Origin of the sequence: Burkholderia sp. AU45251 (assembly GCF_030482905.1) — a bacterium.
GTDB lineage: Bacteria > Pseudomonadota > Gammaproteobacteria > Burkholderiales > Burkholderiaceae > Burkholderia > Burkholderia aenigmatica.
Map to the genome: position 1 here is coordinate 224,950 of NZ_JAUJQH010000008.1, position 55,868 is coordinate 280,817.

Annotated in this window: 52 protein-coding genes (2 of these 52 only partly in view); 24 read left to right on the forward strand and 28 right to left on the reverse strand. The window is 67.5% G+C overall.

Going from position 1 to position 55,868, the window contains the following annotated elements; genetic code table 11:
* Positions 1-1,060 carry the 5' portion of a cyclopropane-fatty-acyl-phospholipid synthase family protein gene (locus tag QZM67_RS18760; RefSeq protein ID WP_175021999.1) on the reverse strand. Its footprint begins 161 nt before the window's first position, so only the first 1,060 of its 1,221 coding nucleotides appear in the window; its start codon is at positions 1,058-1,060; the stop codon falls past the left edge of the window.
* A 121-nt stretch (positions 1,061-1,181) separates the two neighbouring features.
* The gene (gene pdxH / locus QZM67_RS18765; RefSeq protein ID WP_175021998.1) at positions 1,182-1,826 is read right to left on the reverse strand and encodes a pyridoxamine 5'-phosphate oxidase; all 645 of its coding nucleotides are present in this window, start codon (positions 1,824-1,826) and stop codon (positions 1,182-1,184) included.
* 128 nt (positions 1,827-1,954) lie between these two features.
* Here pdxH and QZM67_RS18770 point away from each other — a divergent pair, with 128 nt between their 5' ends.
* Complete coding sequence (locus tag QZM67_RS18770; protein WP_175021997.1) at positions 1,955-2,812, forward strand: ThiF family adenylyltransferase; 858 nt, start codon at positions 1,955-1,957, stop codon at positions 2,810-2,812.
* Between the two features lie 115 nt (positions 2,813-2,927).
* Here the strand turns inward: QZM67_RS18770 and trxA are convergent, their stop codons facing one another.
* The gene (gene trxA, locus QZM67_RS18775) at positions 2,928-3,776 is read right to left on the reverse strand and encodes a thioredoxin (RefSeq protein WP_043190090.1); all 849 of its coding nucleotides are present in this window, start codon (positions 3,774-3,776) and stop codon (positions 2,928-2,930) included.
* A gap of 52 nt (positions 3,777-3,828) precedes the next feature.
* Positions 3,829-4,710: a pirin family protein gene (locus QZM67_RS18780; RefSeq protein WP_301805702.1), complete on the reverse strand. Its 882-nt coding sequence runs from the start codon at positions 4,708-4,710 to the stop codon at positions 3,829-3,831.
* 260 nt (positions 4,711-4,970) lie between these two features.
* Here QZM67_RS18780 and QZM67_RS18785 point away from each other — a divergent pair, with 260 nt between their 5' ends.
* Complete coding sequence (locus tag QZM67_RS18785) at positions 4,971-5,849, forward strand: EamA family transporter (RefSeq protein WP_179258737.1); 879 nt, start codon at positions 4,971-4,973, stop codon at positions 5,847-5,849.
* Positions 5,850-5,903: 54 nt separating this feature from the next.
* Here the strand turns inward: QZM67_RS18785 and QZM67_RS18790 are convergent, their stop codons facing one another.
* Together QZM67_RS18790 and tsaE are read right to left on the reverse strand one after the other, a co-directional pair.
* The gene (locus QZM67_RS18790; RefSeq protein WP_043190086.1) at positions 5,904-7,430 is read right to left on the reverse strand and encodes an N-acetylmuramoyl-L-alanine amidase; all 1,527 of its coding nucleotides are present in this window, start codon (positions 7,428-7,430) and stop codon (positions 5,904-5,906) included.
* Positions 7,412-7,966 carry a tRNA (adenosine(37)-N6)-threonylcarbamoyltransferase complex ATPase subunit type 1 TsaE gene (gene tsaE, locus QZM67_RS18795; protein WP_043190084.1) on the reverse strand — a complete coding sequence of 185 codons (555 nt, stop codon included), beginning with the start codon at positions 7,964-7,966 and terminating at the stop codon, positions 7,412-7,414. Before tsaE ends, QZM67_RS18790 begins: the two co-directional genes overlap by 19 nt.
* 17 nt (positions 7,967-7,983) lie before the next feature.
* On the opposite strand from tsaE, the gene queG reads away from it, so the two are divergent.
* From queG to xerD, 3 genes are all read left to right on the forward strand, one after another.
* On the forward strand, positions 7,984-9,219 hold the full coding sequence (gene queG, locus QZM67_RS18800) for a tRNA epoxyqueuosine(34) reductase QueG (protein WP_301805704.1): 1,236 nt from the start codon (positions 7,984-7,986) through the stop codon (positions 9,217-9,219).
* A 64-nt stretch (positions 9,220-9,283) separates the two neighbouring features.
* Positions 9,284-9,751: a methylated-DNA--[protein]-cysteine S-methyltransferase gene (locus tag QZM67_RS18805; protein ID WP_175021992.1), complete on the forward strand. Its 468-nt coding sequence runs from the start codon at positions 9,284-9,286 to the stop codon at positions 9,749-9,751.
* A complete protein-coding gene (gene xerD / locus QZM67_RS18810; RefSeq protein ID WP_043190077.1) occupies positions 9,751-10,701 on the forward strand; it encodes a site-specific tyrosine recombinase XerD in 951 nt (316 codons plus the stop codon). The genes QZM67_RS18805 and xerD overlap by 1 nt, the downstream gene beginning before the upstream one ends.
* A 48-nt stretch (positions 10,702-10,749) precedes the next feature.
* On the opposite strand, the gene QZM67_RS18815 is transcribed toward xerD, so the two are convergent.
* Positions 10,750-12,312, reverse strand: coding sequence for a class I adenylate-forming enzyme family protein (locus QZM67_RS18815; RefSeq protein ID WP_301805711.1), 1,563 nt, complete (start codon positions 12,310-12,312; stop codon positions 10,750-10,752).
* A 247-nt stretch (positions 12,313-12,559) separates the two neighbouring features.
* Between QZM67_RS18815 and ybaK the strand changes: the two genes are divergently transcribed.
* Positions 12,560-13,051 (forward strand): Cys-tRNA(Pro) deacylase, encoded by a 492-nt coding sequence (gene ybaK / locus QZM67_RS18820; RefSeq protein WP_175021990.1) that lies wholly within the window; start codon positions 12,560-12,562, stop codon positions 13,049-13,051.
* 108 nt (positions 13,052-13,159) lie between these two features.
* The gene (gene plsY / locus QZM67_RS18825; RefSeq protein WP_043190071.1) at positions 13,160-13,798 is read left to right on the forward strand and encodes a glycerol-3-phosphate 1-O-acyltransferase PlsY; all 639 of its coding nucleotides are present in this window, start codon (positions 13,160-13,162) and stop codon (positions 13,796-13,798) included.
* Positions 13,799-13,878: 80 nt separating this feature from the next.
* Here plsY and QZM67_RS18830 read toward each other — a convergent pair whose 3' ends face one another.
* Positions 13,879-14,364 carry a YajQ family cyclic di-GMP-binding protein gene (locus tag QZM67_RS18830; RefSeq protein WP_043190069.1) on the reverse strand — a complete coding sequence of 162 codons (486 nt, stop codon included), beginning with the start codon at positions 14,362-14,364 and terminating at the stop codon, positions 13,879-13,881.
* A 137-nt stretch (positions 14,365-14,501) separates the two neighbouring features.
* Here QZM67_RS18830 and murB point away from each other — a divergent pair, with 137 nt between their 5' ends.
* Positions 14,502-15,551, forward strand: a complete 1,050-nt coding sequence (murB, locus tag QZM67_RS18835; protein WP_175021989.1) for a UDP-N-acetylmuramate dehydrogenase — start codon at positions 14,502-14,504, stop codon at positions 15,549-15,551.
* Positions 15,552-15,640: 89 nt separating this feature from the next.
* Here the strand turns inward: murB and argF are convergent, their stop codons facing one another.
* A complete protein-coding gene (gene argF / locus QZM67_RS18840) occupies positions 15,641-16,570 on the reverse strand; it encodes an ornithine carbamoyltransferase (protein ID WP_043190066.1) in 930 nt (309 codons plus the stop codon).
* A 414-nt stretch (positions 16,571-16,984) separates the two neighbouring features.
* Between argF and QZM67_RS18845 the strand changes: the two genes are divergently transcribed.
* Entirely contained in the window at positions 16,985-17,305 is a 321-nt protein-coding gene (locus QZM67_RS18845) for a DUF3579 domain-containing protein (RefSeq protein ID WP_043190063.1), read from the forward strand.
* Positions 17,306-17,458: 153 nt separating this feature from the next.
* On the opposite strand, the gene rpsT is transcribed toward QZM67_RS18845, so the two are convergent.
* Positions 17,459-17,731 (reverse strand): 30S ribosomal protein S20, encoded by a 273-nt coding sequence (gene rpsT / locus QZM67_RS18850; protein WP_011352994.1) that lies wholly within the window; start codon positions 17,729-17,731, stop codon positions 17,459-17,461.
* Positions 17,732-18,035: 304 nt separating this feature from the next.
* Here rpsT and murJ point away from each other — a divergent pair, with 304 nt between their 5' ends.
* On the forward strand, positions 18,036-19,586 hold the full coding sequence (gene murJ / locus QZM67_RS18855; protein WP_222106656.1) for a murein biosynthesis integral membrane protein MurJ: 1,551 nt from the start codon (positions 18,036-18,038) through the stop codon (positions 19,584-19,586).
* A gap of 8 nt (positions 19,587-19,594) precedes the next feature.
* The gene (locus QZM67_RS18860) at positions 19,595-20,437 is read left to right on the forward strand and encodes a SirB1 family protein (RefSeq protein ID WP_043190258.1); all 843 of its coding nucleotides are present in this window, start codon (positions 19,595-19,597) and stop codon (positions 20,435-20,437) included.
* Positions 20,438-20,502: 65 nt separating this feature from the next.
* Here the strand turns inward: QZM67_RS18860 and QZM67_RS18865 are convergent, their stop codons facing one another.
* From QZM67_RS18865 to lpxK, 5 genes are all read right to left on the reverse strand, one after another.
* Complete coding sequence (locus QZM67_RS18865) at positions 20,503-21,261, reverse strand: SDR family NAD(P)-dependent oxidoreductase (RefSeq protein WP_175021986.1); 759 nt, start codon at positions 21,259-21,261, stop codon at positions 20,503-20,505.
* Between the two features lie 281 nt (positions 21,262-21,542).
* Positions 21,543-22,205 carry an adenylate kinase gene (gene adk, locus QZM67_RS18870; RefSeq protein ID WP_043190056.1) on the reverse strand — a complete coding sequence of 221 codons (663 nt, stop codon included), beginning with the start codon at positions 22,203-22,205 and terminating at the stop codon, positions 21,543-21,545.
* 208 nt (positions 22,206-22,413) lie between these two features.
* Complete coding sequence (kdsB, locus tag QZM67_RS18875) at positions 22,414-23,205, reverse strand: 3-deoxy-manno-octulosonate cytidylyltransferase (RefSeq protein WP_059665170.1); 792 nt, start codon at positions 23,203-23,205, stop codon at positions 22,414-22,416.
* A gap of 111 nt (positions 23,206-23,316) precedes the next feature.
* Positions 23,317-23,511 (reverse strand): Trm112 family protein, encoded by a 195-nt coding sequence (locus QZM67_RS18880; RefSeq protein ID WP_010090898.1) that lies wholly within the window; start codon positions 23,509-23,511, stop codon positions 23,317-23,319.
* Entirely contained in the window at positions 23,492-24,520 is a 1,029-nt protein-coding gene (gene lpxK, locus QZM67_RS18885) for a tetraacyldisaccharide 4'-kinase (protein WP_301805721.1), read from the reverse strand. The genes QZM67_RS18880 and lpxK overlap by 20 nt, the downstream gene beginning before the upstream one ends.
* A gap of 450 nt (positions 24,521-24,970) precedes the next feature.
* On the opposite strand from lpxK, the gene xseA reads away from it, so the two are divergent.
* Together xseA and sodB are read left to right on the forward strand one after the other, a co-directional pair.
* A complete protein-coding gene (xseA, locus tag QZM67_RS18890; RefSeq protein WP_301805725.1) occupies positions 24,971-26,353 on the forward strand; it encodes an exodeoxyribonuclease VII large subunit in 1,383 nt (460 codons plus the stop codon).
* 225 nt (positions 26,354-26,578) lie between these two features.
* Positions 26,579-27,157 carry a superoxide dismutase [Fe] gene (gene sodB / locus QZM67_RS18895; RefSeq protein ID WP_011352986.1) on the forward strand — a complete coding sequence of 193 codons (579 nt, stop codon included), beginning with the start codon at positions 26,579-26,581 and terminating at the stop codon, positions 27,155-27,157.
* Between the two features lie 106 nt (positions 27,158-27,263).
* Here sodB and chrA read toward each other — a convergent pair whose 3' ends face one another.
* Together chrA and QZM67_RS18905 are read right to left on the reverse strand one after the other, a co-directional pair.
* Positions 27,264-28,475 (reverse strand): chromate efflux transporter, encoded by a 1,212-nt coding sequence (chrA, locus tag QZM67_RS18900; RefSeq protein ID WP_175024852.1) that lies wholly within the window; start codon positions 28,473-28,475, stop codon positions 27,264-27,266.
* An 86-nt stretch (positions 28,476-28,561) separates the two neighbouring features.
* Positions 28,562-29,269, reverse strand: a complete 708-nt coding sequence (locus tag QZM67_RS18905; protein ID WP_301805729.1) for a Crp/Fnr family transcriptional regulator — start codon at positions 29,267-29,269, stop codon at positions 28,562-28,564.
* Positions 29,270-29,350: 81 nt separating this feature from the next.
* On the opposite strand from QZM67_RS18905, the gene QZM67_RS18910 reads away from it, so the two are divergent.
* The 3 genes from QZM67_RS18910 (at position 29,351) to QZM67_RS18920 (ending at position 31,619) form a co-directional block, all read left to right on the forward strand.
* A complete protein-coding gene (locus QZM67_RS18910) occupies positions 29,351-29,875 on the forward strand; it encodes a DUF962 domain-containing protein (protein ID WP_043190043.1) in 525 nt (174 codons plus the stop codon).
* On the forward strand, positions 29,868-30,914 hold the full coding sequence (locus tag QZM67_RS18915) for a 2-dehydropantoate 2-reductase (RefSeq protein ID WP_301805733.1): 1,047 nt from the start codon (positions 29,868-29,870) through the stop codon (positions 30,912-30,914). The genes QZM67_RS18910 and QZM67_RS18915 overlap by 8 nt, the downstream gene beginning before the upstream one ends.
* Before the next feature lie 102 nt (positions 30,915-31,016).
* On the forward strand, positions 31,017-31,619 hold the full coding sequence (locus QZM67_RS18920) for a methyltransferase domain-containing protein (RefSeq protein ID WP_122946106.1): 603 nt from the start codon (positions 31,017-31,019) through the stop codon (positions 31,617-31,619).
* A 22-nt stretch (positions 31,620-31,641) separates the two neighbouring features.
* Here QZM67_RS18920 and QZM67_RS18925 read toward each other — a convergent pair whose 3' ends face one another.
* Together QZM67_RS18925 and mdtD are read right to left on the reverse strand one after the other, a co-directional pair.
* Positions 31,642-32,916: an EAL domain-containing protein gene (locus tag QZM67_RS18925; protein ID WP_175024847.1), complete on the reverse strand. Its 1,275-nt coding sequence runs from the start codon at positions 32,914-32,916 to the stop codon at positions 31,642-31,644.
* A 190-nt stretch (positions 32,917-33,106) separates the two neighbouring features.
* Positions 33,107-34,543, reverse strand: a complete 1,437-nt coding sequence (gene mdtD, locus QZM67_RS18930; RefSeq protein ID WP_041492932.1) for a multidrug transporter subunit MdtD — start codon at positions 34,541-34,543, stop codon at positions 33,107-33,109.
* 217 nt (positions 34,544-34,760) lie between these two features.
* On the opposite strand from mdtD, the gene QZM67_RS18935 reads away from it, so the two are divergent.
* Together QZM67_RS18935 and QZM67_RS18940 are read left to right on the forward strand one after the other, a co-directional pair.
* Complete coding sequence (locus QZM67_RS18935; protein WP_301805741.1) at positions 34,761-35,084, forward strand: DUF2917 domain-containing protein; 324 nt, start codon at positions 34,761-34,763, stop codon at positions 35,082-35,084.
* A gap of 458 nt (positions 35,085-35,542) precedes the next feature.
* A complete protein-coding gene (locus QZM67_RS18940) occupies positions 35,543-36,934 on the forward strand; it encodes a CoA transferase (RefSeq protein ID WP_301805744.1) in 1,392 nt (463 codons plus the stop codon).
* A gap of 18 nt (positions 36,935-36,952) precedes the next feature.
* On the opposite strand, the gene QZM67_RS18945 is transcribed toward QZM67_RS18940, so the two are convergent.
* Positions 36,953-37,699, reverse strand: a complete 747-nt coding sequence (locus QZM67_RS18945; protein WP_011352976.1) for a GntR family transcriptional regulator — start codon at positions 37,697-37,699, stop codon at positions 36,953-36,955.
* Between the two features lie 166 nt (positions 37,700-37,865).
* Between QZM67_RS18945 and QZM67_RS18950 the strand changes: the two genes are divergently transcribed.
* On the forward strand, positions 37,866-38,711 hold the full coding sequence (locus tag QZM67_RS18950) for an aldo/keto reductase (RefSeq protein ID WP_301805746.1): 846 nt from the start codon (positions 37,866-37,868) through the stop codon (positions 38,709-38,711).
* Positions 38,712-38,738: 27 nt separating this feature from the next.
* Here QZM67_RS18950 and QZM67_RS18955 read toward each other — a convergent pair whose 3' ends face one another.
* The 6 genes from QZM67_RS18955 to QZM67_RS18980 form a co-directional block, all read right to left on the reverse strand.
* On the reverse strand, positions 38,739-40,385 hold the full coding sequence (locus QZM67_RS18955) for a hypothetical protein (protein WP_301805778.1): 1,647 nt from the start codon (positions 40,383-40,385) through the stop codon (positions 38,739-38,741).
* 290 nt (positions 40,386-40,675) lie between these two features.
* On the reverse strand, positions 40,676-41,692 hold the full coding sequence (locus QZM67_RS18960) for a HoxN/HupN/NixA family nickel/cobalt transporter (RefSeq protein WP_301805748.1): 1,017 nt from the start codon (positions 41,690-41,692) through the stop codon (positions 40,676-40,678).
* 154 nt (positions 41,693-41,846) lie between these two features.
* The gene (fusA, locus tag QZM67_RS18965) at positions 41,847-43,958 is read right to left on the reverse strand and encodes an elongation factor G (protein WP_043190027.1); all 2,112 of its coding nucleotides are present in this window, start codon (positions 43,956-43,958) and stop codon (positions 41,847-41,849) included.
* A 218-nt stretch (positions 43,959-44,176) separates the two neighbouring features.
* Positions 44,177-44,677, reverse strand: a complete 501-nt coding sequence (locus tag QZM67_RS18970; RefSeq protein WP_089451158.1) for a DUF192 domain-containing protein — start codon at positions 44,675-44,677, stop codon at positions 44,177-44,179.
* Positions 44,678-44,837: 160 nt separating this feature from the next.
* Positions 44,838-45,053, reverse strand: a complete 216-nt coding sequence (locus tag QZM67_RS18975; protein ID WP_011352970.1) for a hypothetical protein — start codon at positions 45,051-45,053, stop codon at positions 44,838-44,840.
* Positions 45,054-45,334: 281 nt separating this feature from the next.
* Positions 45,335-45,913 (reverse strand): pseudouridine synthase, encoded by a 579-nt coding sequence (locus QZM67_RS18980; protein ID WP_175024842.1) that lies wholly within the window; start codon positions 45,911-45,913, stop codon positions 45,335-45,337.
* 277 nt (positions 45,914-46,190) lie between these two features.
* Between QZM67_RS18980 and icd the strand changes: the two genes are divergently transcribed.
* Both icd and QZM67_RS18990 read left to right on the forward strand, forming a co-directional pair.
* The gene (gene icd, locus QZM67_RS18985) at positions 46,191-47,447 is read left to right on the forward strand and encodes an NADP-dependent isocitrate dehydrogenase (protein WP_006478026.1); all 1,257 of its coding nucleotides are present in this window, start codon (positions 46,191-46,193) and stop codon (positions 47,445-47,447) included.
* Positions 47,448-47,727: 280 nt separating this feature from the next.
* Positions 47,728-49,956, forward strand: a complete 2,229-nt coding sequence (locus QZM67_RS18990) for an NADP-dependent isocitrate dehydrogenase (protein ID WP_301805754.1) — start codon at positions 47,728-47,730, stop codon at positions 49,954-49,956.
* Positions 49,957-50,079: 123 nt separating this feature from the next.
* On the opposite strand, the gene QZM67_RS18995 is transcribed toward QZM67_RS18990, so the two are convergent.
* Positions 50,080-50,304, reverse strand: a complete 225-nt coding sequence (locus tag QZM67_RS18995; protein ID WP_006490888.1) for a hypothetical protein — start codon at positions 50,302-50,304, stop codon at positions 50,080-50,082.
* A gap of 654 nt (positions 50,305-50,958) precedes the next feature.
* Between QZM67_RS18995 and QZM67_RS19000 the strand changes: the two genes are divergently transcribed.
* Positions 50,959-52,575 carry a multicopper oxidase family protein gene (locus QZM67_RS19000; protein ID WP_301805757.1) on the forward strand — a complete coding sequence of 539 codons (1,617 nt, stop codon included), beginning with the start codon at positions 50,959-50,961 and terminating at the stop codon, positions 52,573-52,575.
* A 184-nt stretch (positions 52,576-52,759) separates the two neighbouring features.
* Here QZM67_RS19000 and QZM67_RS19005 read toward each other — a convergent pair whose 3' ends face one another.
* Entirely contained in the window at positions 52,760-52,963 is a 204-nt protein-coding gene (locus QZM67_RS19005) for a cold-shock protein (protein WP_006478030.1), read from the reverse strand.
* A gap of 547 nt (positions 52,964-53,510) precedes the next feature.
* On the opposite strand from QZM67_RS19005, the gene clpS reads away from it, so the two are divergent.
* The gene (gene clpS / locus QZM67_RS19010; protein WP_006398529.1) at positions 53,511-53,825 is read left to right on the forward strand and encodes an ATP-dependent Clp protease adapter ClpS; all 315 of its coding nucleotides are present in this window, start codon (positions 53,511-53,513) and stop codon (positions 53,823-53,825) included.
* Positions 53,822-55,868, forward strand: the 5' portion of a protein-coding gene (clpA, locus tag QZM67_RS19015; RefSeq protein ID WP_301805761.1) for an ATP-dependent Clp protease ATP-binding subunit ClpA. It continues 254 nt past the right edge of the window; only the first 2,047 of its 2,301 coding nucleotides appear in the window; the start codon lies at positions 53,822-53,824; its stop codon lies beyond the right edge, outside the window. Before clpS ends, clpA begins: the two co-directional genes overlap by 4 nt.

Genomic DNA, 55,868 nt, shown 5'->3' on the forward strand with positions numbered 1-55,868 from the left:
CGTCGTCGACGAGTTGTCGCGCGGCTTCCGCTTTCGCCTCGAAGTTTTCCGTCCAGATGTCGAGCGTGCGCGCATAGTGCCGTCGCAGGCTTTCGACGTCAATCGCTTCCAGCCCGCCGCGCTGCGCGGCTTCGAGCGCGAGGCTGATGTGCGGCAGCTCGCCGTCCGGGAACACGTAGCGGTCGATGAACTCGCCGCCGCCGAGCGCCGTCTCGCCGCTTTCCGCGTCGGTCGACGTGATCCCGTGGTTCATCGCGATGCCGTCGTCGGTGAGCAGGTCGTGCACGCGCGAGAAATAGAGCGGCAGGTTCTTGCGCCCGACGTGCTCGAACATCCCGACGCTCGTGATGCGGTCGAACTGGCCGTCGATCTCGCGGTAGTCCTGCAGCCGGATCTCGATCCTGTCCTCCAGCCCGGCGGCCTTCACGCGCGCGGTCGCGAGGTCGAACTGGTTCTGCGACAGCGTGACGCCGAGGCACTGCGCGCCGAACTTCTGCGCGGCGCGCAGCACGAGCGCGCCCCAGCCGCAGCCGATGTCGAGCAGGCGCTGGCCCGGCTGGAGCCGGATCTTCGTCAGGATGTGGTCGATCTTCTTGATCTGCGCGGTGGCGAGATCCTCGTCGCCGTTCTCGAAGTACGCGCACGAGTACACCATGTTCTCGTCGAGCCACAGCTGGTAGAACTCGTTCGAGACGTCGTAGTGATACTGGATCGCCTTCTTGTCGGTGCTCTTCGAGTGATTGAAGTAGCGCTTCACGCGCGCCAGCTTGCTCGCGCTCGTCACCGTGTTGCGCGCGAGCGAGTAGCCGATGTTGATGATGTCCGACAGCTTGCCTTCGATGTCGATCTTGCCCTTCACGTACGCCTCGCCGAGATTGTCGAGGCTTGGTTCGAGCAACAGCGGCAACGCCGACGCACTGTTGACCTTCAACGTGACCTGCGGCGCGCTGAAGGTGCCGAAATCGAGTTGATCGCCGTTCCACAGCACGAGGCGCGCCGGTATGTTCGCTTTCGCCCGTACTTCGTCCGCCCACTGTGCCAGCTTCTTTTCCCAGAACATTTGGATTCTCCGTTTGTTCGTTGAATCGAATACAGCCAAGTATCTTGACCGGCGCCCGCCGCTTGCGACGCGGGCGCCCGGATGTAACTCGAGACACGACCGGCTTGCGCCGGCGCCGCGCTTAAGGCGACAGGCGCGAGATCGACCAGTCCGGCGACGTATCGGCGTCGCGCGTATAGAGCAGGCGGTCGTGCAGCCGCGACGGGCGGCCCTGCCAGAACTCGATCGAGTCGGGCACGAGGCGGTAGCCGCCCCAGTGCGGCGGGCGCGGCGGGTTGTCGCCGTAGCGTTCGCTGACGGCCTTTTCCTGCGCTTCGAGCGTGGCGCGGCTGTCGATCACGGCGCTCTGCTCGGACGCCCATGCGCCGATGCGCGAGCCGAGCGGGCGCGACGCGAAATAGCGGTCGCTTTCCTCGGCGCTGGTTTTCTCGATCCGGCCTTCGATGCGCACCTGGCGCTCGAGCTCGATCCAGTAGAACAGCAGTGCGGCCTGCGGATGCGCGGCAAGATCGCGCCCCTTGCGGCTTTCGTAATTGGTAAAGAAGACGAACCCGCGTTCGTCGACGCCCTTGATGAGCACGATGCGTGCCGACGGCCGGCCGTCGTCGCCGACGGTCGCGAGCGTCATCGTGTTCGGCTCGGGCAGCTTGGCGGCGAGCGCCTCCTTGAACCAGCGGTCGAACTGGGCGAAGGGGTCGGGGGCGACATCGGCTTCGTCGAGCGAAGCACGTGAATAGTTGATGCGGAGATCGGCGAGAGTCGTCATGTTATGCAAACGCTTCAATCTGGAACCATTGTAGCCAACGCGCGAGAAACGTGCGTGTACAGTGGCGCGTGCGAGCGGGGAGTTCAGGCAAAATAGAGGGCTGCACGACTTACATTTTCCTTGCTGCCATGTCTGCCGCCGACGCTGCCCCGCCCAGTTCCTCTGATCTTACCCCGACCCCGGAAATCCAGCTTGACGTGGATCGCGCGCGGCGCTTTGGCGGCGTCGCGCGGCTGTACGGCGCGCCGGCGGCCGCCGCATTCGAGCGAGCGCACGTCGCGGTGATTGGCATCGGCGGCGTCGGGTCGTGGGTGGCCGAGGCGCTTGCGCGCAACGCGGTCGGCACGCTGACGCTGATCGACCTCGACAACGTTGCGGAAAGCAATACGAACCGGCAGATCCACGCGCTCGACGGCAATTACGGCAAACCGAAGGTCGACGCGATGGCCGAGCGGATCGCGCTGATCGATCCCGCGTGCCGCGTGAACCGGATCGAGGATTTCGTCGAGGCCGACAACTTCGACGCGCTGCTCGGCGGCGGTTTCGACTACGTGATCGACGCGATCGACAGCGTGCGCACGAAGGTCGCGCTGATCGCCTGGTGCGTCGCGAAGCGCCAGCCGCTCGTCGTGGTCGGCGGCGCGGGCGGCCAGCTCGACCCGACGCGCATCCGGATCGACGATCTCGCGCTGACGATCCAGGATCCACTGCTGTCGAAGGTGCGCGCGCAGTTGCGCAAGCAGCACGGCTTTCCGCGCGGGCCGAAGGCGCGTTTCAAGGTCAGCGCCGTGTATTCGGACGAGCCGCTGATCTATCCGGAAGCGGCCGCCTGCGATCTCGAGGACGGCGCCGAGCCGTCCGCGGCCGCGCACGTCGCCGGGCTCAACTGTGCGGGATTCGGTTCGAGCGTGTGCGTGACCGCGAGCTTCGGCTTCGCGGCCGCCGCGCATGCGCTGCGCGCGATCGCGGCGCAGGCCGCCGGCTGAGCCGCCGTGAAGCGCGGTCGTTGAGGGATGCTGCGGTGCGTGACACGCGCCGCCGTATGTCATGCGGGGCGATCCCGCAGCCGGGCCGTTGCGGCCCGGCCGGTCACCCATCCGTTCAGTTGAGCGCCATGCTCAGCCTGCGCCGCCACCCGGCGACGAGATCCGGCCGATCGCCGGCCAGCTCGAACACCGAGATCAGCGTGCGGCGGCCGAGATCGTCGCCGTACGCGCGGTCGCGCGTGACGATTTCCAGCAACTGCTCCACCGCGCCTTCGTACGCGCGCCGCGCGATCAGACTCTGCGCGAGGTCGAAGCGCGCGTCGAGGTCGGCCGGGTTCGCCGCGATGCGTGCTTCGAGCGCGTCGGTCGGCGGCAGGTCGGCCGTGGCTTCGAGCGCGTCGAAGCGGGTCTTGATCGCCTGGTAGCGCGGATCGCCGTTTTGCAGCGTTTGCGGCGACAGCCGCTCGGTCTCGGCGCGCGCGGCGTCGACCTGGTTGCTCGCGAGCAGCAGTTCGATCAGGTCGAGGCGTGCGTCGTCGAAGCCCGGGTTCAGCGCGAGCGCCGCTTCGAGGTGCGTGAGCGCGTCGTCGTAGCGCTCCTCGGCCATCGCGTACTGCGCGGCACGCCGTTCGGCTTCCTCGGGGGCCGGCAGCAGCCGGTCGAGGAAGGCGCGCAGCTGGCCTTCGGGCAGCACGCCCACGAACTGGTCGACCGGGCGCCCGTCGGCGAACGCGATCACGTGCGGAATGCTGCGCGTCTGGAAGTGCGCGGCGAGCTCCTGGTTCTCGTCGACGTTGACCTTCACGAGTTTCCAGCGGCCTTCGTAGTCGCCTTCGAGCTTTTCCAGCAGCGGGCCGAGCGTCTTGCAGGGGCCGCACCACGGCGCCCAGAAGTCGACCAGCACGGGTGCGTCCAGCGACGCCTCGATGACGTCTTTCTCGAATGTGGCAAGCGTGGTGTCCATGTCGTTCTCTTCCGTTCGAATGTCGTCAGGATGGGGGCGGCGCGCCCTTTTTTCAACGCGGCTTCGACTCGGGCAGCGGAATCCACTCGGTCTCGCCCGGCACCTTGCCCATTTCCTGGCGCGTCCAGGCTTCTTTCGCGCGCTCGATCGCGTCGCGGCTGCTGGCGACGAAATTCCATTCGATGAAGCGCTCGCCGTCGATCTTGTCGCCGCCGAGCAGCATTGCGCGCGCGCCGCTGCCGCTCGTCAGCGTGACCGCGGCCCCGGGCGCGAGCACGGCCATCTGCTCCTCCGGCACCGGCGTGCCGTCGATCGCGAGCTCGCCGTCGACCACATAGACCGCGCGCTCCTCGTGCGACGCGTCGAGCTCGACACGGCCGCCGGCCGCGAATTCGGCTGCGACGTACAGCGTGCGCGAGAACGTCGTGACCGGCGAGCGCAGCCCGAACGCATCGCCGGCGATCACCGTCAGTTCGACGCCGTTTTCGTTGCGGCGCGGCAGCGTCGCGGCCGGATGGTGCTCGAACGACGGCTCGGTGGTTTCGTGCGCGCGCGGCAGCGCGACCCAGGTCTGGATCCCGTGCACGGTGTGGCCGTTTTCGCGCTGCGCGTCGGGCGTGCGTTCGGAGTGGACGATCCCGCGGCCGGCTGTCATCCAGTTCACGTCGCCCGGCACGATTTCCTGCAGCGAGCCGAGGCTGTCGCGGTGCAGGATCGCGCCCTCGAACAGGTAGGTGACGGTGGCGAGGCCGATATGCGGATGCGGGCGCACGTCGAGCCCCGTGCCGGGCGGCAGCGTGGCGGGCCCCATGTGATCGAAGAAGATGAACGGGCCGACGAGGCGTGCGGCGAGTGCGGGCAGCGTGCGGCGCACCTGCAGGTTGCCGATGTCGCGCACGTGCGGCTTCAGCAGGGCTTTGATCGGATCGGTCATGGCGGGTCCTGTAGGGCGGCGGGGGATGCCGGTCATTGTACTGGCCGTCCGCCGCCGATTCCATGTGCACCGCGCGGGTATCGGGCCGGGGGCCGAAACCCGGTAGACTGACCGGTTTCTCAGGAAAACGCCGGGCCGCCCCGGGTTTTCACCCCAAAGGAAGTCCCGTTCGGGGATGACCGCCTCGGGGAGCCCGGCGCAAAGCGACAGGGCCCGAGCGCACCTTGCACAACAATTCGACAATCGAGGAGACACCGAAGATGGCCCCGAAGGACTTGCTGCTTGCGCTGGTCGTGATCCTGGCGTGGGGCGTGAACTTCGTCGTAATCAAGGTCGGGCTGCACGGCATGCCGCCGATGCTGCTCGGCGCGCTGCGCTTCACGCTCGCGGCCGTGCCCGCGGTGTTCTTCGTGCGCCGGCCGCAGATTCCGTGGCGCCTGCTGGTGCTGTACGGCGCGACGATCCAGCTCGGCCAGTTCGTGTTCCTGTTCACCGGCATGTACGTCGGCATGCCGGCCGGCCTCGCGTCGCTCGTGCTGCAGTCGCAGGCATTCTTCACGCTCGTGTTCGCGATGCTGTTCCTCGGTGAGCAGTTGCGCATTCAGAACCTGTTCGGGCTCGCGATCGCCGCGGGCGGGCTCGTCGTGATCGCGGCGCAGGGCGGCCGCGAGATGACGCTCGCGGGCTTCCTGCTGACGATCTGCTCGGCCGCGATGTGGGCGTTCGGCAACATCGTCACGAAGAAGGTCGGCCGTGCCAACCTGGTGTCGCTCGTCGTGTGGGCAAGCCTGGTGCCGCCCGTGCCGTTCTTCCTGCTGTCGCTGTGGTTTGAAGGACCGCAGCGGATCGCGACCGCGCTCGCCGGGCTGAACGGCGCATCGATCTTCGCGGTCGTCTATCTCGCGTTCGTCGCGACGCTGCTCGGCTATGGGCTGTGGAGCCGCCTGCTGTCGCGCTATCCGGCCGCGCAGGTCGCGCAGTTCTCGCTGCTGGTGCCGATCGTCGGCCTCGCGTCGTCGGCGCTGCTGCTCGACGAGCATCTGACGCGCACGCAATTGATCGGCACGGCGCTCGTGATGGGCGGGCTCGCGGTGAATGTCTTCGGCGGGAAACTGATGCGCCGCTTCGCGGCATCGTGACGCGCCGGCACGCACTGCGTGCCGGCGGCGGGGCGGGGTGGCCGGGGATGGCCGTCAGGCCATCCGGTTCTTCGCGAGCGGCGGATTCGCCGCGAAATAGCGCTTGATGCCGCGGAAGATCGCGTCGGCCATCTGGTCGCGATAGCTGTCGTCGTTCAGGCGGCTCTCCTCTTCCGGGTTGCTGATGAACGCGGTCTCGACGAGGATCGACGGAATGTCGGGCGCCTTCAGCACCGCGAACCCGGCCTGCTCGACCGAGCCCTTGTGCAGCTTGTTGATGCCGCCGACTTCCTTCAGCACGTAGTTGCCGTAGCGCAGCGAATCGCGGATCTGCGCGGTGGTCGACATGTCGAACAGCGCGCGGTTCACGGCCGCGTCAGCCGTCTTGATGTTGATGCCGCCGATCAGGTCGGACGAATTCTCCTTGTTCGCCATCCAGCGCGCCGCGGCGCTCGTCGCGCCGTGATCGGACAGCGCGAACACCGACGAACCGCGCGCGGACGGCGTCGTGAATGCATCGGCGTGGATCGATACGAACAGGTCGGCGCCCACGCGGCGCGCCTTTTGCACGCGCACGTTCAGCGGCACGAAGAAGTCGGCGTCGCGCGTCATCATCGCGCGCATGTTCGGCGCGCCGTCGATCTTCGCGCGCAGCTTCTTCGCGATGTCGAGTGCGATGTGCTTCTCGTACGTGCCGCCGCCGCCGATCGCGCCCGGATCCTCGCCGCCGTGGCCCGGATCGATGGCAACCGTCAGCAGGCGCACGGTGCCGCCCTTGCCGGATTTCGGCGCGGTGAACTTGTAGGTGTCGCCATCGTCGTCGCTGTCGTCGCGGCGTGCGATGACGGGCGGCGGCTTGACGGCCGGCTTTGCGGGCGTCGAAGGGGTGGCGGGCGGCGTGTGCGGCGTCGCCGGCGTGTTCTGCGCGAAGCGCTGGAAGAACGCATCGCTGTTGTCGCCCGCGGCGGGCGGCGGCGGGGGCGTGCCCGGGCCGGCCAGCGTGGTCGGCGGCTGCATCTGCTGCGCGCGCGCGGTGTCGTTGAGCGCCTGTTCCTTGCGTTCCGTTTGCGCGATCAGGTCGGTCAGCGGATCGGGCGCGACGGCCGGATACAGGTCGAACACGAGCCGGTACTTGTAAGCGCCGACCGGCGGCAGCGTGAACACCTGCGGTTTCACCGAACCTTTCAGGTCGAACACCATCCGCACGACGTGCGGCTGATACTGGCCGACGCGCACCGACTGGATCTGCGGATCGTTCGGCGCGATCTTCGACACGAGGTCGCGCAGCGCCTGGTCGAGATCGAGGCCGGTCAGGTCGACGACGAGACGGTCGGGACCCTGCAGCAGCTGTTGGGTATTCTGCAGCGGCTGGTCGGATTCGATCGTGACGCGCGTGTAATCGCGTGCGGGCCACACGCGCACGCCGAGCACCGACGACGCGTGCGCGAGCCGCGGCGCGACGAGACCGAGCACCAGCGTCGACGCGCCCGCGCACAGGATCTGACGGCGCCGCCAGTTGTGCGTCGCGGTGGCCGCCGATTCGATCGAGCGGAACGGTTTGATCAACATCTTTCGAGACATGCCTTTCCTGAAGCGCTGTACGCCCGGACGGTGAGGGCGCGGCCGTCGCCATCCACGTCGAGCGAGAAAACCAGATCGGGTACGCCGAGCAGCGTGCCCGCCTGTTGTGGCCATTCGACGAGGCAGATCGCGCTGGAATTGAAATATTCGCGAAAGCCTGCGTCGGACCATTCGGCCGGATCGTTGAAACGATACAGATCGAAGTGATAGACCTCGAGTTCCCCGTCGTCGCGTTCGAGTGCGTACGGCTCGACGAGCGTATAGGTCGGACTGCGCACGCGCCCCGTGTGGCCGAGGCCCCGCAGGATCGCGCGGACGAGGGACGTCTTGCCCGCGCCGAGATCGCCGACCAGCTGGATCTGCAGCCCGTCGAACGCATGCGCGCGGGCGAGTTCGACGCGTGCCGCGTCGAGCGCGTGCGCGAAGCGGGTGCCGAAAGCCTCGGTCGCCGCTTCGTCGGCGAGCGCGATCACGCGCTGCTCGAGCGGGGCAGGCAACGTGACGGCATGAGGCGGGTGGCTGGACGTGGCTGACATTCTCGTAAAATAGTGCGATGAACCGATTACCGGAACTCGCCGCATCCGACAGGCCTTCGACTCGTGCCGAAGGCGCGGCACCGTGCGCGCTCGACGATGCGGCGTTGACTGCGCTCGCCGCGCGCATCAGGGCGTGGGGGCGCGAATTGGGTTTCGGGGCGATCGGCATCAGCGATACCGATCTCTCGGATGCCGAAGCAGGCCTCGCCGCCTGGCTGGAAGCCGGATACCACGGCGAAATGGATTATATGGCGAAACATGGGATGAAACGCGCGCGTCCGGCCGAACTTGTGGCCGGTACGCGACGCGTGATTTCCGTGCGGCTCGCCTATTTGCCGGCCGAAACGCTCACCGGCGACGCGCCTGAAAGCGAGCCGGGCGCGCTCGTGCCGCACGACTGGCGCGCGCGCGAACGGGCCCGGCTCGACGATCCGCAGGCGGCCGTCGTGTCGATCTACGCCCGCGGCCGCGACTATCACAAGGTGCTGCGCAACCGGCTGCAGACGCTCGCGGAGCGCATCGAGCAAGAGATCGGCGCGTTCGGCTACCGCGTGTTCACCGATTCGGCGCCCGTGCTCGAGGTCGAACTCGCGCAGAAGGCCGGCGTCGGCTGGCGCGGCAAGCACACGCTGCTGCTGCAGCGCGACGCGGGTTCGCTGTTCTTCCTCGGCGAAATCTACGTCGACGTGCCGCTGCCGACCGACGCGCACACGTCGCCCGACACCGCGCCCGAGACACCCGGCGCGCACTGCGGCAGCTGCACGCGCTGCATCGGCGCCTGCCCGACCGGCGCGATCGTCGAGCCGTACCGCGTCGACGCGCGCCGCTGCATCTCGTACCTGACGATCGAACTGAAAGGCAGCATCCCCGAGCCGCTGCGGCCGATGATCGGCAATCGCGTGTACGGCTGCGACGACTGCCAGCTCGTGTGTCCGTGGAACAAGTTTGCGCAGGCCGCGCCCGTCGCCGATTTCGACGTGCGGCACGGCCTCGATCGCGCGACGCTCGTCGAGCTGTTTGCGTGGGATGCGGACACGTTCGATACGCGGATGCAGGGCAGTGCGATCCGGCGCATCGGCTACGAAAGCTGGCTGCGCAATCTCGCGGTCGGGCTCGGCAATGCGCTGAGCGCGGACGCGGGCCGGCTCGCACCGGCCGCGCGCGACGCGATCGTCGCCGCGTTGCGCGCGCGGGCCGACGACCCGTCGCCGGTCGTGCGCGAGCATGTCGAATGGGCGCTGCGTGCCGCGTGAAGGCGGCGTAAAGTGTCGTCGGCGCGCGGCGGTGCCGCGTGCATCCATCGGTCAGGAGAGGGCCATGTTCAATGCAGTCATCGACGCGCCGTTCGGCAAGGTCGGCATCCGCACGGACGCCGCGGTGGTGCGCGAGATCGTCTACCTGCCCGAATCGGTGAAGTCGCTCGAACCGGATTCGCCGCTCGCGAAGCGCGCGGTCAAGCAGATCGAACGTTATTTCGAGCGCGCGTCGGCGCGCTTCGACCTGCCGCTTGCCGAAGTCGGCAGCGCGTTCCAGCACCGCGTGTGGGACGTGATCAGCGATATCCCGCCCGGCACGGTGCTGACCTACGGACAGGTCGCGAAGCGGATCGGCAGCGCGCCGCGCGCGGTCGGCCAGGCGTGCGGCGCGAACTACTTCCCGCTCGTGATCCCGTGCCATCGCGTCGTCGCGGCGGGCGGCCTCGGCGGCTTCGCGAACCACGACGACAACGGCTATTACCAGAAAGTGAAGCGCTGGCTGCTGGCGCACGAGGGCGTGCCGTACTGATGAGTGAATCGCTGATTTCCCCCGAAGCCGACGGCGATGCCGCCGCGGCGTCCCCCGCGCTGCTGGCGAGCCGCGCGTCGATCGACGTGTTTTGCGATGCGTTGTGGCTCGAGCATGGGCTCGCGCGCAATACGCTCGACGCGTACCGGCGCGATCTGGTGCTGTTTTCCCAATGGCTGGCAGAGACGCACGACGCGCCACTCGATTCGGTCGACGAAACGATGGTGACGGGCTACATCGCCGCGCGCAGCGACGGCAAGGCGACGTCGTCGAACCGGCGGTTGTCCGTGTTCCGGCGTTATTACGGCTGGGCCGTGCGCGAGCATCGCGCGAGCGCCGACCCGACGTTGCGGATCACGTCCGCGAAGCAGGCCGCCCGGTTTCCGTCGACGTTGTCGGAGGCGCAGGTCGAGGCGCTGCTCGGCGCGCCCGACATCGACACGCCGCTCGGCCTGCGCGATCGCACGATGCTCGAGCTGATGTATGCGAGCGGGCTGCGCGTGAGCGAGCTCGTGATGCTGAAGACCGTCGAGGTCGGGCTCAACGAGGGCGTCGTGCGCGTGATGGGCAAGGGCTCGAAGGAGCGGCTCGTGCCGTTCGGCGAAGTCGCGCACGGCTGGATCGAGCGCTATCTGCGCGATGCGCGGCCGGCGCTGCTCGGCGCGCGCGCGGCCGATGCGCTGTTCGTGACCGCGCGCGGCGACGGGATGACGCGCCAGCAGTTCTGGAACATCATCAAGCGCCACGCGCAGCACGCGGACGTGCGTGCGCACCTGTCGCCGCACACGCTGCGGCACGCATTCGCGACGCACCTGCTGAACCACGGCGCCGACCTGCGCGTCGTGCAATTGCTGCTCGGTCACAGCGACATCTCGACCACGCAGATCTATACGCACGTCGCGCGCGAGCGGCTGAAGACGCTGCACGCGGAACACCACCCGCGCGGTTAGCGCACGCTTCGCTGCGCGGGCGTTGGCGGGCGCAGCGGCCCGCCTGGGTCAGACCAGCTCGCGCAGCTTGTGCTTCAGCACCTTGCCCGTCGACGCGGCCGGCAGCGCGTCGAGCACGCGCAGGTGCGCGGGGCGCTTGTAAGGCGCGAGCCGTTCCGCACACCATGCGTGCAATGCCGCTTCGTCCGCCGTCGCGCCGGGCACCAGCTCGACGAACGCGAGCACTTCCTCGTTGCCTTCGACCGCGCGGCCGATGACGGCCGCCTGCACGACGTCCGGATGTGCGTTCAGCACCTGTTCGACTTCGACCGGATAGACGTTGAAGCCCGACCGGATGATCAGCTCCTTGCTGCGGCCCGCGATGGTCACCGCGCCGTCCGCTTCCTGCCGCGCGAGATCGCCGGTGCTCAGCCAGCCGTCCGGCGACACGGCCGCGCGCGTGGCGTCCGCGTTGCGGTAGTAGCCGAGCATCACGTTCGGCCCGCGCACGCGGATCTCGCCGACTTCACCCGGCGGCACGTCGGTGCCGTCCGGCGCGACGATCCGCATCTCCACACCGGGAATCGGCACGCCGACCGAGCTGTCGGTGCGCGGCGCGTCGAGCGGCGTCTGCGTGATCGTCGGGCTGCTTTCGGTCATCCCGTAGCCGTTGTGCAGCGGCACGCCGTACAGGCGCTCGACACGTGTCTTCAGGTTCGCGTCGAGCGGCGAGCCGCCCGAATACGCGAAGCGCAGGCGCGGTGCGCGCCATGCGTGGCCGTGCGTGTGCAGGTGTTCGAGCAGCTTCGCGTGCATCGCGGGCACGCCCTGGAAGATCGTGACGCCTTCGTCGGCGAGCGCGACGCGCACGGCTTCCGGCGAGAAGCGCGGGACGAGCCGCAGCGTCGCGCCCGCGTACAGGCTGCCGAGGCAGACCGACGCGAGCCCGTACACGTGCGACACGGGCAGCACCGTGTAGACGACGTCGTCGGGCGACACGCGACGCAGCGTGCTTGATGTGGCCGCGATGAACAGCAGGTTGCGATGCGACAGCATCACGCCTTTCGGCGTGCCGGTCGTGCCGGTCGTGTAGATCAGCGCCGCGCATTGCGCGGCACCGTCGGCAGCGACCGGTTCGCCCGGCGCGCTCGTGTCGACGCGATACGACCACGCGCCGATGTCGACCGGCAGCGGGCCGGCAGGCGTCGCGCCGTGCCGTGCGGCATGGGTGCGCGCGTCGGGCGATGCGTCGGTGGTGAACGCGATCAGTTTCGGGCGCGCGTGCGCGGCGATCGCGTCGAGTTCGCTGGCCGACAGCCGCGCGTTCGACATGAGTGCCCATGCGTCGAGGCGTGCGACCGCGAACAGCAGCACGATCTGCGCGACGCAGTTTTCGGCGACGATCATCACGCGGTCGCCGCCTTGCACGCCGAGGTTGGCGAGCCGAGCGGCCGCCGCATCGACGGCCTGCGACAGCTCGCCGTACGACAGGCGGCGAGCGTCCTCGATCAGTGCCGGATGCGCGGGCTCCTGCGCGGCCCAGCGTGCGGGCACGTCGGCGATGCGGCGGGGCAGCGCGGCGAGCAGTGCATCGACGTCGAGCGGCTCGGATGAGCGGGAGGGCGAGGTCATGGCGTCTCCAGAAGAGGGGCCGGGCGGCGGCGCGTTGAAGTTTGCGAACGATCGTGCCATGACGGCACGCGCGCCACAATCGGCCATTCGGGCAATAGCGCTTCGCGATGTCCGCAATGATGATGGATGGAATCGTCGCGGCGACGCAGCGGGCCGCCCGGTGAAAAACGGGCCGTGAGTATACCGCCGGTGCGGGCGCGAGCGCGCCATTGCGCGCCCGACGGTCGTTCACCATTAAAATGCCATCATGAGCAAATCCAAGCATGTGTCCGAAACCCCTGCAACTCAATTGCTGCGCCGCAACGGTATTGTGTTCGGCGAGCATCCGTACGACTACGTCGAGCACGGCGGCACCGGTGAATCGGCGCGCCAGCTCGGCGTCGACGAGCACAGCGTCGTGAAGACGCTCGTGATGGAAGATGAGCATGCGAAGCCGCTGATCGTGCTGATGCACGGCGACCGCACCGTATCGACGAAGAACCTCGCGCGGCAGATCGGCGTGAAGCGCGTCGAGCCGTGCAAGCCCGAGGTCGCGAACCGCCATTCCGGCTATCTCGTCGGCGGCACGTCGCCGTTCGGCACGCGCAAGACGATGCCCGTCTACGTCGAGGCGACGATCCTCGAGCTGCCGACGATCTACCTGAACGGCGGCCGTCGCGGCTACCTCGTCAGTCTCGCGCCGGCGGTGCTCACGTCAGTGCTCGGCGCGCAGCCCGTGCAGTGCGCGAGCGTCGACTGAGGGTTTCACCTTCGTGGCAGGCTGCGCGCGTTCGGTAGAATGGGCGCCGTTTCGGCCTGCCACGCGCAGCCGTCCCTTTACCGATACGTTGAAAGAAGAGTCCTCCGCATGCAGATCCTGCTCGCCGCCCTCATTGCCTACCTGATCGGTTCGGTGTCGTTCGCCGTCGTCGTCAGTGGCGCGATGGGCCTGGCCGACCCGCGTTCGTACGGGTCGAAGAATCCCGGCGCGACCAACGTGCTGCGCAGCGGCAACAAGAAGGCCGCGATCCTGACGCTCGTCGGCGACGCGTTCAAGGGCTGGATTGCCGTCTGGCTCGCGCGGCACTTCGGCCTGCCCGAGGTTGCGGTCGCTTGGGTCGCGATCGCCGTGTTCCTCGGCCACCTGTACCCGGTGTTCTTCCGCTTCCAGGGCGGCAAGGGCGTCGCGACCGCGGCCGGCGTGCTGCTCGCGGTGCACCCGGTGCTCGGGCTCGCGACCGCGCTGACCTGGCTGATCGTCGCGTTCTTCTTCCGCTATTCGTCGCTCGCGGCGCTGGTGGCGGCCGTGTTCGCGCCGGTGTTCGACGTATTCCTGTTCGGCACGGGCCACAACCCGGTCGCGTGGGCCGTGCTCGCGATGAGCGTGCTGCTCGTGTGGCGTCACCGCGGCAACATTTCGAAGCTGCTGGCGGGGCAGGAGAGCCGGATCGGCGACAAGAAGAAGGCGGCCGCGGACGGCGGCGCGCAGGGCGGCGGGAAGGCCTGAGGAGGCGCGGCGCTTGCCGCATGCCGGGCGCGCCGCGTGTGCGGGGCCCCGGCAGGATGACGTGACGGATCGTCTGGCGATCAGTCGCGGAAGTTGTTGAAGTCGAGCGGCGTGTCGGTCACGTCCTTGCGCAGCATTGCGATCACGCTTTGCAGGTCGTCGCGCTTCGTGCCGTTCACGCGCACCGCGTCGCCCTGGATGCTCGCCTGCACCTTGATCTTGCTGTCCTTCACGAGCCGCACGATCTTCTTCGCGAGATCGCCGGTCACGCCTTTCTTCACGGTGACGATCTGCTTGACCTTGTCGCCGCCGATCTTCTCGACCTTGCCGTAGTCGAGGAAGCGCACGTCGACGTTGCGCTTGGCCAGCTTGCTGATCAGCACGTCCTTGACCTGGCCGAGCTTGAAATCGTCATCGGCGAACAGCGTCAGCTCGCGCTCCTTTTGCTCGACGCGCGCGTCGGAGCCCTTGAAGTCGAAGCGCGTCGAAATTTCCTTGTTCGACTGCTCGATGGCATTCTTCACTTCAATCATGTTCGCTTCGGAAACGACGTCGAACGATGGCATGGCATTCCTCCCTTGAGATGCGGGCACCCGGCTCGCGCGCGGGCACTCGCTATAATTGCGGACTGTTTGCCATTTTACCGATGCCCCTCCGTTTGCCCAAGGCCGGCCATGCGCCCCCCGGGCGGACGTGACCGCGAATGCCGATGCCTCCTGACGATTCCGCCCTGTCGCTGCTTCCCGACCATCCGCTCACCGCGCACAACACGTTCGGCATCGCCGCGACCGCGCGCTTTGCCGCGTGCGTCACGCATGCGTCGCAGTTCGAGGCGCTCCACCGCGACCCGCGCATCGCGAACCTGCCGCAGCTCGTACTCGGCGGCGGCAGTAACGTCGTGTTCACGCGCGATTTCGACGGCGTCGTGCTGCTCGACGAGATCGCGGGCCGCCGCGTCGTGCGCGAGGACGACGACGCGTGGTACGTCGAGGCCGGCGGCGGCGAGAACTGGCACGCATTCGTCGCCTGGACGCTCGAGCACGGGATGCCGGGCCTCGAGAACCTCGCGCTGATTCCGGGCACGGTCGGCGCCGCGCCGATCCAGAACATCGGCGCATACGGCCTCGAGATGAAGGCGTATTTCGACTCCCTGGTCGCGGTCGAGCTGGCGACGGGTCGCAGCGAGCACTTTGACGCCGCGCGCTGCGCGTTCGGCTATCGCGACAGCTTTTTCAAGCGGGAAGGGCGCGGCCGGTTCGCGATCGTATCGGTGACGTTCCGGCTGCCGAAGCAATGGGCGTCGCGGCTCGGCTACGCGGACGTCACGCGCGAACTCGACGCGCACGGCATCGCACCCGAGGCGGCCACGCCGCGCGACGTGTTCGACGCGGTCGTCGCGATCCGCCGCGCGAAGCTGCCCGATCCGCTCGTGCTCGGCAACGCGGGCAGTTTCTTCAAGAACCCGGTGATCGATGCCGCGCAGTTCGACGCGCTGCGCGGGCGCGCACCCGAGGTCGTGTCGTATCCGCAGCCGGACGGGCAGGTCAAGCTCGCGGCCGGCTGGCTGATCGACCGCTGCGGCTGGAAGGGGCGCGCGCTGGGCGCGGCGGCCGTGCACGACCGCCAGGCGCTCGTGCTCGTCAATCGCGGCGGCGCGACGGGCGCCGACGTGCTCGCGCTGGCACGGGCGATCCAGGCCGACGTGCGTGCGCAATTCGGCGTCGAGCTCGAGCCGGAACCGGTCTGCCTGTAACACGGGTTTCACGCAGCGTTTCGCGCGCCCAAACAAAAAGCGCCGATCGTCGATCGGCGCTTTTTCATGGATTGCCCGGTGCCGGCGCGTCAGTGCTTGAGGCGGCCGAGCAGCAGGAACTCCATCAGTGCCTTCTGCACGTGCAGGCGGTTTTCCGCTTCGTCCCACACGACGCTCTGCGGGCCGTCGATCACGCCGGCCGTCACTTCCTCGCCGCGGTGGGCGGGCAGGCAGTGCATGAAGAGGGCGTCCGGATTCGCGTGGCCCATCATTTCCTCGTCGACGCACCAGTCGGCGAACGCCTGCATGCGGGCCTCGTTCTCGGCTTCGAAGCCCATGCTCGTCCACACGTCGGTGGTGACGAGATCGGCGCCCTTGCACGCTTCGTTCGGATCGTCGAACACCTCGTAGAACGGTGCGCTGTCGGGCGACACGAGCTTCATGTCGAGCGCGTAGCCGGGCGGCGTGGACAGGCGCAGCTTGAAGCCGAGGATCTGCGCGGCTTCGATCCACGTGTAGAGCATGTTGTTCGCATCGCCGACCCACGCGACGGTCTTGCCGGCGATCGGGCCGCGGTGCTCGTAGTACGTGAAGATGTCGGCGAGCACCTGGCACGGGTGGTACTCGTTCGTCAGGCCGTTGATCACCGGTACGCGGGAATTGTCCGCGAAACGCTTGATGACCTCCTGCTCGAACGTGCGGATCATGATGATGTCGACCATCCGCGAGATGACCTGCGCGGAATCCTCGACGGGTTCGCCGCGGCCGAGCTGCGTGTCGCGCGTGCTCATGAAGACGGCATGGCCGCCGAGCTGGAAGATCCCGGCCTCGAACGACAGGCGCGTGCGCGTCGAGCTCTTCTCGAAGATCATCGCGAGCGTGCGGTCGTGCAGCGGGTGGTAGGTCTCGTAGTTCTTGAACTTGCGCTTCAGGATACCCGTGCGCTCCAGCACGTACTCGTAGTCTTCCAGCGAGAAATCCTTGAACTGCAGGTAGTGACGAATGGTTTTGGCGGTCATGAAGCAGGATACGGCGGGATGTCACCCGGCAGCGAGGCCGGACGGCGCCGCCGTCGGGTGTGGATAACTCAAAGCAGCATAAAGGATTTTCTGTGCTTTGACGAGCCGTGGAGAGAAGCGGGGCACGATCGCCGCACGCGCCTGGCAGTGCAGGAGGAGGGGTGTCGGGACGGCGCGCGATGGCGCGCTGCGGTATAATTCGAAAGTTTTCTCCAGCCCGGCAGGCAAGCCTCCTCGCGCTCTGCCGGACACAAGCCGTGCGCTGCACAAATTCGGTGCAGTCTACCGGCGGCGCGCGTCGACGTCCCGTTTTCGGGATATCGGAATGCTCGTGCCGCCGTCCGTTTCAGCTTTGTGTTCGCGTATCCAGGCGCCGTTGCCTGGACATCGCCGGGCCGTCACTTGGGTAACCACATGGCTGAAACCCCTCCGACCGAATTCTTCATCCAGGGCATCACGAAAGACGGGAAAAAGTTTCGCCCGAGCGACTGGTCGGAACGTCTGGCCGGTGTGATGGCCTGCTTCGGGCCGGGGGCGAGCGGGCGGAACGCGCGTCTCCAGTATTCGCTCTACGTGCGTCCGACGATGCTCGGCGACCTGAAATGCGTGATCCTCGATTCCCGGCTGCGCGACGTCGAGCCGATGGCGTTCGATTTCGTGCTGAATTTCGCGAAGGACAACAACCTCGTCGTCACCGAGGCGTGCGAACTGCCGGACTACAGCGAGAAGAAGTAAGAAGCGGACGGGCGGGGGCGCGCGCAGCGCCGGGCCCCGGTTGTTCGCCTGCATCGTTGCCGATCTCGGCGACACAGGCAAAAAAGCCCGCCTAGGCGGGCTTTTTTGCGATCGCAGGAAACAGGAACGCCCGCGGAAGCGGGCGCGCCGGATTTACGCTGCTGCCTGCAGGCCTTTGACGGCTGCGGCGAGGCGGCTCTTGCTGCGAGCGGCCTTGTTCTTGTGAACGATCTTCTTGTCAGCGATCGTGTCGATCGTCTTCACGGCAGCCTTGAACAGATCGGCAGCCTTTGCTTGATCGCCGGCATCGACAGCCTTGCGAACAGCCTTGATTGCGGTACGGAATTTCGAGCGCAGCGCCGAGTTGTGCGAATTTGCCTTCGCGGCCTGGCGGGCGCGCTTGCGTGCTTGTGCGGAGTTAGCCATGACGGTTCCTTATCCTGTCCTGTTTCCAGAGCTTGGAGCCTAGACGGCCAAGCGCTGCTTTTCGATCCGTCCCCTGAGAGCGATTGCCCAGGGGCGCATAAAAAACGGTGATTTTAACCGAGGCCGGGACATGAAAACGGCAGTTGCCGTGCATGTACGAGCCCAGAAACCGGCGATTATAGCAACAAAATCAAGCGCGTGGCAAGTTCGACGTGACATCTGCCGGACGGGGCGCCATCGGCGTGCGTGCTTTTCGGCATCGGCCGCTGGCCGGGTCGCGCAACGTCCGTATAATAAGCGCCCCATGAATCTATTCCGAGCCCTGCTGACGGTCAGCGGCTTCACGCTGCTGTCGCGCGTGACCGGACTGGCCCGCGAGACACTGATCGCCCGTGCGTTCGGTGCCAGTCAATATACCGACGCGTTCTACGTCGCCTTCCGTATCCCGAACCTGCTGCGCCGCCTGTCTGCCGAAGGCGCGTTCTCGCAGGCGTTCGTGCCGATCCTCGCCGAGTTCAAGAACCAGCAGGGGCATGACGCCACGAAAGCGCTTGTCGACGCGATGTCGACCGTGCTCGCGTGGGCGCTTGCCGTGCTGTCGGTCTTCGGGATCGCCGGCGCGTCGTGGGTCGTGTTCGCGGTCGCGTCCGGCCTGCATACCGACGGGCAGGCGTTTCCGCTCGCGGTCACGATGACGCGGATCATGTTCCCGTACATCGTATTCATCTCGCTGACGACGCTCGCCTCCGGCGTGCTGAACACGTACAAGAGCTTCTCGTTGCCCGCGTTCGCGCCGGTGCTGCTCAACGTCGCGTTCATCGCCGCGGCCGTGTTCGTCGCGCCGCACCTGAAGGTGCCGGTGTTCGCGCTCGCATGGGCCGTGATCGTCGGCGGCGTGCTGCAGTTCCTCGTGCAGCTGCCGGGCCTGAAGAAGATCGACATGGTGCCGCTGATCGGCTTCAACCCGCTGCGCGCGCTGCGCCACCCGGGCGTGAAGCGCGTGCTCGCGAAGATGGTGCCCGCGACGTTCGCGGTGTCGGTCGCGCAACTGTCGCTGATCATCAACACGAACATCGCGTCGCGGCTCGGGCAGGGCGCCGTGTCGTGGATCAACTACGCCGACCGCCTGATGGAATTCCCGACGGCGCTGCTCGGCGTCGCGCTCGGCACGATCCTGCTGCCTAGCCTGTCGAAGGCGCACGTCGACGCCGATTCGCACGAGTATTCGGCGCTGCTCGACTGGGGGCTGCGCGTCACGTTCCTGCTCGCGGCACCGAGCGCGCTCGCGCTGTTCTTCTTCGCGACGCCGCTCACCGCGACCCTGTTCAACTACGGCAAGTTCGACGCGCATACCGTGACGATGGTCGCGCGCGCGCTGGCGACCTACGGGATCGGCCTTGTCGGCATCATCCTGATCAAGATCCTCGCGCCAGGCTTCTACGCGAAGCAGGACATCAAGACGCCCGTGAAGATCGCGATCGGCGTGCTGATCGTCACGCAGATCTCGAACTACGTGTTCGTGCCGCTGATCGGCCACGCGGGCCTGACGCTGAGCATCGGTGTCGGCGCGTGCCTGAACTCGCTGCTGCTGTTCATCGGGCTGCGCAAGCGCGGCATCTACCAGCCGTCGCCGGGCTGGCTGCGCTTCTTCGTGCAGTTGATCGGTGCGGCGCTCGTGCTCGCGGGCCTGATGCACTGGCTGTCGATCAGCTTCGACTGGACCGGGATGCGCGCGCAGCCGCTCGATCGCATCGCGCTGATGGCCGCGTGCCTCGTGCTGTTCGCTGCACTATATTTCGGTATGTTGTGGGTGATGGGCTTCAAATACGCTTACTTCAGAAGGCGCGCCAAGTGACGACCGCAATGACCCGCGTCCTCGACTACTTCAGCACGCTCGTGGCGGACGACGACAGCCTGCCCGTCACGGAAGCGGCGCTGTCGCTGGCGCAGGACGCGTATCCCGACCTCGACCTGCAGGGCACGCTGGCCGAACTCGACATGCTGGCGGCGCGGCTGCGCCGGCGGTTCGCCGACGATACGGACCTGAAGGGCCGCGTCGCCGCGCTGAACGATTTCTTCTTCCGCGAGCTCGGCTTCGCGTGCAACCACAACGATTACTACGACCCCGATAACAGCCACCTGAACGCCGTGCTGAAGCGGCGGCGCGGGATTCCGATCTCGCTGTCGGTGCTGTACCTGGAACTCGCCGAGCAGATCGGCGTGCCGGCGCGGGGCGTATCGTTCCCCGGTCATTTCCTGCTGCGCGTCACGCTGCCGGATGGTGACCTGATCATCGATCCGGCCAACGGTCATTCGTTGTCTGAAGCCGAGATGGTCGAGATGCTCGAGCCGTACGTCGCGCGTGCGGCCGGTGCGGTCGACAGCGCGTTGCGCGCGCTACTGCAGCCGGCGACGAGCCGCGAGATCATCGCGCGGATGCTGCGCAACCTGAAGACGATCTATCTTCAGACGGAACGCTGGCAGCGGCTGCTCGCGGTGCAGCAGCGGCTCGTGATCCTGTTGCCCGAGCACCTCGACGAAGTCCGCGACCGCGGTTTTGCGTATGCGCGGCTCGATTACCTGCGGCCCGCGCTCGAGGATCTCGAGCAGTATCTCGGCGAGCGGCCGGACGCGGACGACGCCACTGTCGTCGAGTCGCAGGTGACCGAATTGCGGCAGCGGATGCAGCGCGACGGCGAGGACTGAGCCGCCGCCGTGCTTTGCCGGCACCCTGAATGAAAAACGCCCGCGCTGCGGGCGTTTTTTTGTGCTTATTTCGGCTGCATCCGGATCGCGCCGTCGAGGCGGATCACTTCGCCGTTGAGCATCGGATTCTCGACGATCTGGCGCACCAGCAGCGCGTATTCGGCCGGTTTGCCGAGCCGCGGCGGGAACGGCACCATCGCGCCGAGCGCGTCCTGCACGTCCTGCGGCATGCCGAGCAGCATCGGCGTCTCGAACAGGCCGGGCGCGATCGTCATCACGCGGATGCCGCTGCGCGACAGGTCGCGCGCGATCGGCAGCGTCATGCCTGCGACGCCGGCTTTCGATGCCGCGTACGCGGCCTGGCCGATCTGTCCGTCGAATGCGGCAACCGACGCGGTACTCACGATCACGCCGCGCTCGCCTTCCGCGGTCGGCGCAGTGGCGGCCATCGCGGCGGCGGCGAGCCGGATCATGTTGAACGTGCCGACGAGGTTCACGTTGATCGTTTTTGCGAACACGTCGAGCGGATGCGCGCCGTCCTTGCCGACGGTCTTCGCGGCGGGCGCGATGCCTGCGCAGTTCACGAGGCCGCGCAGCGTGCCCGCGCGCGTTGCCGCGTCGACGGCTGCCTGCGCGTCGGCCTCGCTCGACACGTCGCAATGCACGAAGATGCCGCCGAGCTCGGTCGCGAGCGCCGTGCCCGCCGCGTCGTTCAGGTCGGCGAGCACGACCGTGCCGCCTGCCTGCGCGAGCATCCGCGCCGTGCCGGCGCCGAGGCCCGATGCGCCGCCCGTGATCAGAAATACGTTGCCGCGAATTTCCATGACTGTCTCCGGTGTCGACCTCCCTTGGCGCTTTAGCGCCTAGGGAGGTCCCATGCAAAGCGGTCGACCGCCCCCTGGCGCTCCGTTGCCTGTTGCGGTTCCGCGCAAAGCCGTTGCCTGGTTCGATGCCGCACGATTGGTTGAATGCCGGCAAGTCCGGCATTCGACCGATTGTACGGGGCACTCTCCGGCGGCGGCGAGACCTGAACGGTCGTGCGAATTCCGTCCGGGCAAAAAAAAGCCGCCCGGAAAGGGCGGCTCGCGGGTGCGCGACGCGCTGCTTACTTCAGTGCGCCAAACGCGCGCTCACGGATCTCGTCGACGCCGCCGAGGCCCGAGATCTTGCGATACTGCGGGGCCTTCAGGCCGTTTTCCTCGCCGCGTTGCGCCCAGTCGCCGTAGTACGTGATCAGCGGCTTGGTCTGCGCTTCGTACACTTCGAGACGCTTCTTGACGGTTTCTTCCTTGTCGTCGTCGCGCTGGATCAGCGGCTCGCCCGTCACGTCGTCATGGCCTTCGACCTTCGGCGGGTTGAACTTGACGTGGTACGTGCGGCCCGATGCCGGGTGCGTGCGGCGGCCGCTCATGCGCTCGATGATTTCCGAGAACGGCACGTCGATCTCGAGCACGTAGTCGATCGCGACGCCGGCTTCCTTCATCGCGTCAGCCTGCGCGATCGTGCGCGGGAAACCGTCGAACAGATAGCCGTTCGCGCAGTCGGATTCCTTCAGGCGCTCCTTGACGAGGCCGATGATCAGCGCGTCCGGCACGAGCTTGCCGGCGTCCATGTAGCCCTTCGCCTCGACGCCGAGCGGCGTGCCAGCCTTCACAGCCGCGCGCAGCATGTCGCCCGTCGAGATTTGCGGGATGCCGAACTTTTCCTTGATGAAGTTTGCCTGGGTGCCCTTTCCCGCGCCGGGCGCGCCCAACAGGATCAAACGCATGGTGATATCTCCAGTATGTAGATTCGTGTGGCGAGACGCAAAAAGCGCCGGCGACGGCGTGCGCGGGGCTTGCCTGGCGCGTGGCGGACCGGTCTGATGCGGCGCGTCGGGTTGAGCGACGCGCGGCTGCCGGCAGGGCCGCGGGCGGGGTCAAGCGAGGACGCGCTGGTCGCGGACGGCTCGCACAATCGCCTGATTATGCCACGGGTTATTTTGATCCCGGCTGAAAAAGGGCCTGCACGCGTGCGAGATCGGCCGGCGTGTCGATTCCGGCTTCGGGCGCGGACTCGGTGATCAGCACTGCGATACGCTCGCCGTGCCACAGCGCGCGCAGCTGTTCGAGCTGCTCGGCCTGTTCGATCGGCGCCTGCGCAAGCGTCGGATACGTGCGCAGGAAACGCGCGCGATACGCATAGAGGCCGATGTGCCGGTAGACCGGAAAAGCCGGCGCAGGCATGGCTGCGACGTCGGGCCAGTGCGGCTGGTACGCGTCCCGGCTCCACGGAATCGGCGCGCGCGAGAAGTACAGCGCGACGCTCTGCGCATCGAGCGCGACCTTCACGACATTCGGGTTGAACACGTCGGCCGCGTCGTGGATCGGGTGGGCGGCCGTCGCAATCGCGCAGGCCGGATGCGCGGCGAGGTGCGACGCTACGTCGCGCACGAGCACGGGGTCGATCAGCGGCTCGTCGCCCTGTACGTTGACGACGACGGTGTCGTCGCTCCATCCGAACGTCGCCGCGACTTCCGCGAGCCGGTCGGTGCCGGACGGATGGTCGGCACGCGTCAGCACCGCTTCGAAGCCGTGATCGCGCGCCGCATCGAGCACGCTCTGCGCGTCGGACGCGACCAGCACCTGTTGCGCGCCCGCTTCGCGCGCGCGCTCGGCGACGCGCACGACCATCGGCTTGCCGCCGAGATCGGCGAGCGGCTTGTTCGGGAGCCGCGTCGACGCGAGCCGGGCGGGAATGACGGCGATGAAGGGTTGCGGGTGAGTCATCGGGGAAGCGCGGTGAAAAGAGCGGAGCGGGCGGCGCGTCTGGCGCGGGTCGCCCGGCGGGGTTCGGCGCCTGGCCGCGGACGGGCCGCGGCTCGGGCGGGGATGGGCGGCTTAGCGGCCGGCCGGGTCGACCGGTGTGCCTTCGACGGTCTGGCGCGCTTCGTCGACCAGCATCACGGGGATGCCGTCGCGGATCGGGTAGGCGAGCTTGTCCGCGTTGCAGATCAGCTCCTGCGCGGCACGGTCATAGTGGAGCGGGCCTTTGCAGATAGGGCACACAAGGATTTCAAGCAGGCGAGCGTCCACGGAGTTTCTCCACAACGAGGGCAATGAGGCGAGGATCGAGCGCGGCTTCGACGGGGACGACCCACAGTCGAGCGTCGCGCCAGGAAGCGCCCAATTTTACTGCATCCTTCTCGGTGATCAGGATCGCATCGACGGCGTCGTCGACGAACGGATTGTCGGCGAACGCGTAGTGGTCGGGCAGCGCGCGGGTTGCGGGCGCGAGACCGGCCGCGCGCAGCGTCGCGAAGAAGCGTTCCGGCGCGCCGATGCCGGCCGCGGCGAGCACGCGCTCGTGCGCGAATTGCGACAGCGGGCGGCGCAGCGCGGGCTGGTCGAGGTGCCACGCGGCGCCCGGCGTGAGCGCGAGCGAATAGGTATCGGGCCACGGCGGCAGCGCGCCGCTGTACGGATCGTTGACGAGCGTGGCGTCGCGGTGCCGCGACAGCGGCTCGCGCAACGGCCCGGCCGGCAGCAGGAAGCCATTGCCGCCGAGCCGGTGGTCGAACACGACGAGCTCGACCGTGCGCGCGAGGCGGTAGTGCTGCAGGCCGTCGTCGCTGACGATCACGTCGACGTCCGGGTGCGCGGCGCGCAGCGCCTGCGCGGCCGCGACGCGATCGGGGCAGACCCAGACGGGCGCGCCGGTGCGGCGCGCGATCAGGAGCGGTTCGTCGCCGCCCGCGCTGGCGCGCGACGCGGGCGTGACCGCGGTCGGCGCCTTCACGTTCGCGCCGTAGCCGCGCGACACGATGCCGGGCGTGAAGCCGGCCGCGCGCAACGCATCGACGAGTGCGATCACGGTCGGCGTCTTGCCGGTGCCGCCGACGGTCACGTTGCCGACCACGACGACGGGCACGCCGACGTCGACCGGCTGCTTCCAGCCCTGCGTGTAGGCGGTGCGGCGCAGCGCCGCGCACAGGCCGAACATGCACGCGAACGGCGTGAGCGCCCACGCGAGTGCGCCGCGGCGCTGCCATTCGCGCGTCAGGCGCGCTTCGAGCCGGGCGAGCGGGCCGTCGGGCGCGCTCATCGGGCCGGGCGCGGCATGTCGTGCGCCGCGGCGTGGGACGGATTCGTCAAGGCGGATTCTCCGTTGGGCGGCGCATGCCGCGGGGTCTGCGGAAGGCGGCACTCTAGCGCGCCGCAGGCGGGCGCGGCAAGCGCGACCGGCCGACGCAGCGCACGGGGACGGATCGCGACGGCTTGTGGATAACTCTGTGAAAAACCCCCCGTTCGATTGCGTCAAACGCCCGCCGGGCGGGCTTCGAATCGGATGAGAATCGTTTCGAAAGTTTTAAAAATATATAAAAATCAATGTGTTACCGGGAATCGTCTGGTTTTTTTCGCGGTTTTCACGTGTTTTAAGCCGACGATTGCCAAAGTGTGGACACCTTCCGCGCGTCACCGCGCATGCGGCCGGTGCTGGACGTCGCGCGCGTGTCGGACTATCGTGTCGCCGCCAGCATTCATCCGACCGTCCATGCCTTCCGACTCCCCATTTGCCGCACCGGGCGCGACCCGCGGCGGCGACGAAGTGATTCCCGTTTCGGCGCTCAATCGTGCGATTTCGACGATGCTCGAGCGCTCGTTTCCGCTGCTGTGGATTTCGGGCGAAGTGTCGAATTTCACGCGCGCCGCGAGCGGCCACTGGTATTTCTCGATCAAGGACCAGCAGGCGCAGATGCGCTGCGTGATGTTCCGCGGCCGCGCGCAATACGCGGAGTTCACGCCGCGCGAAGGCGATCGCATCGAGGTGCGCGCGGTCGTCACGATGTACGAGCCGCGCGGCGAGGTGCAGCTGAACGTCGAGGCCGTGCGGCGCACGGGTCAGGGGCGGCTTTACGAGGCGTTCCTGCGCCTGAAGGCGCAGCTCGAGAGCGAGGGGCTGTTCGCGCCCGAGCGCAAGCGGCCGCTGCCGGCCCACCCGCGCGCGATCGGCATCGTCACGTCGCTGCAGGCGGCCGCGCTGCGCGACGTGGTGACCACGCTCGCCCGCCGCGCGCCGCACATCCCGGTGATCGTCTATCCGGCACCCGTGCAGGGCGCCGGTTCCGCCGAAAAGCTCGTCGCGGCCGTCGAGACCGCGACTGCGCGCCGCGAGGTCGACGTGCTGCTGGTCTGTCGCGGGGGCGGCTCGATCGAGGATCTGTGGTCGTTCAACGACGAAGCGCTGGCGCGCGCGATCGCGGCGAGCGAAGTGCCGGTCGTCAGCGGCGTCGGGCACGAAACCGATTTCACGATCGCGGATTTCGCGGCCGACGTGCGTGCGCCGACGCCGACCGGCGCGGCCGAGCTCGCGAGCCCGCAGCGCGCGCTGCTGCTGCGCGAGGTCGGCGAGCGCCAGCGTGCGCTCGCGCGCGGCATGGCGCGCCGGCTCGAACAGCGCGCGCAGCAGCTCGACTGGCTCGCGCGCCGGCTGGTGAGCCCGGCCGAGCGGCTGCAGCGGCAGCGCACGCACGTCGAGCAGCTCGCGGTGCGGCTTGCGTCGGCGGCGTCGCGGCCGGTGCGCGACGCGCGCGCGCGTTTCGCGCTCGCGCAGTTGCGCTGGCAGCGTGCGCGGCCCGATCCGTCGCAGGCGCGCCTGGCGCTCGCGGGGCTGTCGCAGCGTCTGGCACTGGCCTTGCAGCGCCGTCACGAACGCGACACGGCTCGCGTGTCAGCCTGTGCGGCAAGGCTCGAGGTGTTAAGCCCGCAGCGCACGCTCGAGCGCGGTTATGCGGCGCTGATCGATGCACAGACGGGCCGCGCGGTGCGCACGCCGAACGCGCTGAAGCCGCAGCGCCGCCTGACCGTGCATCTCGCGGAAGGCTCGGCCGACGTGTCGCTCGCCGACGTGCAGCCGCGGCTGACCGATACGATCTGATGTAACCGGCGCGCGCGCCGCGACGGTCGCGCAACCGGCAAACCGCGCGTCGGAACGGGTGCTGCGCAGCGCCGGCTCGTCCGGCCGGACGTTGCGTCAACATCGCTTTTCCGCATACCGCGGATAAATGGCCCGTGAGTTTGCGGGGTTATTCGTCCTCGCCTACAATCGGACGCTCGGCAGCATTCAACACAGCCTCCCTACATACTCAACGAAGGAATCGCCATGGCTCATACGCTCCCGCCGCTCCCGTACGCTGAAGACGCACTCGCGCCGACCATCTCGCTCGAGACGATCCAGTACCACTACGGCAAGCACCATCAGGCTTATGTGACGAACCTGAACAATCTGATCCCGGGCACGGAATTCGAAAACCTGTCGCTGGAAGAGATCGTGAAGAAGTCGTCGGGCGGCATCTTCAACAACGCCGCGCAAATCTGGAACCACACGTTCTTCTGGAACAGCCTGTCGCCGAACGGCGGCGGCGCACCGACCGGCGCGCTGGGCGACGCGATCAACGCGAAGTGGGGTTCGTACGACGCATTCAAGGAAGCGTTCACGAAGGCCGCAGTCGGCACGTTCGGTTCGGGCTGGGCATGGCTGGTGAAGAAGGCTGACGGCTCGCTCGACATCGTGTCGACGAGCAACGCGGCAACGCCGCTGACGACCGCCGACAAGGCACTGCTGACGATCGACGTGTGGGAACACGCGTACTACATCGACTACCGTAACGCACGTCCGAAGTTCGTCGAAGCGTTCTGGAACATCGTGAACTGGGACTTCGCAGCGAAGAACTTCGCGTAAGGTCCGGCGCCTGCGCGCCGCTACGGCGCGCGGCACCCAGCAAAAAAGCCCTCGAAACGAGGGCTTTTTGTTTTTTGCCGCGAGCGAACGTGCCGCGCGTGCCCGATCAGGCCAGCAGGCCGAGCCCCCAGCCGAGCGCGGCGCTCGCGAGCACGACGGCCCATGGCGGCACGCGCCAGAACACCAGCGCGACGAATGCGACGAGCGCGGCGGCCAGATCGCGGGGCGCCACTATCGTGTCGGTCCAGACCGGGTGATAGAGCGCGGCGAGCAGCAGCCCGACGACGGCCGCGTTCACGCCCGCGAGCGCGGCCTGCATCCGCGTGCTGCGGCGCAGGCGTTCCCAGAACGGCGCGGTGCCGGCCACCAGCAGGAACGACGGCGCGAAGATCGACGCCAGCGCGATCGTGCCGCCGAGCCAGCCGTTCGGCGCGTGGCGCAGCGACGCGCCGAGGAACGCCGAGAACGTGAACAGCGGCCCCGGCACCGCCTGCGCGACGCCATATCCGGCCAGGAATGCCGCATCGCCGACCCAGCCGGGCGCGACCACGGCCGCCTGCAGCAGCGGCAGCACGACGTGCCCGCCGCCGAACACGAGCGCACCCGTGCGGAAGAATGCATCGACGACGGCGAGCGTATCGGAGCGCAGCGCGCGGGCCGCGAACGGCAGCACGACGAGGAGCGCCCCGAACAGCGCGAGCCACAGCACGCCCGCGCGGGGCGACACGTGCAGCGGCAGCGGATCGTGGGCGCCGCGCGCCGGCTGCGGCAGCAGCACGAGGCCGGCCAGTCCGGCCGCGACGATCACGGCAACCTGCGTCCACGCGGCCGGCGCGAGCAGCGCGACGCAGGCGGCCGCGGCCATCAGCGTGACGCGACGCGCATCCGGGCACAGCGTGCGCGCCATGCCCCACACGGCTTGCGCGATCACGGCGACCGACACGATGCGCAGCCCGTGCAGCGCACCGGCTTCGATCGGTGCGCCCGTCGCGTGCACGCCGAGCGCGAATAGCATCATCAGCAGCGCAGACGGCAGCGTGAAGCCGAGCCACGCGGCGAACATGCCAGCATAGCCGGCGCGCGCGAGACCGATCGCCATCCCGACCTGGCTGCTCGCGGGCCCCGGCAGGAACTGGCACAGCCCGACGAGATCCGCATACGTGCGCTCGGTGAGCCAGCCGCGCCGCGTGACGAATTCGGTGCGGAAGTAGCCGAGATGCGCGACCGGGCCGCCGAACGACGTGAGGCCGAGCCGCAGGAACGCGACGAACACGGGCCAGGGATGGCGGGAGGGTGCGGAGGCGGTCGAGGTACTCAAGGCGGTGCGTGCGGATGAACGGACGAGCCGCCACGATAGCGCAACGCGGTGACGGCGGGGAGGCCGCGTGGCGATGGTGCCGGGGCTCAGCGGATGCCGTCGGGCAACCCGCTCGCCCGCCGCAGCGCAGCGACGTCGACAAGTTCGATCTCGCCGACGTGCAGCCGCACGACGCCATCGGCCTGCAGCGCCTTCAGCAACTGGTTGGTGGTCTGCCGCGTCAGCGACAGCATCGCCGCGAGCGTTTCCTGCGACAGCCGGATGCGGGTGCGGCCGGCGCTGATCCCGCCATAGCCGTCGGCGATCATCAGCAAGCGGGCGGCGAGCCGCTGCGCGGCCGGCATCACGCTCATCGATTCGACGGTCAGGAAACTCAGGCGCAGCTTCTGCGCCATCAGCAGCGCGAATTGCCGCCAGTATTGCGGCGTCGCGTCGAGGATCGCGAGCAGCGCGGCCTGCGGGATGTGCAGCAGCAGCGCGTCGTCGAGCGCGATCGCATCGTGCGTGCGCGGCTGGCCGTCGAACAGCGCGATTTCGCCGAACCAGGTGATGGGCTCGGCCACGGTCAGCAGCGCTTCCTTGCCCTGGGGGTCGACCGCACCTATCGTGAGTGAACCGGCCAGGACGGCGTACAGCCCGCACGGCGGGTCGCCGCGCCGGAACAGCGCATGGCCGCCCGGCAGCCGGCGCAGCGCCGCGCGGGCGAGCAGGTCCGCGCGCAACGCGGGCGGCAGCGCGGCGAACCACGGGTTCGCTTCGATTTGCGGCAGGTACGGGGTGAGCGACGAGGGCATGGGCACGCGATGTCGGGTAGCTGACAGAGGTTCTCGGGCGTGACGCGCATCATAGCGCTCAATAACCGACCAGGAGACGCGATGAAGACGCTCGAAGACCATCTTTCCCAGTATGCGGCCTACCACCGCGACGCGCGCAACATCGCGACGCATCTGGTCGGGATCCCGATGATCGTGTTCGCGGCCGAGGTGCTGCTGTCGCGGCCGGCGCTCGGGATGCTGGCTGGCATCGCGCTGACGCCGGCGCTGCTGCTGGCCGTCGCGTTCGCGGTGTTCTACCTGCGCCTCGACCTGCGGTTCGGGATCGTGATGACCGCGCTGTTCGCGCTGGGCCTGTGGGCCGCGCAGGCGCTCGCGTTGCTGCCGACCGCGCAATGGCTCGCGATCGGCATCGGTGCGTTCGTCGTCGGCTGGATCGTGCAGTTCGTCGGGCACTGGTTCGAAGGGCGCAAGCCCGCGTTCGTCGACGATCTGGTCGGCCTGATGGTCGGGCCGCTGTTCGTCGTCGCCGAGGTCGCGTTCTTCGCGGGGCTGCGCGGCGACGTGCGCCGCGAAGTCGAGCGGCGGGCCGGCCCCGTGCACGGCGGCGCCCATTCGCATGTCTGACGCACCGGTCTGCGTGTTCGGCGCGGGCGCCGTCGGCTGCTATCTCGGCGGACGGCTCGCGGCGGCCGGCGTGAACGTGACGCTCGTCGGCCGCGCACGGATCGGCGACGCGATTCATCGGCATGGGCTGACGCTGACCGACCAGCGTGGCTACCGCGCGTCGCTCGCGCCGGGCGACGTCGTGTTCGCGGCCGATCCCGCGGCTGCGGCCGCCGCGCGGCTCGTGCTCGTGACGGTGAAATCGGCCGCGACGCGTGACGCCGCGGCGCAGCTTGCCGGCGTGCTGCGGCCCGGCACGGTCGTGATCAGCTTCCAGAACGGCCTGCACAACGCCGACGAGCTGCGCGAGGCGCTGCCGCAAGCCACCGTGCTGGCCGGCATGGTGCCGTTCAACGTGATCGAACGGGAGCCCGGTGCGTTTCACCAGGGCTCGGCCGGCGCACTGGCGGCCGACGCGTCCCCCGCGCTGCAGCCGTTCGCCGGTGCATTCGCGCGCGCCGGGCTGCCGCTCGCGCTGCATCGCGACATGCGGGCCGTGCAGTGGGCGAAGCTGCTGCTCAATCTGAACAACGCGGTCAACGCACTGGCGAACCTGCCGCTGCGCGACGAACTCGCGCAACGGGCGTATCGCCGCTGCGTCGCGCTCGCGCAGCGCGAAGCGCTGCACTGGCTGGCGCGGGCGGCGATCCGGCCCGCGCGGCTGACGCCGTTGCCGGCCGCGTGGATCCCGGCCGTGCTCGACTTGCCCGACGCCGCATTCCGCGTGCTCGGTGGGCGGATGCTCGCGATCGACCCGCTCGCGCGTTCGTCGATGTCGGACGATCTCGCGGCGGGGCGGGCGACGGAAGTCGAGTGGATCAACGGCGAGATCGTGCGGCTGGCCGCGCGCTTCGGCGCGCAGGCGCCCGTCAACGCGCGACTGTGCGCGCTCGTGCACGACGCGGAACGCGCGGCGGCACGCCCGGCCTGGCGCGGCGATGCGCTGTGGGCCGAGCTGACCGCGCGGGCGCCGCACGCGGGCGACGTGCGGGCCGCGTAGGCGGCTGCGCCACGCGTCGCGCGGGGTGCGCGTGATGCCGCACGGGGTGTGAACGGCTAAGATGCGGGGTGCGTCATACGACGCCTATGCGGAGCTGTCACCATGGTGGATCGCCCGACTCTCGATGCCTACGACGCCCATGCCGCGCAATACGCGCAGGACTGGCTCGACCAGGCCGCGCCCGACGACATGTACGCGCTGCTGGAGCAGCATTTCTCGCCGGGGCCGACCGCGGACGTCGGCTGCGGCGCCGGGCGCGATACGGCCTGGCTCGCGTCGCGCGGCTTCGACGTGCGCGGCTACGACGCGAGCGCCGCGCTGCTCGACGAGGCGCGGCGCCGCCATCCGGATCTCGCCTTCGAGCTGGCTGCACTGCCGGCGCTGGCCGGCGTGCCGTCCGGCGCGTTTCGCAACGTGCTGTGCGAAACGGTCGTCATGCATCTCGAACAGGCGGAAGCGGCGGCCGCCGCCACGCGGCTGGCCGAGCTCCTGATGCCGGGCGGCACGTTGTACCTGAGCTGGCGGGTGGCCGGAAACGGCGCGTTGCGCGACGAGCGCGGCCGCCTCTACACGCCGCTCGATTCGGCGCGGATGCGGGCGGCGCTCGGCGCGGGCACGCAGGTGATCGACGAGCACGAGGTCGTCAGCCCCTCGTCCGGCAAGCGCGTGCACCGGCTGATCGTCCGCAAGGCTGCCACCGCTTGAGCGTGGCGCGGCGGCGCCACGCTCATTCGCGGTTGAGTGCCGCTTCCCAGTTGATGTCGACGCAAAGCACCTGCATGCCGGTCGCGACGGGTGCGGCGATCGACGCGGTCACGCACAGGTGCGCCTCGTTGATCGACAGGTAGGGCGGCGTCAGGTGCACGCGGCCCGGCGCGCGCATCGCGTCGATGAAGTACGGGCGCCGTTCCCAGCTCGCGCCTTCGGAATGCAGCAGCGGCCGGAACCGCTTGGCGCGCTGCGAGACGCTGCCGCGTGCGAGCACGTTGTCGCCGATCTGGCGGCCCGATGCGTCGAGCAGGAAGCAGCGCGCGGTCTCCGGCAGCCCGAGTACGACGGCTGCTGCGTCGGTGAGCGGCTCGCCCGCGCCGAGCTTCCGGCTCGCTTCCTCAAGCGCCGCGACGTACGGCGCGAGCCGTTCCGCCTGCGTGCGCTCGCGTTCCGCGACGCGCAGCCGCAACGCGGCCGACAGCGTATCCATGCAGCCCGCGGCGGCCTGCGGCTGCACCGGTTCGACGCTCGGCCCCGCGAAGTACTGGCCCTGCACGAAATCGACGTCGCACTCCAGCGCGATCAGCGCGTCGCGCTCGGTCGCGAGCCCGCCCATCAGCACGAGCTGGCCGGATTCGTGCAGCAGCGACACGAGCCCCGGCAGCACGCGTTCGAGATGCGAGTGCTCACTCGCTTGCGCGAGGATGCCGCGGTCGAGCGTGACGATGTCGGGATGCAGGTGCCACACGCGGTCGATGTTCGAATGCTTCGCACCGAATCCGACGAGCGCGATCAGGAAGCCGGCCTTGCGCAGCCCGTCGACGATCGCCGCGTAGCGCGGTGTCTCGCCGCCCGCCTGCTCGGGCACTTCGAGCACCACGCGGTGCGGCGGCAGCCCGAGCGCCTTCAGGTTCGCGAGCATCGCGTCGCCGTAGACGGTGTCCATCAGCGCGGCCGGATGCAGGCTCAGGAAGAGCCATTCGTCATGGCTGTCGAACGCGTGGAAGTTGCCGAGATGCAGCGATTCGGCGAGCCGGCCGAGCTCGAGCAGGTCGCCGCGCCGCGCCGCCTGCGTGAACACCTCGTGCGACGCCACCTGGCGGCTTTCCTCGTCGTGCGCACGCAGCGACGCGTGATAGCCGATCGCGCGGCGGTGCGACACCGAGAAAACGGGCTGGAACACGCTGAACACGGTGTAGCCGCCGTACAGCACGGTGCGCCGGTTCCCGTCGTCGCCGGCGACGGGGCGGGGCGGCTGAAAGCCGGGGGGATCGATTTCGATCATGCTCATGATGTCGGCCGAAGGAAGACTGCCAGTTTACCTAGAGAATAGGCGAGCAAGAAGCGTGCACGGCATCGTGCCCCGTGCGGCGGCGCGTCGCGGTCGGGCTGCCGGGTACGGCAGGCGTTTCAAATGCGCATCGCGGGGTCGTGCTGCACCAAAAAGGTGCGCGTCGACCCGGTTCGGCGCGCGCCGTGCGTCACGCGCGCTCCGACGGGTCGGTCTTGCGCGCGGTGCTGCGGATCTCGGGCGCGAGCTGCGCGAAGATCCACGCGGACGCGGCCGTGATGATCCCGACGCAGATGAAGGTCGCATGGAACGCGGGCAGCGTGTTGCTTGGCGTGACGGTGCGCAGCATGCCGGTGAAGGTCGCGAGCAAGGCCCCCGCGACCGTGACGCCGAGGCTCATCGACAGCATCTGCACGAGCGAGAACAGGCTGTTGCCGCTGCTCGCGCCGCCGGTGCCGAGATCCTTCAGCGTCAGCGTGTTCATCGCGGTGAACTGCATCGAGTTGAAGCCGCCGAACAGCGCGAGATGCACGACCTTCACCCACACGGGCACCGTGTCGCGCATCAGCGCGAAGCTCGCCATCATCACGCCGACCATGATCGTGTTCGCGAGCAGCACCTTGCGGTAGCCGTGCCGCGTGATCAGGCGCGTGATGATCCGCTTCGAGAACATCCCGGCGGCGGCCACCGGCAGCATCATCAGCCCGGCCTCGAACGCCGAGTAGCCGAGGCTCACCTGCAGCAGCAGCGGGATCAGGTACGGCATCGCGCCGCTGCCGATCCGCGCGAACAGGTTGCCGAGCAGCCCGACGCTGAACGTGTGGATCCGGAACAGCTCGAGCGAGAAGATCGGCTGCGGCGCGCGCACCGCATACAGCCCGTATGCGACGAAGCACGCGAGGCTCAGGATCAGCAGCACGAGCACGGCCGCGTGCTGCATGCCGAGATCGGCGAGCCCGTCGAGCGACAGCGAGATCGCGACCATGCCGATCGTCAGCAGCAGATAGCCCTTCAGGTCGAAGCGGCCGACGGCCGGGTTGCGCGAATCGGGCATCGAATAGAAGGTCGCGATGCAGCCGGCGACGCCGACCGGCACGTTGATCAGGAAGATCCAGTGCCATGACGCGATCTTCACGAGCCAGCCGCCGAGCGTCGGCCCGATCAGCGGGCCAATCAGGCCGGGAATCGCGACGAACGACAGCGCGGGCAGGTAGCGTTCGGCCGGGAACGTGCGCAGCACCGCGAGCCGCCCGACTGGCAGCAGCATCGCGCCGCCGACCCCCTGTACCACGCGGAACGCGACGAGCTGCGTCAGCGTATGCGCATTCGCGCACAGCAGCGAGCCGAGCGAGAACACCAGGATCGCGCTGAAGAACACGCGCCGCGTGCCGAACGTGTCGGCGAGCCAGCCCGACACGGGGATCATCACCGCCATCGTCAGCGAATAGGCGATCACGACCGACTGCATGCGCAGCGGCGATTCGCCGAGGCTCGCGGCCATCGACGGCAGCGCCGTGTTCACGATCGTCGAATCGAGCGTCTGCATGAAGAAGCCCGTCGCGACGAGCCAGAGCATCACGGTGAGGTTCTTTTCGCCGGGAGCGGCGGCAGGCGGGCGTTGGAACATGGAGGCGGGCGGTGGCGCGGGACAGCCGACATTGTAGGGAAAGCCATCGCTTCGTGCCGGTTCGGCGCAAGGACGGCGCGAAGTCCGGCCGGCGGGTACCTGTCCTCGTGGAGTGACCAGTACAGTTCAGTCGAAAGTGTCTGCAGCCGTATCTGTCCGTGTGCTGCCACTGTCCGAAATACTGATGCCATCGGACCCATGCGACCAGGAGGCTGCCATGCGCGAACTGCGAATTTACGTGATCGACGGCGACGAGCCGGCCGGTCGGTGGCGGATCGTCGATCGCACTTCGCTGGAGGTGGCCGACGGCGAGGTCTGGGTGACAATCGAGGGGCGGCGCGACGATCACTGGCTCGGCGTCGGAGATGCGCTGATGCTCACGCCCGGCATGCGCGTATGGGTCAGCGCGGGGTCGCACGGTGCGACGTTTGCGTTTGGTCCGCTCGAGGTGACGGCCCGGCGCGCCGCGCAGGCGTGGTGGCGGCCGCTCGTCGCTTGGCGCGACGGCCGGCGTCACGCGCCCGCGTCGCTGCCGACTTAGCACGCTCGGAGCTGGATCGACTTTCTGTTCGCGCATGGTTCGAGCGCGTGCGCGATCCGGCCGGCCGTGGGGCCATTGACGATTCGCGTGATCGGCGAGCGCGGCTCCGGCACACCCCGGTCGAGAGGGCGTTCGACGACACCATCCGGGCGTTTCGCGTCGACACGACGGCGTGCGGCTAGCCGCATCGTATCCGCGTGGCTGCGGCAGAGCAGGGGCGCGCCGTCCGGCGGCGAGCGCAGCGGGTCGCGGTGCAAATGTGCAGGGCTCGCGCCGGCATCAAGGATGCCGGCAGGCTTCCTGCGCGTTGGGGGATGAGATGCCGGCCGCTCCTGCCGGGGCGCAGGAGATACACCCGCGCTACGACCGTGCGTGACATGCTGATTCGCGCAATCGGGATTGCTCGCGACTGCCGCGACTTCTAGACTCGATCTTGTCTTCCCGCCGCCTCTTTCGCCATGACACCCGAACTCGCGTTGACGCATCTGTGGCAGCTCGCACACGGCGCCCCCGACGCGCTGGCCCGTGCGACCGTGACGGGGCAGGATCCGACGCTACCGTCGACCTTCCGGGTCGGCACGCTCGCCGCGGCGACGATCGCGGCAGCCGGGCTCGCGGCGGCCGAATGCCACCGGCTTCGCACTCGTGTCGCGCAATCCGTCGACGTGTCGGTGCGCGACGCGCTGGTCGCGTTCCGCAGCGAACGCTACCTGCGCGTGGACGATGGCCCGCCGCCGGAGTTGCGTCATCCGGTGACGGGCTTCTTCGAGACGGGCGACGGACGCTGGATCCAGTTGCACGCGAACTTCCCGCATCACCTGCGCGGGATTCTCGACGTACTCGGCTGCGGCGCGCAGCGGGACGACGTCGCCGCGGCGATCCGCACGCGAGACGGTGCGGCGCTCGATACCGCGCTGGCGGAGGCCGGGCTGTGCGCCGCATTGATCAGAACACCTGACGAGTGGGCGGCGCACGAGCAGGCGCGCGCGATCGCATCGCTGCCGCTGTTCGAGATCGAGCGGATCGGCGACGCGCCGGTCGAGCCGATCGGCCGCGGCGATGCCGGCCAGCCGCTCGCGGGTGTGCGCGTGCTCGATCTCACGCGCATCATCGCGGGGCCGGTCGCGGGCCGCACGCTGGCGTCGCACGGCGCGCAGACGCTGCTCGTCAACGGCCCGCACCTGCCGAACATCGCGCCGCTCGTAATCGATAACGGGCGCGGCAAGCGTTCGACATGGATCGACCTGCGCGATGAGGCCGGCATCGATACGCTGCACGCGCTCGCACGCGACGCGGATGTGTTCCTGCAGTCGTACCGGCCCGGCGCACTCGCAGCGCGCGGCTTCGCGCCGCACGCGCTGGCGGCGCGGCGGCCCGGCATCGTGTACGTCTCGGTATCCGCCTATGGGCACGCTGGGCCGTGGGCGCAGCGGCGCGGCTTCGACAGCCTCGTGCAGTCGGCGAGCGGGATCGCGTGGCGAGAGCAGCAGGCCGCGCACGCGGACGGGCCGCGCCACTTGCCGTGCCAGGCGCTCGATCATGCGACGGGTTATCTCGCGGCGTTTGGCGCGATGATCGCGCTCGCGCGCCGGGCACGCGAAGGGGGAAGCTGGCACGTGCGATTGTCACTCGCGCAGACGGGACGCTGGCTGCAGTCGTTCGGCCTCGTGCCGGACGGCCTGCAGGCACCCGATTTCGTGCGCACCGACGTGCGCGACCGGATCGAGCGCATCGCGTCGCCGTTCGGCACGCTCGACGTGGTGCGGCCGGCCGAGCGGTTGTCGGCGACACCGCCCGCATTGACGCGCCCGCCCGTGCCGCTCGGCACCGACGATGCGCGCTGGCTGTGAGCGGCGGCGTGACTGGCGTTACTTGCGCAGCTCGACGACGAAGTCGTAGTAGTCGTTGCGGCAGTAGGTATCGGTCAGTTCGATTGCGCGCTGGTCAGACGTATAGCCGATTCGTGTGATCAGCAGCAGCGCGTCGTGCGGCGCGATGCCCATCTGCTCGGCGATCTCGTCGGTCGCGTTGACCGCGCGGAAATGCTGCAGCGCGCGCACGATCGGCGTGCCACGCGCTTCGAGATAGCTGTACAGCGAACCGCCGATCGCCTGCGGATCGGGGATCAGCGTCGCGGGAAACGTCGAATTCTCGACCGCCATCACGATGCCGTCGGCGAGGCGCAGGCGCTTCAGGCGCGTGACCGATGCGGCCGGCGACAGCCCGAGCTGGATCACCTCGTCGCGGTTCGCCGGCTGGATCTCGCGCGCGAGCCATTGCGAGCTCGGCTTGAAGCCGCGCCGCTCGAGCATTTCGCTGAAGCTCGACAGCCGCGACAGCGGATCTTCGTAGCGCGGCTGGATGAAGTTGCCGGCGCCCTGCGTGCGGCGAATCAGGCCTTGCTCGACGAGCAACGCGATCGCCTTGCGCGCGGTGATGCGCGAAACGCCGAGCGCGTCGGACAGCACGCGCTCGGACGGCAATGCCTCACCGGCCGTCCAGCGGTTGTCGTGGATCGCATCACCGAGCTTGCGGGCGAGCTGCAGGTAGAGCGGCGTGTCGTTGTCGGGGTCGGGGCGCAGGTCCTGCCAGCGGTCGTCCGTGGATGCCTTCATGGAGTGGGTATCGATCAGGTTGCGGCCATTCTAAGTCATCACGTGGCGCCGTTATAGCCGGTTTTTGCCGTGCAATAGGTGAATGGCGCGCCGATTGACTACACTGATGCGTCGTATTCCATGGCTGGGCCGCGGTGCGCGGCCACCGATCCGCAACGAGGAACGCATGACAGATACGATCGCCACGGTCGTCCTGCCGGACGGCGAGACGATTCCGAAGCTTGGCCTGGGCACGTGGGAGATGGGCGAGCGGCCGGCCCGGCGCGCGGACGAGATCGCCGCGCTGCGCGAGGGCATCGAACTCGGGATGACGCTGGTCGATACGGCCGAGATGTACGGCGACGGCGCGACCGAGGAACTGGTCGGCGAGGCGCTCGCGGGCTTGCGCGACGACGTGTTCCTCGTCAGCAAGGTCTATCCGCACCATGCGAGCCGGCGCGGCGTCGTCGCGGCGTGCGACGCGAGCCTCAAGCGCCTGGGTACCGATCGTCTCGACCTTTACCTGCTGCACTGGCGCGGCTCGGTGCCGCTCGAGGAGACGGTCGAGGGCTTCGAAGCGCTGCGGCGCGCGGGCAAGATCCGTCACTGGGGTGTCAGCAATTTCGATACGGCCGACATGGCCGAGCTCGTCGATGAAGCCGGCGGCGACGCGTGCGCGACCAACCAGATCCTCTACAACATCGCGCGGCGCGGCCCGGAGTTCGACCTGCTGCCGTGGCTTGCCGAGCACCGGATGCCGGCGATGGCGTACAGCCCGGTCGATCACGGGCGGCTGCCGAAGCGCTCGCCGCTCGACGAGATCGCACGGCAGCGCGGCGTGTCGGTGATGCGCGTCGCGCTCGCGTGGGTGCTCGCGCAGCCGGGGGTGTTCGCGATCCCGAAGGCGTCGCGGATCGAACACGTGCGCGACAACCGGGCCGCGCTCGATTTCATGTTCAGCCATGACGAGCGCGCGCAGCTTGACGCGTACTTCCGTCCGCCACGCAGCAAGCGCGCGCTCGAGATGCTCTGACGACACCCGGCCGGGCACCGCGGCCGGTCAGTGGTTGGCTCCGGACGATCCGCCGTTGCCGTGACCGCCGCCATTGCCGTTCCCGGTGCCATGGCCGTTGCCGACACCGTTGGCCCCACCATTGCCGGCGCCACCACTGCCGTTTCCATTGCCGCTGCCACCGCCATTGCCGTGACCGCCGTGGCCGCCGCCGTCACCATCGCCATGGCCACCATTGCCGTGACTGCCGCCGTTGCCGTCGCCATGGCCACCACTGCCGTGACCGCCGCCGCTGCCGTCGCCATGGCCACCGTTGCCGTGACCGCCGCCGTTGCCGTCGCCGTGGCCGCCATTGCCGTGACCGCCGCCGTCACCATCGCCATGGCCACCATTGCCATGACTGCCGCCGTTGCCGTCGCCGTGGCCACCATTGCCGTGACTGCCGCCGTTGCCGTCGCCATGGCCACCACCATTGCCGTGACCGCCGCCGTTGCCGCCGCCGTTGCCGTCGCCATGGCCACCACCATTGCCGTGACCGCCGCCGTCACCGTCGCCATGCCCACCATTGCCGTGACCGCCGCCGTCGCCATCGCCGTGGCCACCACTGCCGTGACCGTCGCCGTTGCCGTCGCCATGGCCACCGCCATTGCCGTGACCGCCGCCGTCACCGTCGCCATGGCCGCCGTTGCCGTGACCACCGCCGTCACCGTCGCCATGGCCGCCGTTGCCGTGACCACCGCCGTCACCGTCGCCATGCCCACCATTGCCGTGACCACCGCCGTCACCATCGCCGTGGCCACCACTGCCGTGACCGCCGCCGTCACCATCGCCGTGGCCGCCGTTGCCGTGACCGCCGCCATCACCGTCGCCATGGCCGCCGTTGCCGTGACCACCGCCGTCACCGTCCCCACCACCACCGCCATGGCCACCGTGTCCGCCATGACCTCCACCGCCGGAAGTGCCACCGCCGGAAGTGCCGCCACCGGAAGTGCCGCCACCCGAAGTGCCGCCACCCGAAGTGCCGCCACCGGAAGTGCCACCGCCGGAAGTGCCGCCACCGGAAGTGCCGCCACCCGAAGTGCCGCCACCCGAAGTGCCGCCACCCGAAGTGCCACCGCCGGAAGTGCCGCCGCCGGAAGTGCCGCCGCCGGAAGTGCCGCCGCCGGAAGTGCCGCCACCGGAAGTGCCGCCACCGGAAGAGCCGCCTCCGGAGGAACCACCACCCGAAGAACCACCACCCGAAGAACCACCACCCGAACCCCCGGTGCCAGACGCATTCCCTCCGCGGCCCGAGCCACCCGAACCACTCGTACCACCGGATGTTCCGCTCGTCGTTCCACCGACGCCAGCAGGCCCGACGGTACCGTTCCCGTTGTTGCCACTGCCGTTGCCATTGCCATTTCCGCTACCGGGGCTGCCGCCGCTGCCATTGCCGCTCGCGCCTGCGCCATTGCCGCCGGCGCGACCGCCGGCGAAGACGTGCACCGCGCACACAGCCGGATTGGCTGCGCAAGGCGAAGCGTCGTCGACCAACGTCATGATGGCGTCCGCGTTGGCAACTGCATCGGCCGCGGAGTCCGGTGTCGCATCCTGTGCGACGGCATACGAGCAGCAACACGCGAACGCGGCTGCGGCGAACAAGGTTGCGCGATAGCGCCGTCCCGGCGTACGGAACGGTTGTTTCGTCTTGAGCATCATGGCCTCCCCATGCGCGCGATGCCTCGTCGCCGCGCGGCGATCTACGTGTGGTGCAGGGGGCCAGTAAAGGTTCGTAGTCCTGTCGGCAGCCGATCGCTTTCGGGCGGGCGCTGGACGCCAGCCGAGATCGCGGAACGGCATGCGGGCCCGCCGTGCAGAATCCCTATCTGCGAGATTCGTGCCACCGGCCGCTTACGCCCGTCGCACAAGGCGCACGCAGGCGCGCGACGGCGCATGCAACGTTTTTGGGGGGATTTTGTTTCCGGAATGAAACGTCTGAGCTAAGTTCAGCGCGCCGGCGCGTCGGCTGCGCGCTGCCAGCGGTGGAACAGGATCGACGCGATCCAGCAGACGAGAAACAGCGCGACGATGCCATAGCCGATCATGCCGAAGCGGTCGCCGACCGCGTCGAGCGCATCGCGCACCGGGCCCGTCAGCGACAGCTTGTCCGCGAGCAGGCCGGCGGCCTCGATCCCGCCGATCGCGATCGCGACGGCCGCCGACACGAACGTGATGCTCGCGTTGTAGAGCAGCTTGCGCTGCGGATCGTCCATCGCCCACCCGTACGCATGAATCATCAGCACGTTGTCGGTTGAGTCGATCAGCGTCATGCCGGCGGTGAACAGCGCGGGAAACAGCATGACGGTATAGACCGGCAGCCCCTGGCTCGCCTGCGCGGCTGCGATCGCGAGCAGGCCGATTTCGGTTGCAGTATCGAAACCCAGCCCGAACAGCACGCCGACCGGATACATGTGCCAGCTCGTCGACACGAACCGGAACAGCGGGCGCAGCAGCCGGGACACGAGCCCGGCAGGACGGTGCACATGCGCGGCATCGTGCGTGTGCCCGTGCCCGTGCGTGCCGCGATAGCGCCGCCACAGATCGCGCAGGATCACCAGGTTCACGCACGCGAGCACGAGCAGGAAGGTGGCTGACACCGCCGTGCCGATCGTGCCGCCGATCTCGCGGAACGCATCGAACCGGTCGCGCAGCGCGAACGCGGTCAGCGCGATGCCGAGCGTCGCGGCGATCACGATCGTCGAATGGCCGAGCGAGAAGAACAGCCCGACGCTCACCGGGCGCTGGCCGTCCTGCATCAGCTTGCGCGTCGCGACGTCGATCGCCGCGATATGGTCGGCATCGACCGCATGGCGCAAGCCGAGCCCGTACGCGATCGCGGCAGTGCCGAGCAGTAGCGGATGATCGCGCAGCACCGCGAGCGCCCACAGCCAGACAGCGGCATTCGCGGCGATCAGGCCGGCATAGAGGATCAGCAGGCGGCGCAGGGCAGGGGTGGACGGCATCGGGACGGTTCCATCTGACGAATCGCGATGCATTGTGTCACGCGAAAAAATTGCCGGGCGTGCCGATCAAAAAGCCGTGCACCGTGCGCAGTGGACGAAAAAAAGCCCGTCCGGAACCGGACGGGCCTTGCCTGCATGCGACAGCGCGCTGCGCTTACTTCACTCTCGCGCTGATCACGCCTTCCGATACGTTGGCCGGCGTTTCTGCGTACTGCTTGAACTCCATCGTGTAGGTGGCGCGGCCCTGCGTGGCCGAGCGCAGCGACGTCGAATAGCCGAACATTTCCGCAAGCGGCACTTCGGCGCGCACGAGCTTGCCGCCGCCACCGGCGATGTCTTCCATCCCCTGCACGATGCCGCGCCGGCTCGACAGGTCGCCCATCACGTTGCCCATGAATTCCTCGGGCGTCTCGACTTCGACGGCCATCATCGGCTCGAGCAGCACGGGCTTCGCCTTGCGCATCGCTTCCTTGAACGCCATCGAGCCGGCCATCCGGAACGCGTTTTCGTTCGAGTCGACGTCGTGGTACGAGCCGAACGTCAGGTGCACCTTCACGTCGACGACCGGGTAGCCCGCGAGCACGCCGCTCTTCAGCGTCTCGGTGATGCCCTTGTCGACGGCCGGGATGAATTCGCGCGGAATCACGCCGCCCTTGATCTCGTCGAGGAACTCGTAGCCTTTGCCCGGGTTCGGTTCGAGCGTGATCACCGCATGGCCGTACTGGCCGCGGCCACCCGACTGCTTGACGAACTTGCCTTCGACGTCGGACGCCGTGGTGCGCACCGTCTCGCGATACGCGACCTGCGGCTTGCCGACCGTCGCTTCGACGCCGAATTCGCGTTTCATCCGGTCGACCAGGATTTCGAGGTGGAGCTCGCCCATCCCTGAAATGATCGTCTGGCCGGATTCTTCGTCGGTCTGCACGCGGAACGACGGATCTTCCTGCGCGAGGCGGTTCAGCGCGAGGCCCATCTTTTCCTGGTCGGCCTTCGTCTTCGGCTCGACCGCCTGCGAGATCACCGGCTCCGGGAACTCCATCTTCTCGAGGATGATCGGCTTGGCCGGATCGCACAGCGTGTCGCCGGTGGTCGCTTCCTTCAGGCCGACGGCCGCCGCGATGTCGCCCGCGCGCACTTCCTTGATCTCCTTGCGCTCGTTCGCGTGCATCTGCAGGATCCGGCCGAGCCGTTCCTTCTTGTCCTTGGTCGCGTTGAGCACCGTGTCGCCCGATTCGACGACACCCGAATACACGCGGAAGAAGATCAACTGCCCGACGAACGGGTCGGTCATGATCTTGAACGCGAGCGACGAGAACGGCTCGTCATCGCTCGGATGGCGTTCCGCGGGCTTTTCCGGATCGGCGAAGTCGTGGCCGAGGATTGCGGGCACGTCGACCGGCGACGGCAGGTAGTCGATCACCGCGTCGAGCATCGCCTGCACGCCCTTGTTCTTGAACGCGCTGCCGCACAGCATCGGCACGATCTCGTTTGCGATCGTGCGCTTGCGCAGCGCGGCCTTGATCTCGTCCTCGGTCAGCGATTCATGGTCGTGCAGGTACTTCTCGAGCAGTTCCTCGCTCGCTTCCGCCGCGGCCTCGACCATCTTCTCGCGCCATTCGTGCGCAAGCTCGACCAGGTTCGCGGGGATGTCCTCGTACGCGAACTTCACGCCCTGGCTTTCGTCGTCCCACACGATCGCCTTCATCTTCACGAGATCGACGACGCCCTGGAAATGATCTTCCGCACCGATCGGAATCTGGATCGGCACGGCGACGCCTTTCAGGCGCTCGCCGATCTGCCGCTGCACGCGGAAGAAATCGGCGCCGATGCGGTCCATCTTGTTGACGAACGCGATGCGCGGCACCTTGTACTTGTTGGCCTGGCGCCAGACGGTTTCAGACTGCGGCTGCACGCCGCCGACCGAGTCGTAGACCATGCACGCGCCGTCGAGCACGCGCATCGAGCGCTCGACTTCGATCGTGAAGTCGACGTGCCCGGGCGTGTCGATGATGTTGATCCGGTGCTCCGGATAATTGCCGGCCATGCCCTTCCAGAAGGCCGTGGTCGCGGCCGACGTGATCGTGATGCCGCGTTCCTGCTCCTGCTCCATCCAGTCCATCGTGGCCGCGCCGTCGTGCACTTCACCGATCTTGTGGCTCACGCCGGTGTAAAACAGGATGCGCTCGGTCGTCGTGGTTTTGCCGGCATCGATGTGAGCGCTGATCCCGATATTGCGATAGCGCTCGATGGGGGTTTTGCGGGGCACGTGAACCTCCTTAGGTTCGGATCGTAAGCGGGCCGGCGGGGCCGGCCCGGGCTGGACTAGCGAGACTTAAAGCATAGCGCTTGCGCGTGGCTTTTGCAGATGCGGCCGGTACTGGCGGAATCAAGCCGGGTGCCTCTGCCGGCGGGCGAAAAAAAAGCCGGCGCGCAACGGGCGGCCGGCTTCGGTCGATGCGCGGCGCGACGCCGCGGCAATGGCCGTTACTGGGCCTTCGGCAGCCCTTCGAGCTTCATGCCGGGCTTGATGCCCTTCGCCGCGAACCAGCCCTTGCTCATTTCGAGCGCGTAGACGCCGTTGTTGCGCGGGCAGTGGTTGTCGGTCGTCTCGGCCTTCATCTCGTCGATGTCGGTGATCGTGCCGTCCGCGCGGATGAACGCGATCGACAGCGGGATCAGCGTGTTCTTCATCCAGAAGCAGTGCACTGCGTTCTCGTTGAACACGAACAGCATGCCTTCGTTCGGCGCGAGCTGCGAACGGTACATCAGCCCCTGTTCGCGGTCGGGGTCGTTCGCGGCGACGGCCGCGTCGATCACGTACATGCCGGCGCGCAGCTTCACGCGCGGGAATTCGCTCGGCTGCTTGGCGCCAGGGGGCACTTGCGCGCTGGCGGCCTGCATGCCGAGCGCGAGGACGGCGAGCGCGGCGGGAAACACGGCGGCGCGCGCAAGGCGGCCGAGCGACGAGCGCAGGGAGAATTGCACAGCAAGGCTCCTATCTGGAAAACGAGACCCGCATGGTACGCGATGCGCACCGGCGGGCACACAAAAGAAAAAGGCAGATCGCCTTGCGGTGATCTGCCTTTCAACGCCGTAAGAACGGCAAGACTGCGTGTTCTTGACTGCGTTATTACAGCAAGCTTACTTAGTTCGAAGCAGCTGCCGGTGCTGCTGCGTCGCTTGCTGCAGCCTTCTTCGATGCCTTGTGGTGCTTCTTAGCTGCGTGGTGCTTCTTAGCAGCGTGCTTAGCCGGTGCCGAAGCAGCTTCAGCAGCTGCCGGAGCAGCTTCCGGAGCCGATGCTTGTGCGAAAGCAGCCGTTGCGAAGAGGCCAGCGACCAGAGCGGCGATCAGTTTGTTCATGTTGTGTTCCTCAGCTTTAGTTAATTAACCAAATGACCCGGCAATAGGAGTCATGTCGTCTAACGGTGCCATCCACCTTTCGGTTGACAGACGCTTCGAGAAATTTCTCATTGCGCTGCGGGCGCCGAATCGTATTCGATTAAAACGTCGCTTTCGTGACGCAAACACGGGTTCGGCTGCCAATGCCGGATAGCTAAGGTTGGCATCTGCGTGGTTTAACGCGCGATCTTCGCAGGCGGTTGACGAAAAAGATGACGAAAAATTCGCCCGTCGCGAATTCGTCATCCGGCAGGCGCGAAACCGTCCCACGGCGCGCGCGGCGGCAGCGCGATTGTTTCTCCCGGTGCAATGCCGAGCGCAAATATATCCAGCGCTCCGACGCCGACGCGCACCAGGCGCAACGTCGGGAAGCCGACGGCCGCCGTCATCCGGCGCACCTGCCGGTTCTTGCCTTCGGTGATCGCCAGCTCGATCCACGTCGTCGGGATCGCGGCGCGGTAGCGGATCGGCGGGTTGCGCGGCCACAGCGTGTCGGGCGGTTCGATGAATTCGGCGCGGCATGGGCGCGTCACGTAGTCGCCGAGGTCGACGCCGCGCGCGAGCGCCTTCAGGTCGGCGGGGCCGGGCGAGCCCTCGACCTGCGCCCAGTAGCGCTTGACGAGCTTGTGGCGCGGTTCGGCGATGCGCGCCTGCAGCGCGCCGTCGTCGGTGAGCAGCAGCAAGCCCTCGCTGTCCGCGTCCAGCCGGCCGGCCGCGTAGACGCCGGGCGTTTTTACCCAGTCGCCGAGCGACGGGCGCGTCTCGTGCGCGGAAAACTGGCAAATCGTGCCGAACGGCTTGTTGAGGGCGATCAGGTTCATGGCGGGGCGTCCGCCCGGCGGGCCGCGGGAAGCGGGGGCGGGCGGTCTATGGCAAATGGCGGAATCTTAATGCATAATACGGAACGGCAAGTCCTCTGTCTTATATAAGACATAAGTGGGGTCTTGATACGCAGTGCCGCGCTTCATGCCGAAGTGCCCGGTTGGGGCGCTAGAATAGCGGCTCGCTGTTGCCGTCACGGGGTGGCCATGCCGCGCCCCCGCCGCGCGCGCAGCTTCGACCAGCATCACCTGCTCAGCCACGTCACTGGAGTCGATCATGCCGTATCAGCACATCAAGGTTCCGGAAGGCGGTGACAAGATCACCGTCAACAAGGACTTCTCTCTCAACGTTTCCGATCAGCCGATCATTCCCTATATCGAAGGCGACGGTACGGGCTTCGATATCACGCCGGTCATGATCAAGGTCGTCGACGCGGCGGTCGCGCATGCCTACAAGGGCAAGCGCAAGATCCACTGGATGGAGATCTTCGCGGGCGAGAAGGCGACGAAGGTGTACGGCCCGGACGTGTGGCTCCCGGACGAAACGCTGCAGGTGCTCAAGGAATACGTGGTGTCGATCAAGGGGCCGCTCACGACCCCGGTCGGCGGCGGTATCCGTTCGCTGAACGTCGCGCTGCGCCAGGAACTCGACCTGTACGTGTGCCTGCGTCCGGTGCAGTACTTCAAGGGCGTGCCGTCGCCGGTGCGCGAGCCGCAAAAGATCGACATGGTGATCTTCCGCGAGAACTCGGAAGACATCTACGCGGGCATCGAATGGGCCGCGGGCTCCGAGCAGGCGAAGAAGGTGATCAAGTTCCTGCAGGACGAGATGGGCGTGAAGAAGATCCGCTTCCCGGAAACCTCGGGGATCGGCGTCAAGCCCGTGTCGACCGAAGGCACCGAGCGTCTCGTGCGCAAGGCGATCCAGTACGCGATCGACAACGATCGCAAGTCGGTCACGCTGGTGCACAAGGGCAACATCATGAAGTTCACGGAAGGCCTGTTCCGTGATGCCGGCTACGCACTCGCGCAGAAGGAATTCGGCGGCGAGCTGATCGACGGCGGCCCGTGGATGCGTGTGAAGAACCCGAAGACGGGCAACGAGATCGTGATCAAGGATTCGATCGCCGATGCGTTCCTGCAGCAGATCCTGCTGCGCCCGGCGGAATACGACGTGATCGCCACGCTGAACCTGAACGGCGACTACATCTCCGACGCGCTGGCCGCGCAGGTCGGCGGCATCGGGATCGCGCCGGGTGCGAACCTGTCGGATTCGGTCGCGATGTTCGAAGCGACCCACGGCACCGCGCCGAAGTACGCGGGCAAGGATTACGTGAACCCCGGTTCCGAGATCCTGTCGGCGGAAATGATGCTGCGCCACCTCGGCTGGACGGAAGCAGCCGACACGATCATCGCCGCGATGGAGAAGTCGATCCTGCAGAAGCGCGTCACGTACGACTTCGCGCGCCTGATGGAAGGTGCGACGCAGGTGTCGTGCTCGGGCTTCGGTGAAGTGCTGATCGAGAACATGTAAGTCCCCTTCCGGGGTGGGCCGGCGCGTGTCCGGCCGCCCCGGCGCCTACTGCCGGCGCCGGAGCGTTTCGTGGATGGCAGGTTTGTTGGCAGGGCGGTCCGGCATGCGGGCCGCGGCGCCGCGATGCGGCCCGGAGCCCCTGCAAGGTAGAACATGACGGCCCTCGCAACACCACCGCCCGGCTGAGCCGGCGCGCCCCTTTCGCGACCGACCCGGTCGCTCCCCGCCGGTTACCCGCCGGCGCTCCCAGTCCAAATTTTCAAGTAGCAACGCATCGACCATGTCCACTTCGCCCAAGATCATCTACACCCTCACTGACGAAGCGCCCGCGCTCGCGACCTATTCGCTGCTGCCGATCGTCAAGGCCTTCACGCGCTCGTCCGGCGTCGCCGTCGAAACGCGCGACATCTCGCTCGCCGGCCGCATCATCGCGGCATTCGCAGACGTCCTGCCGCCCGAGCAGAAGGGTGCCGACGATCTGGCCGAACTGGGCCAGCTCACGCTGAAGCCGGAAGCGAACATCATCAAGCTGCCGAACATCAGCGCATCGGTGCCGCAGCTCAAGGCCGCGATCGCCGAACTGCAGGCGCAGGGCTACAAGCTGCCGGCCTATCCGGAAGATCCGTCGACGGACGAAGAGAAGGCGGTCAAGGCCCGCTACGACAAGATCAAGGGCAGCGCGGTGAACCCGGTGCTGCGCGAAGGCAACTCGGACCGCCGCGCGCCGCTGTCGGTCAAGAACTACGCACGCAAGCATCCGCACAAGATGGGCGCATGGAAGGCCACGTCGAAGGCGCACGTCGCGCACATGAGCGAAGGCGACTTCTACGGCAGCGAGAAGTCGGCGCTGATCGCCGATGCCGGCAGCGTGAAGATCGAACTCACGACGGCCGACGGCGCGAAGAAGGTGCTGAAGGAAAAGACGGCCGTGAAGGCCGGTGAAGTGATCGACGCATCGGTGATGAGCCGCAACGCGCTGCGCAGCTTCATCGAAGCGCAGATCGCCGATGCGAAGGCGCAGGACGTGCTGTTCTCGGTGCACCTGAAGGCGACCATGATGAAGGTCTCCGATCCGGTCCTGTTCGGCCATTTCGTGTCGGTGTTCTACCGCGACGCGCTCGCGAAGCACGCTGACGTGCTGGCGCAGGCCGGCTTCAACCCGAACAACGGCATCGGCGACCTGTACGCGCGCCTGAAGGACCTGCCGGCCGACACGCGCGAAGCGATCGAAGCCGACATCAAGGCCGAATACGCCGTGCGTCCGCGCCTCGCAATGGTCAACTCCGACAAGGGCATCACGAACCTGCACGTGCCGAGCGACGTGATCGTCGACGCATCGATGCCGGCGATGATCCGCGATTCGGGCGGCATGTGGGGTCCGGACGGCCAACTGTACGACGCGAAGGCCGTGATTCCGGATCGTTGCTACGCCGGTGTCTACCAGGCCGTGATCGAGGATTGCAAGCAGCACGGCGCGTTCGATCCGGTCACGATGGGCAGCGTGCCGAACGTCGGCCTGATGGCGCAGGCGGCTGAAGAATACGGTTCGCACGACAAGACGTTCCAGATCCCGGCGGACGGCGTCGTGCGCGTCACCGACGAAGCGGGCAACGTGCTGCTCGAGCATGCGGTGGAAGCGGGCGACGTCTGGCGCATGTGCCAGACGAAGGACGCACCGGTGCAGGACTGGGTCAAGCTCGCGGTGAACCGCGCGCGCGCGACCGGCGCACCGGCCGTGTTCTGGCTCGATCCGGCTCGCGCACACGACGCGCAGATCATCGCGAAGGTCGAGCGTTACCTGAATGATCACGACACGAACGGCCTCGACATCCGCGTGATGACGCCGGTCGACGCGACGCGTTTCTCGCTCGATCGCATCCGCGCGGGCAAGGACACGATCTCGGTCACCGGCAACGTGCTGCGCGACTACCTGACCGACCTGTTCCCGATCATGGAACTCGGCACCAGCGCGAAGATGCTGTCGATCGTGCCGCTGATGGCCGGCGGCGGGATGTTCGAAACGGGTGCGGGCGGCTCCGCGCCGAAGCACGTGCAGCAGTTCGTCGAGGAAGGCTTCCTGCGCTGGGATTCGCTCGGCGAATTCCTCGCGCTGGCCGCGTCGCTCGAGCACCTCGGCAACGCCTATCAGAACCCGAAGGCGGTCGTGCTCGCGAAGACGCTCGACCAGGCGACCGGCAAGTTCCTGGACGAGAACAAGTCGCCGGCGCGCAAGGTCGGCGGCCTCGACAACCGCGGCAGCCACTTCTACCTGTGCCTGTACTGGGCGCAGGCGCTGGCCGAGCAGTCCGACGACGCGGCGCTGAAGGCGCAGTTCGAAGGCGTGGCGAAGGCGCTGTCCGACAACGAAGCGCGCATCCTGGAAGAACTGGCGGCTGCGCAGGGCAATGCGCAGGCCATCGGCGGTTACTACCGTCCGAGCGTCGACCTGACGAGCCAGGCGATGCGCCCGAGCGCGACGCTGAACGGCATCGTCGACGCGGTCGCCTGACGCGGGCCGCGCGATCGCGCGAGTCGATGCGTGTACCGGCGCGGCGGGCATTGCCGCCTGCCGCCCGTTACAAAAGGAAAACGCCCCGGACGCCCGGGGCGTTTTTCGTTGCAGGCTTGCCATTCAGACGTGAACGATTTCCCATTCGGCGATTTCGTGCGGCACTTCGAGCGTGGCCGTGTCCAGTTCGGACAGTTGCTCGCAGTCGCCGCGGGAGATGTGGTCGGCTGCCACTTCGGGGCACGAGAACGCGCCGAGCAGGGCGTTGCCGAACGTCGCTTCCCAGCCGCCGTTACCCGGCAGGATGTAGAACGACCCGAGCGCTGAACCAAAGCGAAATCCCTTCATTTCCGTTCTCCCTTTCTGATCACAAGCGATTCTGTTGTGCCACCTGATGGCCCGACTGGCTGCTTGCACCGGGCTCCGTATCGAACGTCGTGGCGAAGCGTCAGTGCATGGGACAAAGTCTACGTCCGGGACCCGATCGGATGGTGCATGTAGAACGGCTTCACTAAACAAAAATTCTCTTTTAAAAACAAATAATTATTTTCATCGTTTTGTATTGTGGAACGTTTTTTGGCATCGCGAAACGGGAAATTTGTGCCCTGCACCACGAATTTTTACAACGCAGAGACTTGTTCCGCATCGTGAAAAATTGGCGGGTTGGCAGGCCGATGGCGCGACAAGCGCCAGGGCGGGGCCGAACGACAGGCGCCGGGCGACCGCCTAGAAGCCGCAAGCGGCTGGGTTGAGTGGGGTTGCGGTCGCGAATGACGCGCCGTGCAGCGCCGGTCGGCGATGTCGGTCGACGTGTATGAATCGGGTAAGGCGTTGTTGAACGCTGCGGCGTATCGCCGCCCGGCCGGCGGCGGCGCTTTTCAATATGGGCCTGCGGTTATGATGACGCGGGCATCAGGATTCGCGTCGCGCATCGAGCGACAGCCAGCCGGCGCGGGCGTTGCGGCGGCCGCGCGACGCAGCATGGATAACGAGGAACGATTGATGATACGGAGAACCTTCCTGTCGCGCGCCATCGGTGTCGCGGCCGCGTCGCTGTTCGCGCGCGCCGCGTGGGCGCAGCATGCCGGTCACGCAGGCATGGCCGGTATGGACTCGATGGACGACATGCCCGGTATGTCCGGCATGTCGGGGATGGCGGGGATGGCGGGTCACGGGCAGCACGGCAAGTCCGCACCGGCCGCGCTCGCGGCCGCCGACGCGCTGCCGGCAGGCGCGCCGCTTGCGGCGCTGCGCACGCTCGCGAACGAAAGCCGCGAGCCCGGCACGTTCCGGGCCACGCTGGTGGCGCAGCCGGTAGCGCGCCCGATGCTGCACGGTGCACGGCCGACCACGTTCTGGCAGTTCGGCGCGGGCACGCAGGGCCCCGTCGTCGGTCCGCTGATCGACGTGCGCGAGGGCGACACGGTCGAGATCAAGTTCGTGAACCAGCTGCCGCAGCCGTCGACGATCCACTGGCACGGCCTGCCCGTGCCGCCCGACCAGGACGGCAATCCGTCCGATCCGGTCGCGCCCGGCGCGTCGCGCGTGTACCGCTTCACGCTGCCGAAGGGGAGTGCCGGCACCTACTGGTACCACCCGCATCCGCACATGATGACGGCCGAGCAGGTCTTCCGCGGGCTGGCCGGCCCGTTCATCGTGCGCGCCGCGGACGATCCGCTGGCGGGCTGGCCCGAGCGCAACCTGTTCGTGTCGGACCTGAAGCTTGCGCGCGACGGCACGATTGCACCGAACGACATGATGGACTGGATGAACGGCCGCGAGGGCCAGTTCGTGCTGGTCAACGGCGCGCGCCGGCCGCGGATCGACGTCGCGGGCGACGAGCGCTGGCGCGTGTGGAACGCGTGCAGCGCGCGCTACCTGCGCGTTGCGTTCGACGACGGCCGCGCGTTCGAGCACGCGGGCACCGACGGCGGGCTGTTCGACGCACCGCGCCGCGTCACGTCGCTGCTGATCGCGCCGGGCGAACGGGCGGAGCTGCTGGTGCGTGCCGGCGATCGCCCGTCGCGCGCGGTGCTGCAGGCGGCTGAATACGACCGCCGCAAGATGTCGATGTCGCACGATGACGGGCACGGCAGCCTGCCGCCCGATCCGGCGCTGGCCCTGGCCGACGTCGCGTTCGCGCCGGCCGCCGTACGTGTGCTGCCGGCGACGCTGCGCGCGGTGCCGCCGCTGGGCGAGCCGGTCGCGCACAAGGAGGTCGCGTTCGGCGAAGAGATGGACATGGATGCGATGATGAAGGGCGGGGCGCACGGCCGCCCGGCGGGCATGCGCTTCACGATCAACGGCGACACCTACGCGCCGCACCGCGCGACGCTCACGAGCCGCCGTGGCGACGTCGAGCGCTGGACGATCCGCAATGGCACCGACATGGATCACCCGTTCCACCTGCACGGCACGCAGTTCCAGGTGATCGAGCGCGCGTCGGGCGGTTCGCGCACGAGTGAACCGTTCCGTGCATGGCGCGATACCGTGAACGTGCGCAGCGGTGAAACCGTGACGATTCTCGTCACGCAAGACATGCCCGGCGAGCGCATGTTTCATTGCCACATTCTCGAACACGAGGATCTCGGCATGATGGGCACGCTGAAGGTCGTGTAACGAAGTAGCGATTATGTTTCACGTGCCGGACGAGTATCCGATTCGCGCGCGAGACAAGACAATACGTGTTCAATTATCGGGATTGAACGAAAAGGCCGGCCAATCGATTATCGATTGGCCGGCCTCAAATAAAGAAACCCGGCGCAATACATGCGCCGGGTTTCTTCGTCTGATATCCGGTGCCTTATGCGGCCTGGATGTTCGACGCTTGCTTGCCCTTCGGTCCTTGAACGACGTCAAAGCTCACCTTCTGGCCTTCCTTCAGCGTCTTGAAGCCATTCATGGTGATAGCCGAGAAGTGCGCAAACAGATCCTCACCGCCCTCATCGGGAGTGATGAAACCGAAGCCCTTCGCGTCGTTGAACCACTTAACGATACCAGTTGCCATTTCCTACTTCCCCTGTCACACAGTCGCTGCTACTTACCACGAGCACGCTCGAAAAGCTAAACGACCGGAAAATACAGCCGTTCCCCCCTCACAAGCTCACCTTCGGCCTCTTTCATTTTGCCAACCGGCAAATTGAAAAAAGTGCCAGCTTGATTGTTGGCGCTCTTTATTGGAGTGTCAAGTGGAATTTTTAGACGTTTAGAGGGTCGTTGTAAAGAACCCATTTTCAGGGTTTTTCCGGCTTTGCTTGGCAGCACGCGGCCAAGCGCGAGGTCTTGAAAAGCCGCATAATCGGCTCATATACCAGGCTCGAGTGACACGCGTTCGAGTCGTCCCGGCTTGTGGGATACTGGATGCGGACACGACGTTCCGTGTGCGGTTCCCCCTGACGGTTCGTGTTCCGCGCCACGCGTGAAAGCCGGCACCGCAGCCGGCTTTCGTATGGCACGAAGAAGATCGCGTGTTCCGGGATTCCGGGGAGGGCGCCGGCCGGTCGGTCGGGTAATGGCAGGATTGCGGGCCTGTCCGAGTTGTTTAGAATGGGTGTATGGCGATTATCCCGGACAAGCAGGACAGCACCGTCCTGGAACGCAAGCAGCAGAAGCTCAAGCCGCCTTCGATGTACAAGGTGGTGCTGCTGAACGACGACTTCACGCCGATGGAGTTCGTCGTGATGGTGGTCCAGGAGTATTTCAAGAAGGATCGCGAGACGGCCACGCAGATCATGCTGAAGGTCCATCGCGAAGGGCGAGGGGTTTGTGGGGTCTATACGCGGGACATCGCGTCGACCAAGGTTGAGCAAGTCGTTACCCATGCGCGGCAGGCCGGGCATCCGCTGCAGTGCGTGATGGAGGAAGCATGATTGCCCAGGAATTGGAAGTCAGCCTGCACATGGCGTTCATGGAAGCACGCCAGGCGCGCCATGAGTTCATTACGGTCGAGCATTTGCTGCTGGCCCTGCTGGATAATCCGACGGCAGCCGAGGTGTTGCGCGCGTGCGCGGCAAACATCGAGGACTTGCGTCAGAACCTGCGCAATTTCATCCACGACAACACACCTACCGTGCCGGGCACCGACGATGTCGATACCCAGCCGACGCTCGGTTTCCAGCGCGTGATCCAGCGCGCGATCATGCACGTCCAGTCGACGTCGAACGGCAAGAAGGAAGTCACCGGCGCGAACGTGCTGGTCGCGATCTTCGGCGAGAAGGATTCGCACGCGGTGTACTACCTGCAGCAGCAGGGCGTCACGCGCCTCGACGTCGTGAACTTCATTTCGCACGGCATCGCGAAGACGAACAGCGGCGAAGCCGCAAAGTCGGCCGATGCGAACGCGGAAAGCGAAGACGCGAATGCGCAGAAGGAAACGCCGCTCGCGCAGTTCACGCAGAACCTGAACCAGATGGCGAAGGACGGCCGCATCGATCCGCTGATTGGTCGCGAGCCCGAGGTCGAGCGCGTGGTCCAGGTGCTGTGCCGTCGCCGCAAGAACAATCCGCTGCTCGTCGGCGAGGCCGGTGTCGGCAAGACCGCGATCGCGGAAGGGCTCGCGTATCGCATCACGCGCGGCGAGGTGCCGGACATCCTCGCGAACGCGCAGGTCTACTCGCTCGACATGGGCGCGCTGCTCGCGGGCACCAAGTACCGCGGCGATTTCGAGCAACGCCTGAAGACGGTGCTGAAAGAGCTGAAGGAGCGTCCGCACGCGATCCTGTTCATCGACGAAATCCATACGCTGATCGGCGCGGGTGCCGCGTCGGGCGGCACGCTCGATGCGTCGAACCTGCTGAAGCCGGCGCTGTCGTCGGGCACGCTCAAGTGCATCGGCGCGACCACCTTCACCGAGTATCGCGGCATCTTCGAGAAGGATGCGGCGCTGTCGCGGCGCTTCCAGAAGGTCGACGTGACGGAGCCGACCGTCGAGCAGACGGTCGCGATCCTGCGCGGGCTGAAGTCGCGCTTCGAGGAGCATCACGGCGTCAAGTATTCGTCGGGTGCGCTGTCGGCCGCGGCCGAACTGTCGGCACGCTTCATCACCGACCGTCACCTGCCGGACAAGGCGATCGACGTGATCGACGAAGCGGGTGCCGCTCAGCGCATCCTGCCGAAGTCGAAGCAGAAGAAGACGATCGGCAAGAGCGAAATCGAGGAAATCATCTCGAAGATCGCCCGTGTGCCGCCGCAGAGCGTGTCGCAGGACGACCGAAGCAAGCTGCAGACGCTCGACCGCGACCTGAAGAGCGTCGTGTTCGGCCAGGATCCGGCGATCGACGCACTGGCTGCGTCGATCAAGATGGCGCGCGCGGGCCTCGGCAAGATGGACAAGCCGATCGGCGCGTTCCTGTTCTCCGGCCCGACGGGCGTCGGCAAGACCGAAGTGGCGCGCCAGCTCGCGTTCACGCTCGGCATCGAGCTGATCCGCTTCGACATGTCGGAATACATGGAGCGTCACGCGGTGAGCCGCCTGATCGGCGCGCCGCCGGGCTACGTCGGGTTCGACCAGGGCGGCCTGCTGACCGAAGCCGTCACGAAGAAGCCGCACTGCGTGCTGCTGCTCGACGAAATCGAGAAGGCGCATCCGGACATCTTCAACGTGCTGCTGCAGGTGATGGACCACGGCACGCTGACGGACAACAACGGCCGCAAGGCGGATTTCCGCAACGTCATCATCATCATGACGACGAACGCGGGCGCCGAGTCGATGCAGAAGGCGACGATCGGCTTCACGACGCGCCGCGAGACGGGCGACGAGATGACCGACATCAAGCGCTTGTTCACGCCGGAGTTCCGCAACCGCCTGGATTCGATCATCAGCTTCCGCTCGCTCGATGAGGAAATCATCATGCGCGTGGTCGACAAGTTCCTGATCCAGCTCGAGGAACAGCTGCACGAGAAGAAGGTCGACG

Bases quoted from the DNA above. Each gene is read 5' to 3' on its own strand.
- pdxH (WP_175021998.1), bottom strand. From the start codon at position 1,826: ATGACGACTCTCGCCGATCTCCGCATCAACTATTCACGTGCTTCGCTC.
- QZM67_RS18770 (WP_175021997.1), top strand. From the start codon at position 1,955: ATGTCTGCCGCCGACGCTGCCCCGCCCAGTTCCTCTGATCTTACCCCG.
- trxA (WP_043190090.1), bottom strand. From the start codon at position 3,776: ATGGACACCACGCTTGCCACATTCGAGAAAGACGTCATCGAGGCGTCG.
- QZM67_RS18780 (WP_301805702.1), bottom strand. From the start codon at position 4,710: ATGACCGATCCGATCAAAGCCCTGCTGAAGCCGCACGTGCGCGACATC.
- QZM67_RS18785 (WP_179258737.1), top strand. From the start codon at position 4,971: ATGGCCCCGAAGGACTTGCTGCTTGCGCTGGTCGTGATCCTGGCGTGG.
- QZM67_RS18790 (WP_043190086.1), bottom strand. From the start codon at position 7,430: ATGTCTCGAAAGATGTTGATCAAACCGTTCCGCTCGATCGAATCGGCG.
- tsaE (WP_043190084.1), bottom strand. From the start codon at position 7,966: ATGTCAGCCACGTCCAGCCACCCGCCTCATGCCGTCACGTTGCCTGCC.
- queG (WP_301805704.1), top strand. From the start codon at position 7,984: ATGAACCGATTACCGGAACTCGCCGCATCCGACAGGCCTTCGACTCGT.
- QZM67_RS18805 (WP_175021992.1), top strand. From the start codon at position 9,284: ATGTTCAATGCAGTCATCGACGCGCCGTTCGGCAAGGTCGGCATCCGC.
- xerD (WP_043190077.1), top strand. From the start codon at position 9,751: ATGAGTGAATCGCTGATTTCCCCCGAAGCCGACGGCGATGCCGCCGCG.
- QZM67_RS18815 (WP_301805711.1), bottom strand. From the start codon at position 12,312: ATGACCTCGCCCTCCCGCTCATCCGAGCCGCTCGACGTCGATGCACTG.
- ybaK (WP_175021990.1), top strand. From the start codon at position 12,560: ATGAGCAAATCCAAGCATGTGTCCGAAACCCCTGCAACTCAATTGCTG.
- plsY (WP_043190071.1), top strand. From the start codon at position 13,160: ATGCAGATCCTGCTCGCCGCCCTCATTGCCTACCTGATCGGTTCGGTG.
- QZM67_RS18830 (WP_043190069.1), bottom strand. From the start codon at position 14,364: ATGCCATCGTTCGACGTCGTTTCCGAAGCGAACATGATTGAAGTGAAG.
- murB (WP_175021989.1), top strand. From the start codon at position 14,502: ATGCCGATGCCTCCTGACGATTCCGCCCTGTCGCTGCTTCCCGACCAT.
- argF (WP_043190066.1), bottom strand. From the start codon at position 16,570: ATGACCGCCAAAACCATTCGTCACTACCTGCAGTTCAAGGATTTCTCG.
- QZM67_RS18845 (WP_043190063.1), top strand. From the start codon at position 16,985: ATGGCTGAAACCCCTCCGACCGAATTCTTCATCCAGGGCATCACGAAA.
- rpsT (WP_011352994.1), bottom strand. From the start codon at position 17,731: ATGGCTAACTCCGCACAAGCACGCAAGCGCGCCCGCCAGGCCGCGAAG.
- murJ (WP_222106656.1), top strand. From the start codon at position 18,036: ATGAATCTATTCCGAGCCCTGCTGACGGTCAGCGGCTTCACGCTGCTG.
- QZM67_RS18860 (WP_043190258.1), top strand. From the start codon at position 19,595: ATGACCCGCGTCCTCGACTACTTCAGCACGCTCGTGGCGGACGACGAC.
- QZM67_RS18865 (WP_175021986.1), bottom strand. From the start codon at position 21,261: ATGGAAATTCGCGGCAACGTATTTCTGATCACGGGCGGCGCATCGGGC.
- adk (WP_043190056.1), bottom strand. From the start codon at position 22,205: ATGCGTTTGATCCTGTTGGGCGCGCCCGGCGCGGGAAAGGGCACCCAG.
- kdsB (WP_059665170.1), bottom strand. From the start codon at position 23,205: ATGACTCACCCGCAACCCTTCATCGCCGTCATTCCCGCCCGGCTCGCG.
- lpxK (WP_301805721.1), bottom strand. From the start codon at position 24,520: ATGAGCGCGCCCGACGGCCCGCTCGCCCGGCTCGAAGCGCGCCTGACG.
- xseA (WP_301805725.1), top strand. From the start codon at position 24,971: ATGCCTTCCGACTCCCCATTTGCCGCACCGGGCGCGACCCGCGGCGGC.
- sodB (WP_011352986.1), top strand. From the start codon at position 26,579: ATGGCTCATACGCTCCCGCCGCTCCCGTACGCTGAAGACGCACTCGCG.
- QZM67_RS18905 (WP_301805729.1), bottom strand. From the start codon at position 29,269: ATGCCCTCGTCGCTCACCCCGTACCTGCCGCAAATCGAAGCGAACCCG.
- QZM67_RS18910 (WP_043190043.1), top strand. From the start codon at position 29,351: ATGAAGACGCTCGAAGACCATCTTTCCCAGTATGCGGCCTACCACCGC.
- QZM67_RS18915 (WP_301805733.1), top strand. From the start codon at position 29,868: ATGTCTGACGCACCGGTCTGCGTGTTCGGCGCGGGCGCCGTCGGCTGC.
- QZM67_RS18920 (WP_122946106.1), top strand. From the start codon at position 31,017: ATGGTGGATCGCCCGACTCTCGATGCCTACGACGCCCATGCCGCGCAA.
- QZM67_RS18925 (WP_175024847.1), bottom strand. From the start codon at position 32,916: ATGAGCATGATCGAAATCGATCCCCCCGGCTTTCAGCCGCCCCGCCCC.
- mdtD (WP_041492932.1), bottom strand. From the start codon at position 34,543: ATGTTCCAACGCCCGCCTGCCGCCGCTCCCGGCGAAAAGAACCTCACC.
- QZM67_RS18935 (WP_301805741.1), top strand. From the start codon at position 34,761: ATGCGCGAACTGCGAATTTACGTGATCGACGGCGACGAGCCGGCCGGT.
- QZM67_RS18940 (WP_301805744.1), top strand. From the start codon at position 35,543: ATGACACCCGAACTCGCGTTGACGCATCTGTGGCAGCTCGCACACGGC.
- QZM67_RS18945 (WP_011352976.1), bottom strand. From the start codon at position 37,699: ATGAAGGCATCCACGGACGACCGCTGGCAGGACCTGCGCCCCGACCCC.
- QZM67_RS18950 (WP_301805746.1), top strand. From the start codon at position 37,866: ATGACAGATACGATCGCCACGGTCGTCCTGCCGGACGGCGAGACGATT.
- QZM67_RS18955 (WP_301805778.1), bottom strand. From the start codon at position 40,385: ATGCTCAAGACGAAACAACCGTTCCGTACGCCGGGACGGCGCTATCGC.
- QZM67_RS18960 (WP_301805748.1), bottom strand. From the start codon at position 41,692: ATGCCGTCCACCCCTGCCCTGCGCCGCCTGCTGATCCTCTATGCCGGC.
- QZM67_RS18975 (WP_011352970.1), bottom strand. From the start codon at position 45,053: ATGAACAAACTGATCGCCGCTCTGGTCGCTGGCCTCTTCGCAACGGCT.
- QZM67_RS18980 (WP_175024842.1), bottom strand. From the start codon at position 45,913: ATGAACCTGATCGCCCTCAACAAGCCGTTCGGCACGATTTGCCAGTTT.
- icd (WP_006478026.1), top strand. From the start codon at position 46,191: ATGCCGTATCAGCACATCAAGGTTCCGGAAGGCGGTGACAAGATCACC.
- QZM67_RS18990 (WP_301805754.1), top strand. From the start codon at position 47,728: ATGTCCACTTCGCCCAAGATCATCTACACCCTCACTGACGAAGCGCCC.
- QZM67_RS18995 (WP_006490888.1), bottom strand. From the start codon at position 50,304: ATGAAGGGATTTCGCTTTGGTTCAGCGCTCGGGTCGTTCTACATCCTG.
- QZM67_RS19000 (WP_301805757.1), top strand. From the start codon at position 50,959: ATGATACGGAGAACCTTCCTGTCGCGCGCCATCGGTGTCGCGGCCGCG.
- QZM67_RS19005 (WP_006478030.1), bottom strand. From the start codon at position 52,963: ATGGCAACTGGTATCGTTAAGTGGTTCAACGACGCGAAGGGCTTCGGT.
- clpS (WP_006398529.1), top strand. From the start codon at position 53,511: ATGGCGATTATCCCGGACAAGCAGGACAGCACCGTCCTGGAACGCAAG.